The organism is Myxococcus xanthus (assembly GCF_013116825.1).
In the GTDB taxonomy this organism is placed as follows: Bacteria; Myxococcota; Myxococcia; order Myxococcales; family Myxococcaceae; genus Myxococcus; species Myxococcus xanthus_B.
This window is the reverse complement of the sequence record NZ_JABFNS010000021.1, coordinates 1-57,527: the sequence shown is the minus strand read 5'-3', so window position 1 is coordinate 57,527 and position 57,527 is coordinate 1. Positions and strand designations below refer to the sequence as shown.

General features: G+C 68.6%; 47 protein-coding genes (1 of these 47 running past the window's edge). 18 read left to right on the top strand and 29 right to left on the bottom strand.

What is annotated here, in order from left to right; translation table 11 throughout:
- A protein-coding gene (gene acnA, locus HNV26_RS08630; protein WP_301338453.1) for an aconitate hydratase AcnA crosses the window boundary here: on the top strand, positions 1–2,460 show its 3' portion. It extends 273 nt beyond the left edge of the window; only the last 2,460 of its 2,733 coding nucleotides appear in the window; the start codon falls outside the window, past its left edge; it ends in the stop codon at positions 2,458–2,460.
- A gap of 98 nt (positions 2,461–2,558) precedes the next feature.
- Here acnA and HNV26_RS08625 read toward each other — a convergent pair whose 3' ends face one another.
- The 10 genes from HNV26_RS08625 to HNV26_RS08580 form a co-directional block, all read right to left on the bottom strand.
- Positions 2,559–2,981, bottom strand: a complete 423-nt coding sequence (locus tag HNV26_RS08625; protein ID WP_140788353.1) for an HD domain-containing protein — start codon at positions 2,979–2,981, stop codon at positions 2,559–2,561.
- 58 nt (positions 2,982–3,039) lie between these two features.
- Positions 3,040–7,521: a pilus assembly protein gene (locus tag HNV26_RS08620; protein WP_171441200.1), complete on the bottom strand. Its 4,482-nt coding sequence runs from the start codon at positions 7,519–7,521 to the stop codon at positions 3,040–3,042.
- A gap of 32 nt (positions 7,522–7,553) precedes the next feature.
- Complete coding sequence (locus HNV26_RS08615; protein WP_011551483.1) at positions 7,554–8,051, bottom strand: hypothetical protein; 498 nt, start codon at positions 8,049–8,051, stop codon at positions 7,554–7,556.
- Positions 8,052–8,056: 5 nt separating this feature from the next.
- On the bottom strand, positions 8,057–9,244 hold the full coding sequence (locus HNV26_RS08610; protein ID WP_171441201.1) for a PilW family protein: 1,188 nt from the start codon (positions 9,242–9,244) through the stop codon (positions 8,057–8,059).
- A complete protein-coding gene (locus HNV26_RS08605) occupies positions 9,241–9,795 on the bottom strand; it encodes a type IV pilus modification PilV family protein (protein ID WP_171441202.1) in 555 nt (184 codons plus the stop codon). The genes HNV26_RS08610 and HNV26_RS08605 overlap by 4 nt, the downstream gene beginning before the upstream one ends.
- Positions 9,792–10,499 (bottom strand): prepilin-type N-terminal cleavage/methylation domain-containing protein, encoded by a 708-nt coding sequence (locus tag HNV26_RS08600; protein WP_171441203.1) that lies wholly within the window; start codon positions 10,497–10,499, stop codon positions 9,792–9,794. Before HNV26_RS08600 ends, HNV26_RS08605 begins: the two co-directional genes overlap by 4 nt.
- On the bottom strand, positions 10,496–10,903 hold the full coding sequence (locus HNV26_RS08595; protein ID WP_171441204.1) for a pilus assembly protein N-terminal domain-containing protein: 408 nt from the start codon (positions 10,901–10,903) through the stop codon (positions 10,496–10,498). The genes HNV26_RS08600 and HNV26_RS08595 overlap by 4 nt, the downstream gene beginning before the upstream one ends.
- 240 nt (positions 10,904–11,143) lie before the next feature.
- The gene (locus HNV26_RS08590; RefSeq protein ID WP_026113834.1) at positions 11,144–11,521 is read right to left on the bottom strand and encodes a peptide chain release factor family protein; all 378 of its coding nucleotides are present in this window, start codon (positions 11,519–11,521) and stop codon (positions 11,144–11,146) included.
- Positions 11,522–11,761: 240 nt separating this feature from the next.
- Entirely contained in the window at positions 11,762–12,478 is a 717-nt protein-coding gene (locus HNV26_RS08585) for a hypothetical protein (RefSeq protein WP_253816357.1), read from the bottom strand.
- Positions 12,479–12,553: 75 nt separating this feature from the next.
- Positions 12,554–13,453: a histone deacetylase family protein gene (locus HNV26_RS08580; protein WP_171441206.1), complete on the bottom strand. Its 900-nt coding sequence runs from the start codon at positions 13,451–13,453 to the stop codon at positions 12,554–12,556.
- Between the two features lie 134 nt (positions 13,454–13,587).
- Here HNV26_RS08580 and HNV26_RS08575 point away from each other — a divergent pair, with 134 nt between their 5' ends.
- Positions 13,588–14,844 carry a vWA domain-containing protein gene (locus HNV26_RS08575; protein ID WP_171441207.1) on the top strand — a complete coding sequence of 419 codons (1,257 nt, stop codon included), beginning with the start codon at positions 13,588–13,590 and terminating at the stop codon, positions 14,842–14,844.
- Between the two features lie 64 nt (positions 14,845–14,908).
- Here HNV26_RS08575 and HNV26_RS08570 read toward each other — a convergent pair whose 3' ends face one another.
- The 6 genes from HNV26_RS08570 to HNV26_RS08545 all read right to left on the bottom strand — a co-directional run bounded on the left by HNV26_RS08570 (position 14,909) and on the right by HNV26_RS08545 (position 20,023).
- The gene (locus tag HNV26_RS08570; RefSeq protein ID WP_171441208.1) at positions 14,909–15,694 is read right to left on the bottom strand and encodes an alpha/beta fold hydrolase; all 786 of its coding nucleotides are present in this window, start codon (positions 15,692–15,694) and stop codon (positions 14,909–14,911) included.
- A gap of 38 nt (positions 15,695–15,732) precedes the next feature.
- Positions 15,733–17,388 carry a hypothetical protein gene (locus tag HNV26_RS08565; protein ID WP_171441209.1) on the bottom strand — a complete coding sequence of 552 codons (1,656 nt, stop codon included), beginning with the start codon at positions 17,386–17,388 and terminating at the stop codon, positions 15,733–15,735.
- Positions 17,385–18,206: an ABC transporter ATP-binding protein gene (locus HNV26_RS08560; protein WP_020477755.1), complete on the bottom strand. Its 822-nt coding sequence runs from the start codon at positions 18,204–18,206 to the stop codon at positions 17,385–17,387. The genes HNV26_RS08565 and HNV26_RS08560 overlap by 4 nt, the downstream gene beginning before the upstream one ends.
- Before the next feature lie 90 nt (positions 18,207–18,296).
- Positions 18,297–18,674 carry a response regulator gene (locus tag HNV26_RS08555; protein WP_011551495.1) on the bottom strand — a complete coding sequence of 126 codons (378 nt, stop codon included), beginning with the start codon at positions 18,672–18,674 and terminating at the stop codon, positions 18,297–18,299.
- Between the two features lie 159 nt (positions 18,675–18,833).
- Entirely contained in the window at positions 18,834–19,781 is a 948-nt protein-coding gene (locus HNV26_RS08550; protein WP_171441210.1) for an amidohydrolase family protein, read from the bottom strand.
- Between the two features lie 14 nt (positions 19,782–19,795).
- Positions 19,796–20,023 (bottom strand): hypothetical protein, encoded by a 228-nt coding sequence (locus HNV26_RS08545; RefSeq protein WP_141591657.1) that lies wholly within the window; start codon positions 20,021–20,023, stop codon positions 19,796–19,798.
- A gap of 249 nt (positions 20,024–20,272) precedes the next feature.
- Here HNV26_RS08545 and HNV26_RS08540 point away from each other — a divergent pair, with 249 nt between their 5' ends.
- Positions 20,273–20,551 (top strand): hypothetical protein, encoded by a 279-nt coding sequence (locus tag HNV26_RS08540; protein WP_171441211.1) that lies wholly within the window; start codon positions 20,273–20,275, stop codon positions 20,549–20,551.
- 111 nt (positions 20,552–20,662) lie between these two features.
- On the opposite strand, the gene HNV26_RS08535 is transcribed toward HNV26_RS08540, so the two are convergent.
- The 3 genes from HNV26_RS08535 to ggt all read right to left on the bottom strand — a co-directional run bounded on the left by HNV26_RS08535 (position 20,663) and on the right by ggt (position 25,492).
- Positions 20,663–22,720 carry a M3 family metallopeptidase gene (locus HNV26_RS08535; protein ID WP_171441212.1) on the bottom strand — a complete coding sequence of 686 codons (2,058 nt, stop codon included), beginning with the start codon at positions 22,718–22,720 and terminating at the stop codon, positions 20,663–20,665.
- Positions 22,721–22,897: 177 nt separating this feature from the next.
- Positions 22,898–23,680: a TatD family hydrolase gene (locus HNV26_RS08530; protein ID WP_171441213.1), complete on the bottom strand. Its 783-nt coding sequence runs from the start codon at positions 23,678–23,680 to the stop codon at positions 22,898–22,900.
- 3 nt (positions 23,681–23,683) lie between these two features.
- Positions 23,684–25,492, bottom strand: coding sequence for a gamma-glutamyltransferase (gene ggt, locus HNV26_RS08525; protein WP_171441214.1), 1,809 nt, complete (start codon positions 25,490–25,492; stop codon positions 23,684–23,686).
- 214 nt (positions 25,493–25,706) lie between these two features.
- Between ggt and HNV26_RS08520 the strand changes: the two genes are divergently transcribed.
- The 8 genes from HNV26_RS08520 (at position 25,707) to HNV26_RS08485 (ending at position 37,070) form a co-directional block, all read left to right on the top strand.
- Complete coding sequence (locus HNV26_RS08520; protein WP_011551501.1) at positions 25,707–25,913, top strand: hypothetical protein; 207 nt, start codon at positions 25,707–25,709, stop codon at positions 25,911–25,913.
- Positions 25,913–27,325, top strand: coding sequence for a bifunctional UDP-N-acetylglucosamine diphosphorylase/glucosamine-1-phosphate N-acetyltransferase GlmU (glmU, locus tag HNV26_RS08515; RefSeq protein WP_373284013.1), 1,413 nt, complete (start codon positions 25,913–25,915; stop codon positions 27,323–27,325). The genes HNV26_RS08520 and glmU overlap by 1 nt, the downstream gene beginning before the upstream one ends.
- A 107-nt stretch (positions 27,326–27,432) precedes the next feature.
- Positions 27,433–29,268, top strand: coding sequence for a glutamine--fructose-6-phosphate transaminase (isomerizing) (gene glmS, locus HNV26_RS08510; protein ID WP_171441215.1), 1,836 nt, complete (start codon positions 27,433–27,435; stop codon positions 29,266–29,268).
- 251 nt (positions 29,269–29,519) lie between these two features.
- Positions 29,520–30,305 (top strand): hypothetical protein, encoded by a 786-nt coding sequence (locus HNV26_RS08505; protein ID WP_436410035.1) that lies wholly within the window; start codon positions 29,520–29,522, stop codon positions 30,303–30,305.
- 112 nt (positions 30,306–30,417) lie between these two features.
- Entirely contained in the window at positions 30,418–31,509 is a 1,092-nt protein-coding gene (recA, locus tag HNV26_RS08500; protein ID WP_171441217.1) for a recombinase RecA, read from the top strand.
- Between the two features lie 164 nt (positions 31,510–31,673).
- A complete protein-coding gene (locus HNV26_RS08495; RefSeq protein ID WP_171441218.1) occupies positions 31,674–33,899 on the top strand; it encodes an alkaline phosphatase D family protein in 2,226 nt (741 codons plus the stop codon).
- Positions 33,900–34,101: 202 nt separating this feature from the next.
- Positions 34,102–34,659: a GNAT family N-acetyltransferase gene (locus tag HNV26_RS08490; RefSeq protein ID WP_171441219.1), complete on the top strand. Its 558-nt coding sequence runs from the start codon at positions 34,102–34,104 to the stop codon at positions 34,657–34,659.
- A gap of 59 nt (positions 34,660–34,718) precedes the next feature.
- Positions 34,719–37,070, top strand: coding sequence for a Tex family protein (locus tag HNV26_RS08485; protein ID WP_171441220.1), 2,352 nt, complete (start codon positions 34,719–34,721; stop codon positions 37,068–37,070).
- Positions 37,071–37,300: 230 nt separating this feature from the next.
- On the opposite strand, the gene HNV26_RS08480 is transcribed toward HNV26_RS08485, so the two are convergent.
- From HNV26_RS08480 to HNV26_RS08450, 7 genes are all read right to left on the bottom strand, one after another.
- Positions 37,301–38,076, bottom strand: a protein-coding gene (locus tag HNV26_RS08480) for an IS5 family transposase (protein ID WP_366816814.1) whose coding sequence is annotated in 2 segments (ribosomal slippage) — positions 37,301–37,725 and positions 37,725–38,076 — 777 coding nt in all. Because the reading frame shifts where the segments join, the coding sequence is not laid out codon by codon here.
- A gap of 307 nt (positions 38,077–38,383) precedes the next feature.
- Positions 38,384–39,490 carry a DNA methyltransferase gene (locus HNV26_RS08475; protein WP_171441221.1) on the bottom strand — a complete coding sequence of 369 codons (1,107 nt, stop codon included), beginning with the start codon at positions 39,488–39,490 and terminating at the stop codon, positions 38,384–38,386.
- Positions 39,491–39,527: 37 nt separating this feature from the next.
- Positions 39,528–40,289 (bottom strand): SIR2 family NAD-dependent protein deacylase, encoded by a 762-nt coding sequence (locus HNV26_RS08470; protein WP_171441222.1) that lies wholly within the window; start codon positions 40,287–40,289, stop codon positions 39,528–39,530.
- A gap of 107 nt (positions 40,290–40,396) precedes the next feature.
- On the bottom strand, positions 40,397–41,545 hold the full coding sequence (locus HNV26_RS08465; protein WP_171441223.1) for a ParA family protein: 1,149 nt from the start codon (positions 41,543–41,545) through the stop codon (positions 40,397–40,399).
- 534 nt (positions 41,546–42,079) lie between these two features.
- The gene (locus HNV26_RS08460) at positions 42,080–42,259 is read right to left on the bottom strand and encodes a hypothetical protein (RefSeq protein WP_171441224.1); all 180 of its coding nucleotides are present in this window, start codon (positions 42,257–42,259) and stop codon (positions 42,080–42,082) included.
- A gap of 546 nt (positions 42,260–42,805) precedes the next feature.
- Positions 42,806–43,936, bottom strand: a complete 1,131-nt coding sequence (locus HNV26_RS08455; protein ID WP_171441225.1) for a hypothetical protein — start codon at positions 43,934–43,936, stop codon at positions 42,806–42,808.
- Positions 43,936–45,792, bottom strand: a complete 1,857-nt coding sequence (locus HNV26_RS08450) for an HSP90 family protein (RefSeq protein WP_171441226.1) — start codon at positions 45,790–45,792, stop codon at positions 43,936–43,938. The genes HNV26_RS08455 and HNV26_RS08450 overlap by 1 nt, the downstream gene beginning before the upstream one ends.
- Before the next feature lie 186 nt (positions 45,793–45,978).
- Here HNV26_RS08450 and HNV26_RS08445 point away from each other — a divergent pair, with 186 nt between their 5' ends.
- The 3 genes from HNV26_RS08445 (at position 45,979) to HNV26_RS08435 (ending at position 50,684) form a co-directional block, all read left to right on the top strand.
- A complete protein-coding gene (locus tag HNV26_RS08445; protein WP_171441227.1) occupies positions 45,979–46,818 on the top strand; it encodes a metal-dependent hydrolase in 840 nt (279 codons plus the stop codon).
- 97 nt (positions 46,819–46,915) lie between these two features.
- Positions 46,916–48,361, top strand: a complete 1,446-nt coding sequence (locus HNV26_RS08440) for an LETM1/MDM38 family protein (protein ID WP_253816356.1) — start codon at positions 46,916–46,918, stop codon at positions 48,359–48,361.
- A 145-nt stretch (positions 48,362–48,506) separates the two neighbouring features.
- Positions 48,507–50,684 carry an FUSC family protein gene (locus HNV26_RS08435; protein ID WP_171441228.1) on the top strand — a complete coding sequence of 726 codons (2,178 nt, stop codon included), beginning with the start codon at positions 48,507–48,509 and terminating at the stop codon, positions 50,682–50,684.
- Here HNV26_RS08435 and HNV26_RS08430 read toward each other — a convergent pair.
- Positions 50,638–52,233, bottom strand: coding sequence for a HEAT repeat domain-containing protein (locus tag HNV26_RS08430; RefSeq protein WP_171441229.1), 1,596 nt, complete (start codon positions 52,231–52,233; stop codon positions 50,638–50,640). The genes HNV26_RS08435 and HNV26_RS08430 overlap by 47 nt on opposite strands.
- A gap of 103 nt (positions 52,234–52,336) precedes the next feature.
- On the opposite strand from HNV26_RS08430, the gene HNV26_RS08425 reads away from it, so the two are divergent.
- From HNV26_RS08425 to rsmB, 4 genes are read left to right on the top strand one after another with little or no spacing between them, the layout of a single operon-like run.
- Positions 52,337–52,918: a sensor histidine kinase family protein gene (locus HNV26_RS08425; protein ID WP_253816355.1), complete on the top strand. Its 582-nt coding sequence runs from the start codon at positions 52,337–52,339 to the stop codon at positions 52,916–52,918.
- A gap of 29 nt (positions 52,919–52,947) precedes the next feature.
- Positions 52,948–53,886, top strand: coding sequence for a methionyl-tRNA formyltransferase (gene fmt / locus HNV26_RS08420; protein WP_171441230.1), 939 nt, complete (start codon positions 52,948–52,950; stop codon positions 53,884–53,886).
- A 22-nt stretch (positions 53,887–53,908) separates the two neighbouring features.
- Positions 53,909–54,835 (top strand): type II 3-dehydroquinate dehydratase, encoded by a 927-nt coding sequence (locus tag HNV26_RS08415; protein WP_171441231.1) that lies wholly within the window; start codon positions 53,909–53,911, stop codon positions 54,833–54,835.
- A complete protein-coding gene (rsmB, locus tag HNV26_RS08410) occupies positions 54,832–56,148 on the top strand; it encodes a 16S rRNA (cytosine(967)-C(5))-methyltransferase RsmB (RefSeq protein ID WP_171441232.1) in 1,317 nt (438 codons plus the stop codon). Before HNV26_RS08415 ends, rsmB begins: the two co-directional genes overlap by 4 nt.
- A gap of 3 nt (positions 56,149–56,151) precedes the next feature.
- Here the strand turns inward: rsmB and HNV26_RS08405 are convergent, their stop codons facing one another.
- Together HNV26_RS08405 and HNV26_RS08400 are read right to left on the bottom strand one after the other, a co-directional pair.
- Complete coding sequence (locus tag HNV26_RS08405) at positions 56,152–57,060, bottom strand: LysR family transcriptional regulator (protein ID WP_171441233.1); 909 nt, start codon at positions 57,058–57,060, stop codon at positions 56,152–56,154.
- A 136-nt stretch (positions 57,061–57,196) separates the two neighbouring features.
- A complete protein-coding gene (locus tag HNV26_RS08400; RefSeq protein WP_171441234.1) occupies positions 57,197–57,505 on the bottom strand; it encodes a hypothetical protein in 309 nt (102 codons plus the stop codon).
- Positions 57,506–57,527: the final 22 nt, after the last annotated feature.

Below are 57,527 nucleotides of genomic sequence, written 5' to 3'. Positions count from 1 at the left end.
GTGCCCGCGGTGGTGGACCTGGCGGCCATGCGTGAGGCGCTGGCCTCCATGGGCGGCAACCCGGACAAGATCAACCCGCGCAACCCGGCCGACCTGGTCATCGACCACTCGGTGCAGATTGACTCCTTCGCGACGTCCGCCGCGTTCAAGGAGAACGCCGAGCTGGAGTTCGAGCGCAACCGTGAGCGGTACGCGTTCCTCCGCTGGGGCCAGAGCGCGTTCAAGGGCTTTGGCGTGGTTCCGCCGGACATCGGCATCTGCCACCAGGTCAACCTGGAGTTCCTGGCGCACGTGACGTTCCGCCAGGGCAGCACTGTCTACCCGGACACGCTGGTGGGCACCGACAGCCACACCACGATGATCAACGGCCTGGGCGTGGTGGGCTGGGGCGTGGGCGGCATCGAGGCCGAGGCCGCGCTGCTGGGCCAGCCGATCACGATGCTGATTCCGCAGGTGGTGGGCTTCAAGCTCAACGGCAAGCTGCCCGCGGGCGCCACCGCCACGGACCTGGTGCTCACCGTCACGCAGATGCTTCGCAAGAAGGGCGTGGTGGGCAAGTTCGTGGAGTTCTACGGCAGCGGCCTGAAGAACCTGTCCCTGCCGGACCGCGCCACCATCGCGAACATGGCGCCCGAGTACGGCGCCACCATCGGCTTCTTCCCGGTGGACGAGGAGAGCCTCAACTACCTGCGCTTCACCGGCCGTCCGGACGACCTCGTGGCCCTCACCGAGGCCTACGCCAAGGAGCAGGGCCTGTGGCGGCGTGACGACGCCGAGGACCCCATCTTCAGCGACACGCTGGAGCTGGACCTGTCCACCGTGGTGCCCAGCCTCGCCGGCCCCAAGCGCCCGCAGGACCGCGTGCCCCTCAAGGACATGAAGTCCGGCTACGAGAAGTCGCTGGTGGAGATGCTGTCGGCCGGCAAGAGCAAGGGCGAGGACGAGGAGGGTGGCAAGGGCAAGGCCACCGCCGCCGCCGCGGTGCCCCCCGAGCGTCTGGCGCAGACCGTCACGGTGAAGAACGGCCGCCAGAGCTACCAGCTGGGCCACGGCGCGGTGGTGATTGCGTCGATTACGTCCTGCACCAACACCTCCAACCCGGCGGTGCTGGTGGGCGCGGGCATCCTGGCCAAGAAGGCCGTGGAGCGCGGCCTCAACCCGAAGCCGTGGGTGAAGACGTCCCTGGCCCCGGGCAGCCGCGTCGTCAGCGAGTACCTGCGCGACGCCGGCCTGCTGCCGTACCTGGAGGCCGTGGGCTTCCACATCGTGGGCTACGGCTGCACGACGTGCATCGGCAACTCCGGTCCGCTGACGGAGCCCGTGGCCAACGCCGTCACCGAGGGTGACCTCGTGGTGGCCGCGGTGCTGTCCGGCAACCGCAACTTCGAAGGCCGCATCAACCCGCACGTGCGCATGAACTACCTGGCCAGCCCGCCGCTGGTGGTGGCCTACGCGCTGGCTGGCGAAGTGGGCATGGACCTGGACAACGAGCCGCTGGGCACCGACCCCAACGGGCGTCCCGTGTTCCTCAAGGACATCTGGCCCACCAACGAGGAGATTCAGGAGGTCATCCGCACCTCCGTGAAGCCGGAGCAGTTCCGCAGCCAGTACGCCAACGCCATGGAGGGCGACGCGCTCTGGCAGCAGCTGCCGGTGGGCAAGGGCTCCACGTTCCAGTGGGACGACACGTCCACCTACGTGCGCAAGCCGCCCTTCTTCGACAACCTGCCGAAGGAGCCCAAGGCGACGCAGGACATCCATGGCGCGCACGTGATGGCGCTGCTGGGTGACTCCGTCACCACGGACCACATCTCCCCCGCGGGCAACATCGCCAAGACGAGCCCGGCGGCCAAGTACCTCATGGCCAACGGCGTGGAGCCCAAGGACTTCAACTCCTACGGCGCGCGCCGCGGCAACCACGAGGTGATGGTGCGCGGCACCTTCGCCAACATCCGCCTGAAGAACCTGCTGGTCCCGGGCGTGGAGGGCGGCGTCACCGTCCACATCCCCACGCGCGAGCGGATGAGCATCTACGACGCGTCCATGAAGTACCAGGCGGAGGGCACGCCGCTGGTGGTGCTGGCGGGCGCGGAGTACGGCACCGGCTCCAGCCGTGACTGGGCGGCCAAGGGCACCATGCTGCTGGGCGTGAAGGCCGTCATCGCCAAGAGCTTCGAGCGCATCCACCGCTCCAACCTGGTGGGCATGGGCGTGCTGCCGCTCCAGTTCGAGGCGGGCCAGGACGCGCAGTCGCTGGGCCTCACCGGCCACGAGAAGTTCGACATCACCGGCGTGGCGCAGGACCTGGCGCCGCAGAAGAAGCTCACCGTGAAGGCCACGGGTGAGGGTGGCACCAAGGAGTTCACGGTGGTGTGCCGCATCGACACGCCGAACGAGCTCGACTACTACCGCCACGGCGGCATCTTGCAGTACGTGCTCCGCCAGCTGGCCAAGGGCTAGCACGGAGACGAAGGAACCGGCGCCCTGCTTTCCTCGGCGGGCGCTGGTAGCACTGCGGCCCGGAGTCGCCCCCGTGGCGCTCCGGGCCGTCGTGTCTTCTAGGGCTCGCGCAGGCGGGCCCAGGCGGCGCGGTAGCGGGCCAGGCGCTCGGCGTCCTTGGGCGTCACCGCGGCCAGCCGCCGCACGTCCATGTTGTCCTCCAGGTCCGCCAGCTTCACGCGGCGGGCGAGCGCCAGCGGGCGCAGCCGTTCGATGAAGGCCTCGTACGTCTCGTCCTGGCGGCGGGTGAGCGCGTCCAGCGCGCCCAGGACGTTTTCCGGGTAGCCCAGCTCGCGCAGGCGCTCGAGCGTGTAGGGCGTGTCCTCCACCACGTCGTGGAGGATGGCCACGGTGCGCTCTTCGTCCGTGTCCAGCCGCATCATCACCCGCAGCGGGTGGAGGATGTACGTCTGGCCGGCCTTGTCTCGCTGGCCGTGATGCGCGGCCACCGCGAGCGCGATGGCGTCTTCGAGTGCGGGCATGCCCGTCTTCTAACGCCAGACGCCCTCCCCAGGCGAGCGGGGAGGGCGGGCCTTCACGTCACAGGCAGCTGGCCGCGTTCTCGTGGCGGCAGGTGTGCTGCTCCTGGGTGAGGGGCAGCTCGTACACGTTCTGGAGCACCTCGCTGTTCTCCGACACGTCCACCGAGGTGGCCTGGCGCTGTCCGGGCTCCTGCATGACGGCGCTGTATTTCACGCTGCCGGTGGGCGAAATCATCACCGCGGTGGCGGGCTCGGGCGGCGGTGACAGCACCGCGCGCTCCTGGTAGCGCGCGTTGTCGAAGGACGCGGCGCAGTTGGGCAGGCCGCTGAGGAAGTCCGCCTGGTAGAAGCGGGCCCGGGCGGCGGTGCTGCTGCACACCTCTCCGTCCTGCGACGGGTAGATGACGTTCCACAGCGTGCAGCTGGCCACCGTGGCCGCGCCGCCCGCCGTCTTGTGGGTGTGGTTGTCGGTGTACTCCAGCATCCATCCCTCGCCTTCGGGCGTGGCGCCCGTCGCGGAGCAGGCTCCGGACGCGTCGCAGGTGATGTTCGTCACGTCCACCAGGTCACCGCTGGTGTCGTTGTCGTTGGTGCGGTCGCTCAGGCGCTTCGCGTCGAACTGGCTCGCCGTCATGGGGCCCTCCGCGGAAACAGCGGTGGCATCCTCGGCGAACGTCTGCCCGGCCACGCCGTACACGCGCACGCCGTAGAAGCGATTCTTCCCAATGGCGTTGACGGTGCGGGTCAGCTCCAGGTCCGCGAAGTTGGGCGCCACGTTGCTCACGTCGAGGCAGCGGAAGTGGCCCTCGGCGTCCTTGCCGCACTCCACGCGCGCGGGGCTCATGGAGGTGTAGTCCTGGGGGGCCCCCGGGCAGGAGCGGGCCTCGTGCCGGGTGAACCGGGCCGACACCACCGTCTGGCCCGGTTCGCCACAGGCGGGCTGCGAGGCCGTCCCACGCGTCAGCGTGGACTGTGCCAGGCCCCGCTGCGTCCACTGGTGCCGCGACTGGGTGATGTTCTCGCCGATGCGGTCCACGCGGTAGTCCACCTCCACGTTGCCGCACCCGTAGCGCGCGCAGGCCTGCGGGTTGTCGAAGCGGCAGATGCCGGCCTGGTCATCCAGCAGCGCGTAGCGGTCACCCGTGCCGACGAGCGCGCGCATGGCGCCCGTGCCCGGCTGGATGCCAATGGAGGGCACGTAATAGAAGGGCCACGTGCGCGTGAGGCTGTCGCCCTGGCTGCCCGACGGACCCACGGCGTCCCGGTCCATCTGGAAGGCGCGCGCGGCGCTCCAGTTGCCGATGAGCCGGGTGCTCGGGTCCAGCGCGCCGGGCACGGACATGCGCGCCACCCACAGCTGGCCGCGCATGTCACCGAAGACGGCCGTGTCGAAGAAGCCGTCCTGCTGCACGTTGCCCGCCACGCCGTAGTCCACCAGCGCCACGGGTGCCGCCACGCTGTGCGTGAGGTGCCGCGCGGGCCCGTGCTGCTCGCCGGTGGCGTTCGGGTCGAATTCGAACTTCCACCACAGGTTGTCGGTGCGGCCATTCACCTCGGGGGACCACGCGTCCACCAGGTAGATGCCGCGGCCCTTCTCCTGGCCGGGGGACCAGCCGCCCGACAGGGCCACCATCCACCGCTCCTGGGTCTCCACGTTGTAGCGGGACACGGGACCCGCCGAGGTGCCCGCCTCCACCAGCACGGGGCCAATGGGCGGCGGCTTGGGGCTGAGGGAGAAGAGCGTCTTGCCGAAGAGGGCGGCCTCCGGGGAGTCCGGCTGCGGGTACATCCACTGCATCCGGGGCGCGCCGAAGCGGCCGGTGCTCGAGTCCGCGCGCAGCTCCAGCGCCAGGTAATGCACGCCGCCGCGTCCCTCCGAAATCACCGCCATCGTGTGGTACTCGGTGGACTGCTTGATGCCGTCCGGCTGCGAGCCGTCCGAGCCGTCCGCCCACACGTCGCGCACCATGATGTCGCCGTCCACGTAGTACTGGTGGCCGGCCGCCATCTCGTGCAGGCGCGACAGCAGGTCGGGCGGGATGAAGGCCCACTCCTCCTCGCCGTTGCTGGGCGAGTACTCAATCATGGGCAGGCCGCCCTCGCAGTTGTCGCTGCTCGCGGTGCTGTCGCGGAAGGCGTGCAGCATGCCGTCGTTGGCGCCCACCAGCACCAGCTTGTCGCGGCGGCGGTAGCGGTGCAGGTACGCGTCATACGCGTCCACCTCCACGGTGTTGCCGCAGCGGCTGATGCTCTCCGTGGCGAGCGGCGTGGGCGACACGCCCAGTTGCTGGCTGTAGAGCGTGCGCGTGCACTGGTTGCTCATGCCCAGGTTGCACAGGAACTTGTCCATGGGCGGGTCCACCAGCACCGGCGCGGAGTGGAAGATGTCGCCCAGCACGGAGCGGCGCACCTCGGTGCGGTTGCCGTTGCCGTCCTCGTCCGCCAGGTCCTGGCCGCGCACGTATTGGATGAGCGTGCGCACGCAGATGTCGTTCACCCAGGTCTGCGCCTGCTCCAGGCTGCCGAAGCCGGGCACCGCGACGCTCATGGCCGCGGCGGCCTGCTGGGGCGTCAGCCGGAGGCCCGTCATCAACGTGCCCGGGTCGATGTCCAGGGGGCTGAGCGACTGCACCTTCGGGCAGACGGGGGTGCCGAGGATGCCGAAGTAGCTCTTCAGCACCTCGCGGTTCTCCACGGTGAACTCGATGGGCGTCGCCGCGTTGTCCGCGGCGGTGAGGCGCCCGTCCTGGTTGCTGTCCGTCACCGTGTAGATCTTCCGGCTGTTCAGCGCCCGGGCCATCAGCGCGCGGCGCGCCTCCCAGAACTGGGTGGCCGGGGTGCTGCCTCCGTCCTTGATGAAGTTGCCGGATGTGTCCTCGACGACGATGTCCCCGTCCCGGTCCACGACGAAGATGTCGTCCATGTCGCCGTCGCCGTTCTTGTCGACACCTTCCACGAACTCGTTGAACTGGTTGAAGCGCCACAAGTCGCCGCGCCAGGCGCTGTCACCGGAGGCGGGCGACATGCGCGGCATCAGCGCGCTGAGCGTGGAGCTGCCCGTCTGGAACGAAGAGATGGCCGCGGCGGCGAACGCGATGTTCCGGTTCTGCACGTCGTCGACGATGGCCTGGAGCGCCGACTTCAGCTGGCTGGAGTTGGTGGCCGCGTAGAAGCGCCCGCCGCCCGCGTCCGCGGTGACGCGCAGCAGGTTGATGGCGCGCGTGTTCGTCAGCGCGAATCCCACGGTATAGGTGGCCACCGCCTGCGACCCGGCGAGCTCTGGCCGCAGGTCGTTTGTCCACATCCACTTGGCGATGCGGTGGATGTGGCTGTTGGAGTCGCCGCTTTTGGCGCCCTGGCCCGCCGCGGCGCAGTTGGAGCAGGGCACTTCCAGGTTGCGCACCTGGACAGGGACCTGGGCGGAGTCGCTGTCGGGCTCGTTGGGCTCTCCGTCCGTGAGCAGAATCATGGCGTTGAAGCCGCAGGTGAAGCAGATGGCGGCTTGTCCGGGCGCGGCCTCGTCGTTGAAGCCCGAGTCGCGCAGGTATTCACTGCCGAACCAGCCGGGGAACGGGTCGCTCCCGGCGGAGCGGAAGTAGGTGCTGGCGCCCCACATGGCCTGTGTCAGGGGCGTGCCCGTGTTGAAGCGCAGCCCGTTCCGCATCTTGCTGAGCAGGCTGTCGCGGTGCTCTTCACGCTTCGCGCCGCTGAGCGACTCCTCGCAGCGGGGACCGAAGCGCTCGAAGCGCACCACGTCCTGACCGCTCCACTTCACCGTGCCGGTGGCTTCGCTGCTCGCGGAGAACGTCACCACGCCGAAGCGCGTGCGCTCCGAGTCCTTGAGCACCTGGCTGATGACGTTGACGGCGGAGTGGCCGCGCGGCGAGTAGAAGTTGAGGAAGTTGCCCGACGCGACCCGCTTCTCGTCGGTGTACTGGAAGTACCCTTTCGTCGTCAGGCACTGCGCGCACGCGGCCCGCGCGGCGGGCCCGTTGCCGGTGTTGCTGGTGCCCACCAGATTGGCGCATGCCGCCGCCGCGTTGTCGCTGATGACGGTGTTGGGGGGGGGCTGGTCGAAGCGCACGGGATTTCTGTTCATCCCGAAGCTGGTATGCGAGCCGCTGCCTTCGCCGTCGAAGCGGTAGTAGTTGGCCGGCACGAACCAGGGCGAGTCCTGGTTGGTCAGCGACAGCCACATCCGCGGGTATGCGACGTTGGCGTCGTAGTTCAGCTCGTTGATATTGGCCTGACGGCAGCCGGGGAACTGTCCGCCGCTGTCCTTGTCGTAGCTGTGGTAGTCGCTGTTGCTCCAGGCGATGGGCCACCACGCCATGGAGCCCGACGTATCCAGGATGAGCAGGATGTTGGGCGGGCCGCTGGGGCTGGTGAAGAAGCGCTCGTCGCTGCCGCGCGCCGGGTTGAGCAGCGCGTCCAGGCGGGAGGTGGACTGCAGGCTGCAAGACGCCGGGTCCTGCGCGAGCGCGCCAGGGGCGGCCAGCAGCACGGACAGGGCCGTCAGTGTGGAGAAGAGTGCCTTCATGGGGGGCTCGGGGAAGGGCGGGGCGGAAGGGGTCAGATGCCGAAGCGGAAGACGAACTCGGTCTCGGCCTGGCGGCCTCCGGGCTCGTCACACATGACGACCACGCGGTAGTAGCTGCCGCCGGCCGTGCCTTCTCGGAGGGTGTTGGCCGCGTCGCTCACCTGGTCCTTGCCGCTGCTGAACGAGGACGAGGCGAGCACCGCCGCCGTGGGCGCCGACGCGGTGTCACCCAGGTGGGCGGTGCGCATGACGCTGCTGTCGGCGACGACCTGGTCGTCTTGCAACACCTGCTCCAGGCTGATGCTGGTGACGGGCACCGCGCCGGTGCCGAACACCTTCAGCCGCGACAGCAGGTAGCGCCGCGCCGTCTCCGCGCAGGCCTCCACGCGGTCGCTGCGCGTCTTGGCCACGGCGGCGGACTGGTTGCGGCCGGTGAAGGTGATGGCGCCCACCACGAGCAGCAGCAGCACCGTCAGGGCAATCAAGGTGATGGCCAGGGCGCTGCCCCGGCGTGAGGCGAAGTGGGTCATGATGGCTAGCCTCCCCAGACGTTCTTGATGTCACCGGCGACGCCGTCGGCGCGCAGCTCGGGGATGAAGAAGGCGCGGGACGTCATGTTGGGAATGCGGACGGACGTCTCCACGGTGGTGCGGAAGAACATGTCCTCGGGATTCACGGGGTCCGCGTTGAAGAGCCTGCGGCCCTGGTTCTTCGTGCCGGAGGGCAGCGGGCGCGCCGAGCGCACCGTGAGGCCCACGCCCACCGAGCGGATGTTGGCCGGGTTCATGTTGTAGCGGAGGGGCGCGTCGTACGGCGTGCTGTACGTGGGCGCGGGAACGTGGTCGTCGTACTTGGGCAGCACGACGGAGTCCTCGTCACCCAGCACCCAGGCCATGCCGCTGCCCACGGCGCCGTCGGGCGCGGGCAGGCCGGCGCAGCACGCGGAGTTCGCGGGCGGCCGGTTCATCTGGTAGCTGACCTGGAAGGACTCCACGTCCACGGCGATGGGGTCGAAGTCGGCGTTGGCCGCCCAGCCGTGCCTCATCACCAGGTACGGGCGCCCACCGAACGCCTCCACGCGCAGCCGCTTCTCATGCACCAGCATGACGAAGGGCCTGCGGCCGGTGTCCGCCATGCAGGACCTGGGCACATCGCCCGGGAGGCCCGCGGCGAGCGCGGTGTCCAGCGTGGCGCTGGTGCCATCCGCGGCAACGTCCGCCGAAAGCCGCCCGAGGAAGTAGTCCTGACCGCCTGGACAGGCGATGAGCATGGCCTGCCCCTGGCGCAGCGGCTGGCCGAAGGTCGTGGCGGGTTCCAGCGTCAACTGGAAGGGCGGCGCCCCGGTGCCGTCGAGCTCGCCGCGGCGCAGGAACATGGGGTCGCGGTAGCGGAAGGCCAGGTCGTCGGTGACGAAGTGGCCCCAGTCCTCCACTTCCTCCGTGTAGTTGTCCTTTCGGTCCCCCGGCAGGCCCACCGTGTCGAAGTTGAAGGCGATGGCGGGGTCCAGCCCGTAGCCCGCGTAGCGCAGCGTGCGGTTGAGGAAGTCGGTGCCGACGCGGCTGCCTTCGACGGCCGTCTTGGAGACGGTGTTGTTCTGGAAGATGTTGTTGACGGCGATGATGGTCCCCGCCACCGCCAGCAGCACCACCGAGGAGACGGTGATGCCGACCAGCAACTCGATGAGCGTGAAGCCGCGGCGCGCGTGTGTCCTGGGGGTGTTCACAGCTCCACCCCCGCGCCGTTCTCCGCCGGGTTGTAGAGCGCGACGAACTGCTTGACGTAGCGGCGCTGGCCGGCGCTGCGGAAGGACACCACCACCGCGACCGAGTCGATGGCCTGCGCCGGCGTCCAGACGAGGACGCGGCGGTAGTGCTCGCTCTCCTCCGGCGAGTAGCCGGGAACCACGCGGAGCAGCGGGTCTCCGGCCGCGGTCTCGAAGGCGTCCAGGTCCACGACGCAGGTGTCGGGCAGGGTGGCGAGGCCGCCGGCCAGCTCGAGCGTCTCCGCGGCGCCAGCACAGCGCGCGGCAGACAGCGGCCCGGTGTCCGCGAAGAGGCGGGCGCGCCCCTGGAGCTGGATGCCGGAGCGCACCTGCGAGGCGATGGCGCTGGCCTGTGACAGGCGGTTGGCGGCGGCGTTCTGCTGGCTGGCGAAGATGAGCCCGCCGAAGACGCCGCTGATGCCCATGGCGAGGATGGCGGCGGCCGCCATGCCTTCAATGAGCGTGGCGCCGCGCATGTGGGCGCGGCGGGATGCGGGATTCAGTCGCTTCATCGGTTGACCCTCATGTCGACGAAGCCAACGGGCGCGGACACGGCGAAGAGGTATTCGCGCTGCCCGTCGGTGGAGAGAAGCGCCAGCGACGCGGCCCGATTCACGGCGCCGTTGCCGGCGGGGAGGACGGGCTGGCCCGCGCCGTCCACGAAGCGCGCGGAGCCGTCACTGCGGAAGACGATGGCGCCCCGCCGCGGCGCGCCGCTGCAGAAGCTGCAGTCCGTGGCGGCCAGTCCCTCGAAGATGCCGGTCCACGCCAGCTTGCCGCTGGCGCCGAAGCGCACGGTGCGCTGCGAGTAGCGGTCCAGGTACATGGAGTCCATCAACCGGCCCTGGTCCGCGGAAGGCTGGATGTTCAGCGGGGGCGAGAAGGTGCCGAAGCTCAACTGCCCGCCGGGGCCCGCAACGTCTCCGAAGTCGCGCAGGCGGTCCTCCAGCAGGAACCAGGCGCCATGGCCCGCGCCAGCCTGACCCTCCGGATTGATGTCCGGGTAGATGATGAGCCACACGTCGGCCTGACGGTCCACGGCGCGGGCGCGGGCCTCGGCGAGCGCGCCGGACAGGTCGGAGGCCGCGTTCTGCGGACCTGCCCTCGCGCTGAGCCGCGCGTAGCCCGCGTAGGCCAGCGCGGCCAGCACCGCGATGATGGCGAGGACGATGCTGACCTCCAGCAGCGTCATTCCGCGTGCGTCGCGCCGGCTCATTTGGCGACCTCCACGCGCACGCTCAAAGGCTGCCTGCTGCCCTGGCGCCACACGAGCACCTCGGACACGCCCAGGCTCAGCCCCTGGACCATGATTTGATTCGGCTCACCGAGCGACGCCTCGACCACCGCGGAGGCCTGGACCCTCACGCGCTCGGCGTTCTTCACGATGAACTGCGTCTGATGAAGGGGCTCCACCCGCACCACCAGGCCGGAGGGCTGCGCGTTCCTCGCCTCGACGGCGTAGTCCGGCTCGGGCGCGGCGGCGGAAGGGGCGGTGGCGGCGTCCTGGGCCCACGCGGCGGAGGCGGCCAGCGTCAGCGTCAGGGGCGCCCACAGCTTCCAGCGAGGCGCGCGGGAACGGTTCTGCTGGGGAGGCGTCGGAAAAACTGTGAGCAAGGGCATGGGGGGATGTCCTGCGGGCACAATGACCCCTGGGGGCTGGGGCAATGGAGACACGCGGGTGTCTTTGCACACCTCGTGCCTCCCCGTCTGGTGAGCCAAGTCCCCGACACTCCATGGCAAATTCCCAGGAGGAGGTCCCTGCGAGCAGCAGATGACCTCGCAACGTCTGCGAGCCCGCAAACTTTAGGCGCACTCTGACTGTCCAGTGACAGGGGCACTGGAGTCCGAATGGACCCTGGGTTACCAGCCAGACTTGCTGTTTCTCAGCGCCTTCTTTTCGGAGGTGCGCTTCTTGCCTTCCAGGCGCCGCCGCTTGGAGCCGGCGGTGGGCTTGGTGGCCCGCCGCACCTTGGGCACGAAGGTGAGGACCTTGAGTCCCTCGCGCAGGCGCTCCAGCGCCACGCCTTTGTTCTGCACCTGGCTGCGGCGCTCGGTGGCGCTGACGGACAGCTCGGTGGGGGCGTGTGTGAGGCGCACGCCGCTGGCGGTGGTGTTGCGGTGCTGGCCCCCGGGGCCCGAGGCGATGAAATAGTCCACCTCACACGCCTTCAGGAGGGACTCGTCGTCCAGCTTGAGGGCGTCCAGCGCGGCCTGCCGGCGGGTGGGTGAAATGCTCATGGCTGTCTTCAAGGTATCCCTCCCTGGCCCCTTCGTGCACCGCTGTCGTGCGTGCAGGCCCCGGCGCTGGACGGGGCCCCGTCGTCCGCCTGACGGGGGATTTCAGGTTCACAGGAGTGGGCTCTCGATTTGATTCGGGCATGAGGCGGCTCCGGGACGAAGCTCCCCTGATGCCAGTGGGGGTGCCCCGGGGCCGAGGGCCGCGCTGGAGGGCCGCGGCGTGCGCCTCGCGTGGCGGTGCTAGCGCACGTTGATGGTGGTGCCCGTGCTGGCCTGCCGTCCGTCCTCGCTGGTGGCGGTGATGGAGGCGGCGACGGGCACGCGGGTCATGCCGCGGTCGGTGTTGATGGAGGGCTCCACGAAGGTCTGGTCCGCGGGGATGGTGACCGTGGGCATGCTGATGCGGCGGGTGGGCGACTCCAGGGCGACGGTGACGGGGCCGGTGAAGCCCTCCGCCCGCGTCACGGTGATGCGCACCTTCTCGTTCTGACCGGCGAACAGGTCCAACTGGCGCGGCTCGATGGTGACGGAGAAGTCCGGCTGGGCCACGGGCGGCGGAAGGATGACGAGGAAGATGTTGGCGCTGGCCGCGAACGTCTCCGTGGCGTTGGTGGCCATCAGCAGGGTGCGCATCATGCCGCGGGCCTGCGTGTCCTGCGCCACCGAGTAGGTGGCCGTCGCGGTGACGCTGGGCTCGCCTTCGGGCAGGACGATTTCCGGCGTGAGCGTCACGCCCTCGGGCGCATTCTGGAGGTTGATGCGGAACGCGCTCTGGTCGTCGCCCTCGCGCCGCACGGTGATGTCCACCGGAAGGCTCTCACCGGGAATGGCGGTGAGGGTGTCGGGGAGGTCGAAGGCGATGCGGAAGAAGGGCCCGTCGCTGCCGCAGGACAATGTGAGCGCGCTGCTGACGAGGAACAGGCCCCCGATGAGGGAGCGGCGGAGGGATGGGGTCATGTTCTTGAATCTCCTGGTGCGTGCCAGCATCCGTCCACCGTGGCACCCGGGCAAGCCGCTCCAGAGCAGGCGGGCTCAGCGGAACAGCGCACGGGCCACTTCATAGGTGCCCACGTGCGCATCAATCGTGGCGGACAGGGGCTTCGCGTAGCCGCCGCCCAGGGTGAGCACCGCGGGGAGGCCTCGCTGGCGTGCCGCCTCCAGCACCAGCCTGTCGCGCGCTCTCAGTCCGGCGTGAGTGAGGGACAGCCGTCCCAGCGCGTCTTCCGTGAGCGGGTCCACGCCCGCCTGGAAGAAGAGGATGCAGGCGCCCGCGCTGTCGAGCACCTCGGGCAGGTGCAGGGCGAGCGCGTCCAGGTATGCCGCGTCTCCCGTTCCGTCCGGCAGGCCCACGTCGAGGTGGGAGGGCTGCTTGCGGAAGGGGAAGTTGTTCTCTCCGTGCATGGAGAAGGTGAAGACGGAGTCGTCGCCGGTGAAGACGGCGGCGGTGCCGTTGCCCTGGTGGACGTCCAGGTCCACCACCACGGCCCGGCGGATGTCGCGCGAGGCCTGGAGCGCGCGGATGGCCACCGCGATGTCATTGAAGACGCAGAAGCCCTCGCCGTGGTCCGGAAAGCCGTGGTGCGTGCCGCCGGAGAGGTTGCCGCCGATGCCGTCCTGGAGCGCCGCGCGGGCGGCGTCGAGGGTGCCCGCCACCGCGGCGGAGAAGCGCCGCACCAGCGCGGGGGACCAGGGGAAGCCGAGGCGCCGTTGCTCGGCGTCGGTGAGGGTGCCCTGGGACAGCGCGTCGAGGTAGCGGGGCGTGTGGACGCGCGCGAGGTCCTGGCGTGGGCAGGGCGTGGATTCGGTGAGGGATTCCGGGGAGAGCACGCCCCGCTCCAGGAGCGCCTCGCGCAGCAGCCGGTACTTCTCCATGGGGAAGCGGTGGCCGGGAGGCAACGGGACTTCGTAGCTGTCCGAATGGAAGACGCGCACGGGGAGGGAGCCCTAACGCCAGGGCCGGGCGGGTGCAACCGGCGGCGCGCGTGAGAAATCGACCGGGGGCGTAGACCCGGGGGCGAAGTCATTCGTTTCGAACCTCGCCGTCGTCCTTCCCCTTGGAGAACGCCATGGACCGCAAGTCCCTGTCGCGCGCCGCGCTGTCGGCCGCGCTCGTCACCGCTCTGTCCGCTGCCCTGTCCCTGGCCGAGGAGAGCCCGACTCTCAAGCCCGTGGAGAAGCCCGCGCCCGCCAGGACGGCGACGCCGGCCGCTCAGGCGAAGCCCGCTCCGAACCAGCAGCCCGCGCAGCCGGCGGCGTCCCAGCAGCAGGTGCCCGCCGCCCGGCCGGAGATTGAAGTGGTGTTCGTGCTGGATACGACGGGCTCGATGAGCGGGCTGCTGGAGGGGGCGAAGCGGAAGATCTACTCCATCGCCTCGCGCATCGCGCAGGGCCGTCCGACGCCGCACCTGAAGGTGGGGCTGGTGGCGTACCGCGACGTGGGCGACGACTACGTCACGAAGCGCTTCGACCTGAGCGACGACCTGGACACGGTGTTCGCCAACCTGCGCAAGTTCGAGGCGGGGGGCGGCGGGGATACGCCCGAGCACGTGGGGCGCGGGCTGGGCGAGGCCGTGTCCAAGCTGTCCTGGAGCAAGAACCGGGAGGTGATGAAGGCCATCTTCCTGGTGGGGGACGCGCCCCCGGCGCAGCGCAACGACGACTGGGATTTCAAGCACTGGGCGAAGAAGGCCCGGGAGAAGCACATCGTCGTGAACACCGTGCGGTGCGGCGGGGACGCCGAGACGGAGGTGTCGTGGCGGTTCGTGGCGAAGCTGACGGACGGCACCTTCGACACCATTGACCAGGGCGGTGGCATGGTCGCCGTCGCCACGCCGTATGACGCGGAGCTGGCGAAGGTGAACGCGGAGCTGGCCACCAAGACGCTCTACACGGGCCGCAGGGAGGTCCAGGCGGAGAACATGGCGCGCGCCGCTTCCATGGGGGCGCTGGCGCCGGAGGCCGCGGCCGAGCGCATCAGCTACATGAAGAAGACGCGCGGCGGTGGGGCCGCGGGAGCCCCCGCGAGCAGCGCGCCCAAGGCGGTGGGCGGCGCGGTGGACCTGGTGGAGGCGCCGTCCGCGCTGGATGGCGTGAAAGCGGACGAGCTCCCCGCCGAACTCAAGGGCATGTCCAAGGAGGCGCAGGTCGCGAAGGTGAAGGCGCTCTCCGAGGAGAAGAAGGCGCTGGAGAAGAAGGCGGAGACGCTGGCCGCGGAGCGTGAGGCGTGGCTGACGAAGAACGCGCCCGAGAAGGAGGACGCCTTCGACGCCAACGTGATGAAGGGCGTGAAGGCGCAGGCCGCCCGCTACAACATCGCCTACTGAGCGTCAGCGAAGCGGGGGACAGGAAGCCGCGGGCGCGCTGGGAGGCGTCCGCGGCTTTCGCGTGTCAGGCGTGGGCGCGCAGGAACTCCAGCAGCGCCGGATTGACGGCTTCCGGGTGCGTCATGTTCGCCGCGTGCGCGGCGCCGGGAACCGGGACGAAGCGCACGCTGCCGGGCAGCGTCTGGTGCAGGTGCTCGCCGTGGGCTGGAGGCATGCCGAGGTCCTCCAGCCCGTGGAAGACGATGGCGGGGCAGCGAATCTCCGTCAGCCGCCCGGAGATGTCGTCCCGGTCGATGAGCGAGCGGATGGCGTTGGCGAAGTGTCCGCCGGGGATTTGCCGCCAGCGCGGCAGCCAGGCGTCGAAGTAGCGCGTGTCCCCGATGATGGCCTGCGCCAGCCCCTGCACCAGCGGGTCGATGGGGCCCTGCGTCTCCCAGATGTCGGCGGACTGCTGATAGGCGGCGCAGGTGGGCGCGTCGTCGTTGGTGCCCCGGGTGCTCATCAGCACCAGCGCCCGGACGCGCTCGGGGTGCTTCAGCGCCACGCGCAGCGCGCTGTAGCCTCCCTGGGACATGCCGCCCACGACGGCCCGCTCGACGCCCAGGTGGTCCAGCAGCGCCACGCAGTCCGCGGCCGAGTCCCACGGCGTGAAGGGCTTGCCGTCCCAGCGTGTCTGCCCGAAGCCGCGGGCATCCCAGCGGATGACGCGGAACTCGGGGGCCAGCGCCGCCACCTGCGCGTCGAACATCCGGTGGTCCATGAGGAAACCATGGCCCAGGATGAGGGGCCGGCCGTTCCCGCCGGAGTCCTCGAAGTAGATTCCCTGTCCATTCAGCTCGGCGATGGGCATGGCCCCTCCGTCTATCACCCCCGGGAAGGCCGCGCGCGCTACTCCCGCGTCACCGCCTGGAGCACCACTTCCCGCCGCCGCTCCAGCAGCCGCAGCGCCAGGGGAAGCACCCCGCGATACAGCGCCACGTTCAACGCGGCGGCCAGGAGAATCATCGCCGCGGTGTGCCACGTGGGCCCCTCCTTGCCCGCCAGCTTGAGCGCCCAGCCAAAGGGCATGCAGCCCGCGCTGGCCGCGAGGATGCCCAGCATGGAGGCCGTCAGCGGAACCTTGTCCCGCCGCTTGAGGCTCGCGTGGAACTTCACCGGGAAGTACAGCGACAGGAAGTTGCCCGCGGCCAGCAGCATGGGCACCACGGCTCCCACGGCCGCCATGGCGCACAGCATGTCCAGCCCGGTGCCGAAGCCGAAGTACACCCGGTAGAAGAGCGCCACCATCGCCGCCATCCCGAGCGCCGCCGCGCCCTGCACTTGATTCTTCGCGCGCAGCACGTCCGCCAGGTCCAGGGGCGCCGCCAGGAAGGCCGCGAAGCCCTGCCCGTCGTACGCGAAGGTGTTCTGGGAGAACGTGGACGCAATCACCACCGCGCCGTAGATGCACAGGCCCCCCATCAGCCACGCATCCGCCGAGCCGCCCAGGAGGAACACGAACAAGTCCCTTCCGGACAGCAGCTTCAGCAGGATGGCCAGGATGAAGGGCACTGACGCCAGCAGCCGCGCGCGTGGGTTGCGCCACAGGTCCAGGGCCTCGCGCGTCACCAGCGTGGTGTAGCGCGTCCGCGTGGTGGCGAACGGGTTGCTGTCCCCCGAGTCCTTGCGCGAGCCCCCCGCGCGGCCCGCCTGCCGGTGGAAGCGCATCAGCAGCGCGTAGGCCACCGCCATGCCCACGCCCGCGAAGAAGAGCAGCGCCGCCGCCTCGAGCATGGCCACCCGGGGCCGGTGCCAGGCGAGCTGCGCCAGCGCGTCTCCGAAGAGCCCCGGGGGCACGCGGCCCAGCGCCACCGCCGCGTTGATGATGAGGGACATGTCCAGCGCGTCCACGCCCGCCTCGCCCACCGCCGTCAGCCACGAGGTGTCGATGGGCGGAATGAACGACGCGCCCAGGAGGAAGAGCGCCAGTCCTCCGCCCATGATTTCCGCGCTGTGCTTCTCCCTCAGCACGTTGATGACGGCGTACAGCGCCACCCGGCTCCAGGCTGCGCACAGGAGCGCGAAGAGGACGTAGAGGACCACCGCGAGCCACGGCATGTACAGCTCGTAGACGGACGCGAAGCCCAGCGCGGCCCCGGTGAGCGGCGCGTAGAAGACGAGCGCGCGCGGCTCGAAGAGGCTGGCCACCGTCGACGCGATGAGCAGCCGGAAGGGGGAGATGGGGAAGGCGGCGTAGCGGCTCAGCTCGGAGTGGTCATCCACGCCCGCGGACAGCAGCGGCCACGTCACCCACACCGAGAAGGTGACGAAGCACAGCAGGTTGAGGATGAAGTAGGGCCACACGTCGCTCTCCGCGATGGGCCGCAGCCGCATCAGCGCGAAGAACGTCAGGCCAAGGAAGAGGCCCGGCGCGCTCGACGCGGCGAAGGCGGCCACGGCGAGCAGCCGGCTGCGTCCGGGGCCCTGATTCAACCCGATGTCGAAGCGCAGCCCCCACAGCAGCCACAGGTGCCGGAAGAAGCCGGGCACGGCGGGGCGGCTCATGCGGTCTCCTGGCGCAGCGGCGTCACGGACGCGGGCGCCTCGCCGTAGAAGGACAGGCGCGCGTTGCGCGAGGCCGGCACGGAGATGAGCTTCTCGAACACCGCCTCCAGCGACGGGCACTCGTAACGCGACAGCAGCGAGCCCACCGGACCCTGGTCCAGCATCCGGCCGCCGCGGATGATGCCCGCGTGCGTGGCCAGCCGCTCGGCGATCTCCAGCACGTGCGTGGTGAGCAGCAGCGTCACGCCTCGGCGGCTCAGCTCACGCAGGAGCTCGCGGATGACGCCGGCGGCCAGCACGTCGATGCCCTCGAAGGGCTCGTCCAGCAGCACCAGCTCCGGCGCGTGGATCAGCGCCGCGGCGATGGCGAGCCTCCGGCGCATGCCCTTGGAGTACTCCGCCACCAACGCGCCCGCCTTGTAGGTGAGCTCCGTCAGCTCCAGCAGCTCGGTGGCGCGCGCGGCGGCCTCGTCGCCGTCCAGCCCGTACATGCGCGCGCAGAAGGTGAGGTACTGCCGGCCGGTGAGCCGCTCGAAGAGGCTCAGCTCCTCCGGCACCACGCCGACGCGGCGCTTCACTTCCATGGGCCTGGCCACCGCGTCCACCCCGAGCATGCGGATGGAGCCCGCGTCCGGACCGTACACCCCTGTCAGCAAGGCGATGCTGGTGGACTTCCCGGCCCCGTTGGGGCCCAGGTACGCGTAGAAGGCGCCGCGGGGAATCTGCAGGTCCAGGCCGTTGAGCGCGCTGAAGCCGCCAAAGCGCTTCTGCAGTCCGCGTGCGTCGACCGCCAGGTCATCAGTGGGAGAGGGCATCATGGAATGTCCTCCATCTCACCCGAGCCCGGCACCGGGGGACAATCCCCACCCGTCAACAGGGGGATGCCCGCCGGCTCCTACGGTGCCGTCTCAGTGGACGAGCGACATCTCCGGCGGACCGGCAATCTGCTGCACCGTCATCCGCACCTTGTCCAGGTCCACGGGCTTGGAGATGTAGCCCGCGGCCCCCACGAGCTCGGCCTCCCATTCGAAGCCGTAGCCGGAGATGATGATGATGGGCAGCCCCCGCGCACGGGGCATCTTCTTGAGCGCGTCGAGCAATCCCCAGCCGCTCATGACTGGCATCCGCAAGTCGAGCAGCACGGCGGAGGGCATGTCTCCCTCCAGCAGGTCCAGCGCCTCGCGACCGTTGGCCGCTTGAACCGTGGGATAGCCCATTTCCTCGAGTGCATCGCAGATGAGCGTGCGGTGGCTCGCGTCGTCGTCGACGACCAGGATGTGGGACATGGCAGGGCCTCGGAAGCTGCGGCTGGGTGTGGCGCCGCGAAATTCTATGGGCAGGATGATGGGAACTCCTCTTCCATTCCGGAAGGGGCCCCGATGCTTTTCAACAGCGAACGGCCCGTGAGGACGAGGCTTGCATCCGGGGCCGGGGGGCCACGGGGCTCACGCTCCGTACAGCTGGAGTGCATTCTGCCCCAGGAGGCCCGCGAGTACCGCGTCATCCCACTTCATCCCCAGCATCGTCCGCAGCTCGCGGTCCCAGGCGTAGGGGATGTTGGGGAAGTCCGTGCCGTAGAGGATGCGCTCGGGCCGGACCTCCAGCGCGCGGCGGGGGATGGGGACGGGGAAGTACCCGGCCAGGGCCATGGTGGTGTCCAGCCAGAGGTTGTCGTGCCGCTCGAGCAGCCGCGCGTAGGCGTCGAACTCGTCCGCGCCCAGGTGGGGCACGCACAGCTTCAGCGTGGGGTGGTCCTTCAGCACGCGCTCCACCCGCTCCGCGGCGCAGAGCGCGTAGGTGTCGCAATGGTAGTGGGGACTGGAGGGCTCCCGCCCCGCGTGCATGACGAGCGGGCGGCCCGCCCTCGCGCACGCGGCATACACCTCGTGGAGGTGCGGCGCGTCCGGTGAGAAACATTGAACGTGGCAGTGAATCTTCACCCCACGCAGGCCCGCGTCGAACGCCTCTTCCAGCACGGCCGTGGCATCGGGTTCGCCCGGGAGCACGGTGGCGAGCCCCAGCACACGCGGCTCTTCCCGGGCCACCTCCGCCACGTAGGCGTTGAGCGCGCGGGCCATGCCTGGCCGGTGGGCGTAATGCAGCGCCACCACCCGGTGGACACCTCGCGACAGGAGGAAGGACACGACCTGCCGCGTGTGCAGCTTGTAGCGGATGGGCCAGCCGTACTGGTCGAACCAGCGCCACACCGCGTCAAACACCCGGTCCGGGAAGAGGTGGACGTGTGCGTCCACCACGGGAGGCAGCCCTTCGGGCAGGCGGGGACCCTCCGTGTCCTGGAGGGCGGGCATGGGCATGCGGATGCCGGCGTCCCGCCACGTGGGCGCGGAGGCCAGGCAGGGGACGGGCACGTCAGCGTCGGAGTCGGGGGCCATGGCGAGCCACCCGTCTACGCCTTCTTGGCGGTGTCGTCCTCGTCGCCATCGGTCCGTCGCAGGTAGGTGTTGTGCGTGTACCCCTGGCGGGACAGCCGCTGCGCCTCGATGGCGTCCGCGACCTTGGCGCAGACCTGGCCCAGCATGCGCAGCGACTCGGCGAGGAGCCGCTCTGCGTGGTCCTGCGCGTCGGCAGCCTGGATGGTGGTGCGCTCTTTGCGGAACAGTCCGGGCAGCTTCATCTCCCCCAAAGCATAGGTGACGCACTGCTCCCGTGCCACCGCCCCGCGAGGCCGGCCTTAACCACGTTGACGGCCCACTCAATTTACATTTTTGAGCAGTTGCCCTGGCTCCTCGCCTGGATGCCTGCCAATTGTGCTTGTAACCCCTTGGTCTTTCAGGCTTTTGACGAATTTTCAAGTGGGGGGATGACACGGAGTTAATCCGGCCCTAGATTGGACTCCGTTGGATTTACGGCAGAGGAGCTGCGCATGGCTTACGACGGCGAGCTGGTGAAGATGGAGAACGGTCGCTGGGCGCGGTTCCAGCGGTGCCAGGTGTACCGCCCGGGCGTCGAGGACGCGGGCGAGACGATGCTGCTGATCGCCGTGGAGCTCGAAGAGCGCTATCAGCGCCAGCTCGACGAGGCGGCTGACTCCCTTGCTCAGTACCGCTACCAGGGCGTCCCGGTGCAGGTCCGTTTCGATGCGGGTTCCCAGGGCATCACCCTGCAGCCCGAGCAGACGGTGTCCGCACCCGCCGTGCACTGAGCGCCGACGCCGCGTGAGCGGAGTGTCAACGGGTTGACGGATTCACAACCCAAGGGGCCTCGCGATTCACATCGCGGGGCCCTTGGTATTTACAGGCCCTGACGAGCAGCGTCAGGCGTCGTCCAGCCAACGGGTATACGCCTCGAAGCCGTAGTCCCTGCCCAGGAATGACCGGACGAGGTCCGCCGCGTCACGGGAGCCGCCCGGACCCAGCACGGTGTCCCGGTAGCGCTGGGCGGTGGAGGTGTCCATCAGCCCATGCTCCAGGAAGGGTGTGAGCAGGTCCCGGGCGATGACGAGCGACCAGAGGTAGGCGTAGTACGCGGAGGAGTAGTAGCCGTCGAGCTGGACGAAGGAGAGATGGGCGTAGGTGTCGTCCACTGCGGGGAAGGGCATGTAGCGCTCCTGGAGCGCGTTCACCCGCGCGGTGGTGTCCACGCCGGCGGGGTCGCTCGCGTGGAGCTGGAGGCTGACGGCCGCGTAGAAGAGCTGTTGGCGCAGCCACAGTCCCTTGCCGAAGGCGTCCGCGCGCCGCATCCGGAGGATGGTCTCCGTGGGCAGCGGCTCGCCGGTGACGATGTGCCGGGCGAACGTCTGGAGTGACTCCGGGCGCCAGGCCCACTCCTCCAGCACCTGGGCGGGCGCCTCCACGAAGTCGCGCTCCGTGCGCGAGCCGGACAGGCCGGCCCAGCGCGTCCGGCCGCCGAGGACGTGGTGCAGCAGGTGGCCGAACTCGTGGAAGAACGTCTGCACCTGGGAGTGCTGGAGCAGCGCGGGGTGGGCGCCGGGACGCGGGAAGTTGCCCGTCAGCACGCCCTCGGGAAGCGTCCTTCCCGCGCGGCCGGTGGCCAGGTCCCACTGCGCCGGATGGGCGTACTTGTTCGGGCGCGGGTGCATGTCCAGGTAGAAGCGCCCCAGGCGCGTGGGGCCCTCGTAGATGTCCCAGGCCTCGATGTCCGGGTGCCACACCTGCGCATCCCGGACGCGGCGGTAGGTGAGCCCGAAGAGCCGCGAGGTGATGTCCAGCACGCCCTGCTTCACCCGCGTGTATTCGAAGTAGGGCCGCAGCTCGCGCGAGTCGAAGTGGTAGCGCTCCGCGCGCACCTGTTCCTTGAGGTACGTCTGCTCCCACGGCTCCACGCGGGACGCGCCGGGCACGTCGCGCCGCTTGCGCTCCAGCAGCGCGGCATAGTCGTCCTGCACGCGCGTGGTGGTGGCGGTGGCGAGCTGTTCGATGAAGTCCTCGGCCACGTGCTGGTGCCGGACCATCTTGTCCTCGGACGCGTAGGCGGCCCAGCTCGGATAGCCCAGGAGCGTGGCCAGGTCGTGACGCGTCTGGAGCAGGCGTGTCAGCGTCTCCAGGTTGCGGGGATGGCCGCGCTGCTGTCCCGCGCGCCAGAGCGCCTCGCGGGCGCTGCTGTCGCGCGCGTACGTCAGGATGGGCAGGGCGTCGGAGGCGTCGGTGGTGACGCGCACCCGGCCGTCGGGCCCGGGTGGGTGGTCCCGGATGTAATCGTCGGGGAGGCCCTCCAGCGCTTCGGGGGCCACGTCCACGTGCCGGACATCCTCGCGGATGTGCTGGCTGAACGCCTGCCCCAGCCGGGTGAGGGCGTCGTTCAGCTCGCGCAGCCGCGCGCGGGTGGCCTCGTCCCGGTTCACCCCCGCGCGCCGGAAGTTCCGCAGCACCAGGTCCACCCAGCGCTGGGTGGCGGCGTCCTGCCCGCTCAGGTCCAGCGCGGCCAGGGCCGCGTAGACGTGGGGGTTGAGCGACACGTCCGTGCGCATGCCATCCGCGGCCTGGGCGCAGCGCGCCGCCGCCGCGCGGAACGCGGCGTCCGGGTGGGTGTTGGCGCCGATGCCCGCGCGGCCGTTGGCGTCATCCAGCAGTGCGATGGCGTCGTCATAGGCGGTGAGGGCCGCCTCCACGTTCCGGGGCTCGGGCAGTGACAGCAGGGCGTTGATGTGCGCCGAGGCCCGTCGCACGTCGCACAGGCAGGTCGCCAGGAAGCGCCCGGGTGCGGCGGTCAGTTGGCGTCCTGCGTCAGGCTCCAGGGGGGCCGGCGCGGAGGGCACCGGAGGTTCGGTGGATGACGCAGGGCGCTGGGCGGAGGACGAGCCAGCGCAGCCTGCGAGCGCGAGGCTGACGACGAAGACGACCAAGCGGTGCAAATGCCACTCCCAGCGCGGGTGAGGGGGCAACGTGCGGGGGACCGGCCTATTTCCGCTGCGTGCTCCTGATGGGAATGACGAAGAGCGCGCCGTTTCATCGCAAGATTCCGCCACGGAGGATGGCGGACCCGGGGCAACGGGGGCCGGCCACGGCGGCGGTACGGCGCCGCGCGAGCGTCAGCCGCCCACCTGGAAGAAGCGAGCGGCGTTCTCGTGGGTGATGCGGCGGACGATGCGCGCGGACAGGTTGGCCTTGGTCAGCAGGTTGGCGGCGCGCGCCAGGCCGAGGATGTCCCCGGCGCCGTCGCCCGCGTCGGAGTTGAGCATCAGCCGCTCACTGCCCAGCCGCCGCACCAGCGCCACCGCGCGCTCGGCCTCGAGCGCCTCGGGGTGCAGCGTCAGCCCGGCCCAGTGGCCTACCTCCAGGATGGTGCGCACCGTCCGGGCGTTGGCGTGGTCCACCAGCGCGCGCGAGGGCACCAGGCCCGACTGCCGCAGGAGCGTGAGGATGCGCCGCGTGTGGCGCTCCTTGTCCGTGGTGGGGGTGTGCACCACCACGCGCAGCTTGAGGCTGCGGGCCAGCGCGAGCTGCTCCAGGAAGGCCTCTTCTTCCACCTCGCCGCCCATGTGCAGGCCCGTCTCGCCCAGGGCCACCACGCGCCCGCCCTGGAAGTAGTCAGGCAGCGCGGACAGCACCTCGCTCAAGCCGCGCCGGGGGATGCAGCGCGGGTGGACGCCCAGGGCCGCGTAGGCGCGGATGCCCAGGCGCTCCAACCGGGGGAGCTGGCGTTCCACCAGGTCGTCGAAGTGCCGCAGCAGCGCCTTGGACGTGGGCTCCGGGAAGTGGTGCGCCACCACCAGCGCCTGCTCCACGCCGAAGAAGCGCATGGACTCCAAATCCTGGTCGCTCAGGCTCTCCGGGTGGAGGTGGGCGTCGAAGATGGGCGGTGGGGTGGGCACTGCTCAATCCTGTCCCAGGGCGGCGCCCTCGTTGCGCGGGTCGCTCGCGGAGAAGCGCAGCCCCGTCTTGGGGTCGCTGTAGACGGCCTCCGCGTCGCCCCACTGTTCGACGCGGCGCACCTTGTGGCCCTTGGCCTCCAGCACGGACAGCGTCGCCGGCTCCAGGCCCCACTTGTCCACCCACAGCTCGTCGGGCAGGTACTGGTGATGCACGCGGCCTTCATTCACCGCGCGCGCCACGTCCATGCCGTGGTCCACCACGTTGCTGATGACCTGGATGACGGTGGTGGGGATGGTGGAGCCGCCAGGGCTGCCCACCGCGAGCATGACGCGCCGGGGGTCTTCCTTGGAGAACACCAGGGTGGGGGCCATGGAGGACAGCGGCACCTTGCCCGGTGCGATGGCGTTGGGCTCGCCCGTCACCAGGCCGTACGCGTTGGGCACGCCCGGCTGCGCGGCGAAGTCATCCATCTCATCGTTGAGCAGCACGCCGGTGCCCTTGGCCACCACGCACGAGCCGAAGCCGTAGTTCACCGTGGTCGTCATCGCCACCGCGTTGCCGTCCTTGTCGATGACGGAGATGTGCGTGGTGTTCTTCTTCTCCGGTTCGGGCGTCAGGGTGGTGGGCTCGTCCGTCAGCGTGGAGCCCCGCACGCCTTCCTTCGGCGCCAGCAGCGACGCGCTGGGCGTGGCCTTCTTCGGGTCGATGGAGCCCGCCAGGTCCGCGACGTGGCCGGGCGACACCAGCCGCGCCAGGGGCACGTCCACGAAGGCCGGATCCCCCAGGTACTTCGCGCGGTCCACGTAGGCCCGCCGCACGGCTTCCGCGTAGAGGTGCAGCGCCTCCGCGTCGCGGAACGTCACGCCCTGGGGACGCAGCTGCTCCATCGCGGTCAGCACCTGGATGACGGCCACGCCCCCCGCGCTCGGCGGCGGCATGGTGAGGATGCGGTGGCCGCGGTACGTGCCCTCCAGGGGCGTGGCGCTCCGCGTCTTGTAGGCCGCGAGGTCCTCCTGGGTGAGGATGCCACCGCCCGCCTGGACCGACGTGGCGATGGCCTTCGCCACCGGCCCCGCATAGAAGGCCTTGGCGCCCCCCTTCGCGATGGAGGACAGCGTGCGCGCCAGGTCGGGCTGGCGGATGACGTGCCCCACGGGCGGGGCTTCCCACTGCCCCTGGGCGTTCTTCACCAGGAACACGCGCGAGGCCTCCGCGTCCCGGCTCAGGCAGGCCAGCCGGCCCTCCGCCATGGTGCGGTAGCGCGGCGTCACCCACATGCCCTTGCGCGCCGCCGCGATGGCCGGCGCCAGCACCACCGCCGGCTTCAGCTTCCCGTGCGCCTTGAGCAGCTCCAGGTAGCCCGCGACGGCGCCCGGCACCGCCACGCTCAGCGCGCCGTCCGTGGACAGACCCGGCACCACCTTGCCGTCCTTCACGTACATGTCGCGCGTGGCCGCTTTGGGGGCCACCTCGCGGAAATCCAGCACCTTCGTGTCGCCGCTCCTGGCGTCGTGCACCAGCGCGAAGCCGCCGCCGCCAACGCCGGAGTGGTAGGGCCCCACCACCGCCGCCACGAAGGCCGCCGCCACCGCCGCGTCCGTGGCGTTGCCGCCCTTCTCCAGCATCTCCAACGCCGCCGCGCTCGCCTGCGGGTAGGCCGTGGCCACCGCGCCGCCCCGGTAGGGCCGCGCCGCCTGCGCCACACACGCCACCATCATCACCGCGGCCAGCAGCCCTCGCTTCAGCACCGCACCGCGGAAGCTCGTGTCCTTCACGGGTTCAGCCCTCCTCGCGCTGTCTGAACAGTCCATCGCTGGCTTTCGTCCTGGGTGATGTGTTACCCGGGCGACAAAAGCCTACCCTCCAGTCCGGCGACGCCAGGGGACCAGACGGACTACATGTGTCCCGGTATGCACGAACCGTATGGTCAGGACCAGGATTTCAGCCTGACAGCATTTTTCCTCTTGGATTGTTCTCCGGCGGCGTGCATCCTGGTCCCATCATGAATCGCGTCCGGGGGAGCGTATGAGCACGCAAGCCATACCCGAGAAAAAGGCCCTACCTGGCGCCGCGCCCACCGCGGCCGAGGTGACGGTCTTCTTGAAGCCCAGCTTCGGCATCACGATTCAGCGCAACACCCTGTGCGTCTCGGTCAGTGCGAAGGCACGGCCGGTGGACACCGTCACGCCTTCTGATCCGCGCGCGGTTGACGACTCGATTGGCTGTCCCTAATTCTCCGCCGCATGAGCGTTCTGGCGGCGGTGGTGCTGTGCGCGGGCAAGGGCACGCGGATGAAGTCGGAGAAGGCGAAGGTCCTTCACCCCATCCTCGGTCGGCCTCTTTGCGCGTATCCCCTCAAGCGGGCCCTTGAACTGGGCGCCACGTCGGTGGTCCCCGTGGTGGGCCACCAGGCGGAAGCGGTGGAGAAGGCCGTCCGAGGCCTCTTCCCGGATGCCCCCCTGCGCTTCGCGCTCCAGCGTGAGCAACGCGGAACGGCGGACGCGGTGCGCTCCGCGGAGGAGGCCCTGAAGGGGTACTCCGGACGGGTCCTCATTCTTTACGGCGATGTGCCGTTGCTGCGCCGCGAGACGCTGGAGGCGCTGCTGGCCGCCCATGACCAGGCGGGCGGAAAGCTGGCCATGGTGACCACCACCCTGGAGGACCCCACGGGCTACGGCCGGGTCATCCGCGACGGTGGCAAGGTGACGCGCATCGTGGAGCACAAGGACTGCACCCCGGAGCAGCGCGCGGTGCGCGAGTGCAACGCCGGCATCTACTCCGTGGACGCGGACTTCCTCTGGAAGGCGCTGGCGGAAATCAAGCCGCAGAACGCCCAGGGCGAGTACTACCTCACCGACCTGGTGGAGATGGCCGCGAAGCGGGGCCCGGTGGGCTCGGTGGAGGCGGACGCCACGGAGACGGCCGGCGTGAATGACCGGGTGGAGCTGGCCGCCCGCGCGCGCGTGCTGCAACAGCGCATCAACGAGGCGCACATGCGCGCCGGCGTCTCGCTACAGGACCCCGCCACCGCCTACATCGAGGAAGGCGTCACCGTGGGGCCCGACACCGAAATCGGTCCCTCCGTCACGCTGGCCGCCGGCACCGTGGTGGGCAAGGGCTGCACCATTGGCCAGGGCAGCGTGCTGCATGCCTCCACCGTGGCGGACGGCACCCTCATCAAGCCCTACTCCGTGCTGGAAGAGGCCCGGGTGGGGGAGCGCAACGTCATTGGCCCCTTCTCGCGGCTGCGCCCCGGGACGGAGCTGGCCGAGGACGTGCATCTGGGCAACTTCGTGGAGACGAAGAAGGCCCGCATCGGAAAAGGTTCGAAGGCCAACCATCTCACGTACCTGGGAGACGCTGTCATTGGTTCAGGGTGCAACGTGGGGGCGGGCACCATCACCTGTAACTATGACGGGGTGAACAAGCACCTGACTGAGCTGGGGGATGGTGTGTTCATCGGCTCTGACACCCAGCTCGTCGCGCCCGTGAAGGTCGGCGACGGCTCGTATGTCGGCGCGGGCACCACGGTGACGAAAAATGTGCCTCCAGGGAGCCTCGCTGTGTCCCGGACGCCACAGGTGACCAAGGAGGGTTGGGTGGCCACCAAGAAGGCGCGGCAGGCGAAGGCGCGGGCCGGGTAGTCGGCGCGGCTCTTGCTTGGGTACCAGGCAGAGCGCTGCCCGGCAGGGATGTAGGGGAATCCCGCGGATTGCTCCGGCGGGCGTGGGCGTGAGAGAGAGGTGCAACTATGTGCGGGATTGTTGGATACGTCGGTGACAAGGAATCAGCCCCCATCCTGGTGTCGGGTCTGAAGCGGCTCGAATACCGCGGCTATGACTCGGCGGGCGTGGCGGTGCTGAATCAGCGCAAGCTCAACGTCGTGCGGGCCACGGGCAAGCTCCGCAACCTGGAGAACCGGGTGGTGGCGGACCAGCCACCAGGCAACATCGGCATCGGGCACACCCGCTGGGCGACCCACGGGCGTCCCTCCGACGAGAACGCGCACCCGCACACGTACAAGGACGTGGCGGTGGTGCACAACGGCATCATCGAGAACCACCTGTCGCTCAAGGAGCAGCTGCGCTCGCGTGGGCACGTCTTCTCCTCGGAGACGGACTCGGAGGTGTTCGCGCACCTCATCTCCGAAGAGCTGGAGCGCGGCCTGGAGCTGCCGGACGCGGTGCGCGCGGCCATTGCCCAGGTGAAGGGCACCTACGCGCTGGCCGTGCTGACGGCCAGCGACCCCAGCCGTATCGTCTGCACCAAGGACGCCTCGCCCATGGTGTTGGGCCTGGGCCAGGGGCAGAACTTCCTGGCCAGCGACGTGCCGGCGCTGCTCGAGCACACGCGCGACTTCGTCTACATGGAAGAGGGTGACCTGGCCGTCATCACCGCGGCGGCCGTGGACATCTTCAACCGCCAGGGCCAGAAGGTGAACCGGCCCACCCGCCGCATCGACTGGACGCCGATGATGGCGGAGAAGGGCGGCCACAAGCACTTCATGCACAAGGAAATCTGGGAGCAGCCCCGCGCCGTCGCGGACACGCTGCGCGGCCGGATGCTCCTGTCGGAAGGCGACGTCCACTTCGAGGGCTGGAACCTGTCGGCGGAGAAGGTCCGCTCGCTGACCAAGGTCACCATCCTCGCGTGCGGCACGTCGTGGCACTCCGGTGTCGCGGGCAAGCACATGATTGAGTCGCTGGCGCGCCTGCCGGTCGAGGTGGAGCTGGCGAGCGAGTTCCGCTACCGCGACCCCATCGTCGACGGCACGCACCTGGCCATCGCCATCAGCCAGTCGGGCGAGACGGCGGACACGCTGGCGGCCTTCAAGGAGGCCAAGGCCCGCGGCGCCACGGCCATGGCCATCTGCAACGTCATTGGCAGCGCGATGACGCGCGAGGCCGACTTCTCCGTGCTCACCAACGCGGGCCCGGAGATTGGCGTGGCGTCCACCAAGGCGTTCACCACGCAGCTGGTGGCCTTGTACCTGCTGGCCGTCAAGCTGGGCCGCATGCGTGGCACCCTGTCCGTGCCGGCGGCGCAGGAGCACCTGACGCAGCTGACGAAGGTGCCGAAGATGATTGAGGACGTCCTCAAGTGCGAGCCGGCCGTGACGCGCGTGTCGCGTGAGTACATGAACGCGCAGGACTTCCTCTTCCTCGGCCGCGGCCCCATGCACCCGGTGGCGCTGGAGGGCGCGCTCAAGCTGAAGGAAATCTCGTACATCCACGCGGAGGGCTACGCGGGCGGTGAGATGAAGCACGGCCCCATCGCGCTCATCGACGAGAAGATGCCGGTGGTGGTCATCGCGCCGAAGCAGCCGCACGTCGCGTACGAAAAAATCATCGGCAACATCGAGGAGGTCCGCGCGCGCGGTGGCAAGGTGATTGCCATCATCGACGAGGACGACGAGCACGTGGCCTCGCTGGCCGACCAGGTCATCCGGATTCCGGCGGCCAGCGCGCTGCTGGCGCCGGTGGTGGCCACCATCCCCCTGCAGCTGCTCGCCTACCACGTGGCGGACCTGCGCGGGAACGACGTGGACCAGCCGCGCAACCTGGCCAAGAGCGTGACGGTGGAGTAGCCGCCGCGCGCCTTCGGACCTGAAGCGCCAGAAGCCCGGGCTCCCGCGAAGGGGGCTCGGGCTTCGTCGTTCGTGCGTGGTGGCGGTCGAGCAGTCCGGCCAAGGCCCGCCGGTCTCCCGCCGCCACCCTCCGCATTGCCTGTGCGTCCGAATCCGCGTCGTCCACTCCGACATCAACCCCGTTGCCCGGTGAATGTTGCGGGGGCCCGTGGCTTTGAAGCGCCCCGGGGGCCGTGGCTACAGTTTCCTCCGTGCCCGACGCGCCTCGCATACATCCGCTCACGCAGCGGTCCATGGAGGTGGAGGACGAGGCGCCGTCGGGGGACGTCGCGCCGTGGGAGGCGCCGCCCGCGCCCGTACCGGAGGACGCCACTCCGGTTCCTCTGCTCCGGGGGACGCCCACGCCGCCGTTGGACCTCCCCCTGCCGGTGCTGGTGTTGACCGAGCAGGCCCGGCGGGTGCCGGAGGCGGAGCGTCCCCTGGTGGCGGCGCGGCTGAACCTCCAGCTGTCCCGGATGGCCAGGACGGGCGGAGACCGGCTGGTGGCGGACACCTTCCTGCGGCTGCTGGAGAGCGGGCGGCTCTCCGGGCTGGTGGATGCGAAGGGACGCACCTGCCGCGCGGCCGCGGTGGAGGCCCTGCTGTCCCTGGGCTTCCCCTACGCCCTGGAAGTCCAGCCCGAGGACCTGGCGCACCTGCGCGCCAACACCCTGCAGCGGAAGACGCACCGCCTGAAGCCAGGTGCGTGCGTGGCGGTGTTGGTGGGAGGCATCGGGGCGCAAGTCGTCCATGAAGCGCTGTTCCGCCAAGGGGACGCCAGCCTGCTCACCTCCCAGGTGGGGCTGTCCCTGCTGGCGATGGCCGCCTTGTGGCTTGCTCCGCCCCGGACGCCCGTGTACCGCGTGGGGTTGCTGATGCTGACCCTGGTGTCCCTGGCCGGGGCGGTGTCTACGGTCCTGGGCGTGGCCGACATGGGGCTGTGGGTGGGATTGGCGGGGCTGGTGGCCGCCTTCCTGGCTGCCCTCCGCGAGGGCTGACCGGCAGGATGCAGCACGGATGTCAGAGGGGTGGACTAGGGTCTACCCATCGCGTACTAAAAGCGCGTTCAGGTGAGCCGGGGTGGCTCGCCAATACAAGGAGCTACGAGCAATGGCCGTGAATCAGGAGAAGGAAAAGGCGATCGAACTGGCGATGTCCGCGGTGGAGCGCCAGTTCGGCAAGGGGTCCATCATGCGGCTCGGCAACGACGAGCCGCTGATGCGAGACGTTCAGGCCATCCCGACGGGCTCCATCTCGCTGGACATCGCCCTGGGCGTGGGTGGCGTGCCCAAGGGCCGCATCATCGAAATCTTCGGGCCGGAGTCGTCCGGTAAGACGACGCTGTGTCTCCACATCGTCGCCGAAGCGCAGAAGCGCGGCGGCATCTGCGGCTACGTGGACGCGGAGCACGCGCTGGACGTGGGCTACGCGCGCAAGCTGGGCGTGCGCACGGATGACCTGCTGCTGAGCCAGCCGGACACCGGTGAGCAGGCGCTGGAAATCGCGGAGATGCTGGTGCGCTCGGGCGCCATCGACGTGCTGGTGGTGGACTCGGTGGCCGCGCTCGTGCCGAAGGCGGAGCTCGAGGGTGAGATGGGCGACGCGCACATGGGTGTGCAGGCCCGCCTCATGAGCCAGGCGCTCCGCAAGCTGACGGGCACCATCTCCAAGAGCCAGACGTGCGTCATCTTCATCAACCAGATCCGCATGAAGATTGGCGTGATGTTCGGCAACCCGGAGACGACGACGGGTGGTAACGCGCTGAAGTTCTACGCGTCGCAGCGCCTGGACATCCGCCGCATCGGCGCCATCAAGAATGGCGACAACGTGGTGGGCAGCCGCACCCGCGTGAAGGTGGTGAAGAACAAGGTCGCGCCGCCGTTCAAGGAAGTCGAGTTCGACATCATGTACGGCACGGGCATCTCCCGTGAGGGCGACCTCATCGACCTCGCCTCCAACGAGAACATCGTGGAGAAGAGCGGCAGCTGGTTCTCCTTCAATGGTGAGCGCATCGGCCAGGGCCGGGAGAACGTGAAGGACTACCTGCGCGAGCACCCGGAGATTGCCAAGGACATCGAAGGCCGCGTGCTGGAGAAGTACGGCATCGGCAAGTCGGGTGCGCCCGTCGCCGCGGCGCCGGACGAGTCCGCGCCGGCCGAAGGTGGCAGCGAGAAGCGCGGCCGCGTGAAGGCCGCGAAGTAGTCCGGCCTCCGGGGCGTTTTCCCCGGATGGTGGCGATTCGCCATGAAAGCCAGAGGGCCGTCCGCCGCGAGGTGGGCGGCCCTTTTGCTTGGTGTCTGGCGTCCTTCGCGTGGGTTCGCACCGGGCGTGGGTGACACGATGCGTTGTCGTTTCATTCCGTGGGGATGTTTCCTGCTGAGTGGAAGAGCGCTCTAGACTCGCGGCCCTGTCTCCCAACCCGCGCAACCCGGAGTCCCGCCTTGTTCGATCGATTCAAACGCCGCAGTTTCCTCCAGGCCGTCGTCGCCGTTGCCGCGACCACTGCGTTCGGATGTTCCGACGACGAGACGTCGTCGGATGCTGGCGAGAAGTACTTCCCGCAGTCCGTGTGCTCGGGTGACCCGCGTCCGGACAGCGTGGTGTTGTGGGTGCGGGCGGTGGACCCGGACAACGCGGGGGCGAACACGCAGGTGCGGCTGGAGGTGTCCACCAGCGAGTCGTTCAGCAGCGTGGTGCTGGACCAGCAGTTCACCGCGCAGGCGCAGTTCGACCATGCGCTGAAGGTGAAGGTCACCAACCTGTCGGCGCGCACGACGTACTACTACCGCTTCACCATCGACGCGAACGGTCAGAAGTACTCCACGGTGACGGGCCGCACCCGCACCGCGCCGGCCGCGGGCGACGACGTGCCGGTGAAGTTCGTCTTCGCCAGCTGCCAGGACTACATCGGCCGTTACTACAACGCGTGGCAGCACCTGCTGCAGCTCAACGAGGACCTCGACTTCGTCGTGTTCCTGGGTGACTACGTCTACGAGACGACGGGCGACGCGTCGTTCCAGTCCGTGGACGGGCGCGGCATCGTCTTCAGCGAGCCGGAGAAGGCGCTCCGCCAGGGCACGGGGCTGACGGCGTTCTACGCGGCCAACTCGCTGTCCAACTACCGCGACCTCTACAAGACCCTGCGCACGGACAAAATCATCCAGCAGGTGCACGAGCGCTACCCGTTCATCATCACGTGGGATGACCACGAGTTCTCCGACGACTGCTGGGGCGACGTCGCCACGTACACGGACGAGCGCACCAACGAGAAGCAGACCGAGCGCCGCCGCAACGCGGAGCAGGCCTTCTTCGAGTACATCCCCATGGACCACGGCGCGAGCGACGCGGGCGCCATCGACATCAACGCCGTGGTGGCCCAGCCGACGCGCATCTACCGCGACTTCGAGTTCGGCCGGAACCTGAAGCTGCTGGTGACGGACACGCGCACGTACCGCCCGGACCACCTCATCCCCGAGGACGCGTACCCGGGCAAGGTGGCGGTGCCGGCCGAGCAGCTGGACATGGTGCTGCCGACGCTGCCGGAGGCCGTCCAGGCGCAGCTGCAGTCCGACATGTTCGCGTACGTGAACATCGACGCCGAGGAGCTGGCGCCCTACAAGCAGATCCTCACGGGCGTGTACGTGCGGCAGGCCGTCGCCGCCGGGCTCACGCCGGAAGAGGCGTCCGTGAAGGCGGGCACCTGGGTCTCCGGTGGACTGGCGCTGCTCTACGTCAACCAGGTGCTGAACGCCGTCAACCAGGCGCGCGTGGCGGCGGGCGAGTCGGCTGTTCCGCTCATCCCCGCGGCGGGCGCGCCGCGCGGTCTGGCCTATGCGCACATGGGCAAGACGGGCCTCTTCGGCATCCAGGGCTCGCGCTACGTCGTGGTGAAGCCCATCTTCGACCTGTACGCGGCCATCAAGTACATGGGCTCCGCGGGAGCCTCGGAGGGCATCTTCGGCAACGAGCAGCAGGCGTGGCTCCAGGAGTCGGTGCAGGCGGAGAACGCGTGGAAGATCATCGTCTCCTCGATTTCGCTCACCTCCATGGTGTTCAAGCTGAGCGACAAGGCGGACGTCCCGGACCCCACGCTGCGCCAGGACTTCTACTTCAACGTGGACCAGTGGGACGGCTTCCCCACGAAGAAGCAGGAGTTCTTGAAGTTCCTGCGGGACAGCCAGGTGAAGAACGCGCTGTTCATCTCCGGCGACATCCACGCGTCCTTCGCGTCCGTGGAGTCCGGCATCCCCGCGCTGACGACGCCGGCCATCTCCTCCGGCTCCATCAAGGAGCTGGCGGGCCTGGCCGTCATCGGCGCGGGCTTCTCCACCGGCAGCACGGTGTACCAGTACATCGTGACGGAGCTGGACAAGTCGCTGAAGGAAGCGAACCCCGGCATGGCGTTCGTGGACGGTGATGCCCACGGCTTCGTGGTGCTGGAGGTCGGTGGCACCGAGGCGAAGGCGGCTTTCCACCTCATCCCGGGCACGGAGGTCGCCAGGGACTACTCGCTGCTCCAGCCCTCCGAGCTGACGGCGAAGTTCACCCGCCGCGACTTCGTCATCAAGGACGGAGCCATCACCTCCGCCTGAGCAGAGAAGGCCTCACCTGTTCGGTGAGGAGCGAGGGCCGCGCCGGGAGCCACGTGCTCCAGGCCGCGGCCCTCAGCCGTTTCAGGGTGGGCCGCGCCCGGTGGAATGTCGGCAAGGTGCATGGCGCAGGCGGTGCTGCTCCTGGTTCGCGCGGACCTCCTTGATTGCTGCGCCGCGGCGTGGGGCGCGCTAGAAGCGAGGCATGTTGCCCGGTGCTCCCGTTTCCGACGTCCGACTCGTTCCCGCCCGGCCGGAGCACGTGGACTTCTGGCTGGCCATGCGGGCGGCCCCCGGCGCGCGGCGCTTCGTGGACACGGAGGACGACACGCGGGAGCTGCTCCTGCGGCGCATCCTGGAAGCGGGCGCGTTGGGTGAGCCCCGCGCGCGGAGCTTCCGGTGGTTCGTGGAGGCGGACGGGCAGCTCGTGGGGACGGTGTCCGCGCGGGATTTGTCGCGCGTGCATGGCCGCATCGAGCTGGGCTACATGATGGCGGACGCGCACCACGGCCGGGGCCTGGGCTCCCGCGCGGTGGGGTTGATGCTGGAGCAGTTGTTCACGCTGCCCTACCTCCAGCGGGTGTGGCTGACGACGCTGGCGGAGAACACGGGCTCTCAGGGCGTGGCGCGCAAGCTGGGCTTCACGATGGAAGGCACCCTGCGCGGGCACTGTCTGTTCCAGGGGCAACGCCGGGACCAGCAACTCTGGGGCCTGCTGCGCCCGGAGTGGGACGCCCGGCGCGCGGCGTTCGTCGCGGGCTGAGCGCTTCGGACGACCGGTCTCTGGGAGCAGTGTGGGGCCCGGGTTATAGAAGCGGCGTCATGCATCCCTACGCCGCTGAGCTTTCCCAGGAGCTGGGCCTCAGGCCCGAGCAGGTGGACCGGACCCTCGCGCTGCAAGAGGACGGAGCCACGGTCCCCTTCATCGCGCGCTACCGCAAGGAGGTCACGGGCGGCCTGGACGAGGTCCAGATTCAAACCCTCTTCGACCGGGCCACCGAGCGCGCCGAGCTGGACTCCCGGCGCGACACCATCCTCCGCTCCATTGAGGAGCAGGGGAAGTTGACGCCGGAGCTGGCGAAGGCGCTCAAGGCCGCCAGGACGCGCACGGAGCTGGAGGACCTCTACCTTCCTTACAAGCCCAAGCGCCGCACGCGCGCCGCCATTGCCCGGGAGCGCGGGCTGGAGCCGCTGGCGGACCTGGTGTGGAAGCAGGACGGCCGCCGCGGCGAGGACGTGGCCGCGCGTGTGCGCCCCTTCGTCAATCCGGAGAAGGACGTGCCGGACCAGGCCGCGGCGCTCGCGGGCGCGCGCGACATCTGCGCCGAGCGCGTGGCCGAGGACGCCGGCCTGCGCCGCGAGGCCCGCGAGGTGAGCGCGCGCCGGGGCACGCTGTGCTCGAACGTGGTGCCCGCGAAGAAGGGCGAGACGACCAAGTTCGAGAACTACTACGGCCACGAGGAGCCCCTGTCCCAGGCCCCCTCGCACCGCGTGCTGGCGCTGCTGCGCGGCGAGGAAGAGGGCGTGCTGAAGGTGAAGCTCTCCCTGCCCGACGACGAGGTGAAGGGCCTGCTGGCCGGGCGCGTGGTGACGAAGCCGCAGTCCCTCTTCGCACAGGAGCTGCGCGCCGCCGTGGAGGACAGCTGGGACCGGCTGATGGGGCCGTCGCTGGAGGCGGAGCTGCGCGCGGAGCTGAAGGAGCGCGCGGACCGGCAGGCCATTGGCGTCTTCGGGGAGAACCTGCGCCACCTGCTGCTCACGCCGCCCGCGGGCGCCCGCGCGGTGCTGGCCCTGGACCCCGGCCTGCGTACGGGCACCAAGCTGGCGATGATGGACGTCACCGGCAAGGTGGTGGAGACGCTGACGCTCTATTCGGAGCGCGGCGCGGACGAGCGCGCCCGCGCGGCGAAGCTGCTGGCCGCGGTGGTGCAGAAGCACCAGCCGGAGCTCGTCGCCGTGGGCAACGGCACGGGCAGCCGCGAGGCGGAAGTCTTCGTGCGTGACACGCTGAAGGGGATGGGCTCGCAAATCCCCGTGGTGTCGGTGAGCGAGCAGGGCGCGTCCATCTACTCCGCCTCCGAGGTGGCCCGCGACGAGTTCCCGGACCTGGACGTCAGCCTGCGCGGCGCGGTGTCCATTGGCCGGCGCCTTCAGGACCCGCTGGCGGAGCTGGTGAAGATCGACCCCAAGAGCATCGGAGTGGGGCAGTACCAGCACGACGTGGACCAGGGGCTGCTCAAGAAGAAGCTGGGCGAGGTGGTGGATTCGTGTGTCAACGCGGTGGGCGTGGACGTCAACACCGCGTCTCCGCAGTTGTTGGAGCACGTGTCCGGCGTGGGGCCGTCCCTGGCGAAGAAGCTGGTGGCGCACCGCGCGTCGAAGGGCCGCTTCACCACGCGGCGCGAGCTGCTGAAGGTGAGCGGCCTGGGGCCCAAGACGTTCGAACAGGCGGCGGGCTTCCTGCGCGTGCGCGGGACGGAGCCGCTGGATGCCAGCGCCGTCCATCCGGAGCGCTATGGCGTCGTGGAGCGCATGGCCAAGGATTTGGGCGTGGCCGTGAGCGCGCTGGTGGGCAACGCCGAGCTGGTCCGCAAGATTGACCCGAAGCGCTACCTGGGCCCGGACCTGGGCGAGATGACGCTCAAGGACATCCTGACGGAGCTGGAGAAGCCCAGCCGCGACCCGCGCGGCGACTTCACCGCGCCCCAGCACCGCGAGGACCTGCGCTCGCTGGAGGACGTGAAGGAGGGCATGGTGCTCCAGGGCGTGGTGACGAACGTCACCGCGTTCGGCGCCTTCGTGGACGTGGGCGTGCACCAGGACGGCCTCGTCCACGTGTCGCAAATCTCCACGCGCTTCGTGAAGGACCCCTCCGAAGTGGTGAAGGTGGGCGACCGGCTGACGGTGCGCGTGCTCACCGTGGACCTGGCGCGCAAGCGGCTGGCGCTCTCCGTACGCGCGGTGCAGGAGGGGGGAGCGCCGCAGCCGTCGGGCCGCCCCCAGGTCGGCGGGGCCACGGGGCCGGGCCGCATGACGGAGCGCGGTGGCGGAAGCGGCGGGCCTCGTCAGGGCGCCCGGCCTGCCTCCGGCCCGGGGCCGAAGCCGCCTTCAGGGCCCGGTGAGAAGAAGGGCCCGGAGCCCTTCAACAACCCGTTCAGCAAGCTCAAGCGCTGACGGGCGTCGCCTCACTTCGCGTCGATGGGGAAGGGACGGACTTCCCCCGCGAGCACCTGGTTGCGCGCCAGCAGCTTCGCGAACCGGTCCGTCCCGTTGCGCGTTTGACGAAGTTGATGTCGACCACGCTTGGCGTGGAGTCGATGTGGTAAGCGCCTCATTTCTTAGAACAAGTCGGAATAGGTGGTGGTCTCGGCTATTCGACTGAGCGCCTTTGTCTAGAGGTGATCTCAGAATTGCCTCAAGAGGATGAGGATGCAGCCGAGGTGGCGGAAGCCGAGGAAGTTCTCCACCTTCACCTCGTAGCGGGTGACGAGACGACGGAAGTTCTGAAGCCAAGCGATAAGCCGCTCCACCTTCCAGCGGCGGCGATATCGACGCAACTCACGTTCATCCTGAGTCTTCGTCTTGCGCCCTCGACGGTGCGGGGCAATCAGCTTCACTCCCCGCTGGTGCCACAGTCGCTCGTCGAGTTTGTCAGCGTCATAGGCCTTGTCGCCGATGAGCCGCTCGGGAAGCTCGTCGATGAGGCTCTCGTCGAGCGTAGCTTCGAGGAGCTTGGTTTCGTGGGGAGAAGCGCTTGCCGCGCAAATGGCGAGAGGAAGACCAGCGCCGTCTGCAGTTGCCATGACCTTCGTCCCTTTGCCCCGCTTCGTTTTCCCGACGCAGGGCCCCCTTTTTTCGCCGAGGCGAAGTACGCGTCGACGAAGCCTTCCTCCAGGTCGGATCCTCCGCGCTCTTTGAGGTCCAGGGCCAAGGCTCGCAGGACGGCGCGGAAGGTACCGTCCCTTACCCAGCCCTGAAACCAGCGGTGGACCGTTTTGTAGGGCGGATACTTCTCCCGCGGCAGCTCGCTCCATTGGGCCCCGGTGCGCAGAATCCACAGGATGCCGTCCCACAGCGCCCGTGAGGGCGTGGGCGTTCGCCCAGGCCGGTCCTCTCGCTTCAGCTTCCTCGCGGGGAGTAGCGGCTCAATCAGGCTCCACTGTTCATCAGTCAGGTCCACCGGTCAGCTTCGAACATGGCCATCCCCTCCATGTCGATCAGCGGCCTGTTCACCGCCCCCTTGCCTGCTCGCCCAATTCTGAGACCACTTGTAGTCTCAGCGCTCCGATTCGGAAGCAAGAACACTGTCGAGCAACCTTTGCTTGCCGCAAGTGTGCTCGGAACTGATTCTCTAGATGGTTGTGACTTCAGAGATTGATGTTTATGTCATCCAGGCGCAATGCAGGGAAGAACTACGCGGCTTGGTGAAGTGTCGCCGGGAATTTCGACGGGTTACGGTCGCCCAGCGACACCACGCTTGTCTGGATTTATTTGGATGGCATTCTTTGGAAGACAAGTACATGTTCTGTTTTCGTCCCGCGATAGTCTCTGCGAGAGCGCCTTATGTCGGGAATAGTGTCGCGGACTGCTTCGATGAGTGAAAATGCTTTTTGATTGTTTACCATCTCGAGAAAGAGAGACGAGGGGTGGCTTGTGATGCGTTTTCGCGTGATCGTTTCGCCAATGATTAGAATCAGGTGCCCTCGTGTCTTGAGGGATTCTGCCGCGCGGTCCAGTAGGCACTTCATCATGCGCTGAAATGAGGCACGCCTATCAGTTGGCTCTGGGAAGTAACTGTCGACGCTGTTGTCGAGAAACCAAAGGCGCAGCCGATTGTCCCTCTTGTAGTCGAGCGCATTCATGTAGGGCGGGCTGGTTATGATTACGTCTGTATTGGTGGGGATAGATAAGTTTTCAATCCGGCTTCGCCGGACGAGTGTGGTGGTGGGCTCACCAGGAGACATCATTCTTGCAAATGCGCGTTGGATTTTTGCTTTTAGTCTTGGATGTAGTTGCCGTGGCTTGTACATCTCCGGGAATTCATCTGGTGGAAAGTTTTTGTTTCGAAGATAGGGGACAAGGTGACTGCTTGGATAGGATAGAAAACCGGGGCGCTGGTGGTGCAATATCCCAAGAAAGCAAGCCAGTAGAAATGTCTCTTTTTTTGCAATGCACTCGTTTGCAAAACGAATTGCGTCGCGCAGGGTTTGTGGATGGAAAAACTGCCTGACCCAAGCAGGAACCTGCCGCAAGTCTGGAGGAGGCCGCGATAATGCGAGCGTTAATGTTCGATCGAGCGCCTTCAGAGCTAGAGCTTCGGTTGAAGGCGGAGCTAGTTTTGCCTTTGTGAGCACATAGGCATAGAGGCTCTCGTCTGTGGCAAGGGCTGCTCGGCCCTGCAGCATAGCCTCCAGAGGAACTGTTCCGGAGCCGCAGAATGGGTCGACTACTAGCTCACCAGGATTAGAGTATTTGAGAATGAGGTCTCTAGCGATGCGTGGCTTGAGCTTTCCGATGTATGGCGAGAGTTGATGGAGTGAAGAGTCTTGGTTTGTAGAGCGCTTAGCCCAGGCGGAAGGAGCTTTCTTGAACATCGCGCGAACAGGAGTTTCTGAGGGTGCCGGATTCATATTACCAGTTAAGCGTGTTTCTAAGTGTCGCGCGCTCAGTTTCCACGAGATTCTTGAGTTCTGAAATGCCCGTTGCTAGTTCGGCATGGTTGAGTGCAGGATCGTAACATATGGTTCGTAGGTTCATGCTTTCTTCAAGCACCTCCAAAACTGGTGGGACGGGTGAACCAGATGGCATTACCATGAAGTGGGGGCGCGTCCCTCCATAGCGGTATGCGTAATCCTCTAAGATAAGTCGGAGGTCCGGATCTCTCATTGATGCCCCCAAGAACACAAACGTGTGTGTCATGAAGAGGGCTTCCAGGGCGCGATAGAAGTGTCGATGAGTAATTCTTGCGCTGGCGTAATCAGTTCGGGTGAAGATGGTTTTGTCTGGGGTGTCGATGGTCCCATGGATTTTTAGGACACATCGTTGCTGGCGACGAAGCGTGTCTGCTAAGTCAGAGTCATAGTAATTTTTGACGAGAATGTCTCCATGCAACATTGTATTGGCCTCCATTTCGTATATCTTGTCGAAATTTGTCGTGATTACTATTCTTGAGTCAATTCCGACAATGTCCTTGTGTATCGGAGCGGGTTTGAATCGCTTCTCTGCAAAGTGACGAAGTAGTTCGCCTTTGAAGACGTCTGGGCGAAGTGCTTTACGGGCGATCTCGCATGCAGTCAGTAGGTCCCCTTCGCCAATGCACTGTTCTACTGCTGTCCGCTTATCTCCCGTGGGTAGGCTTCCTGCCAAGCTCTGTAGGAATTCATCCCAGTTCATCGGGCGTTCCCCTCGGTCGTTGCTTGCGTTCTTGGAGACGCCCGCCCCTAAGAACAGCACGGAACGTCGTCGAGCTATGTCACTAACCAAGTCTTCGGGCCAAGAAATCATTGATTCTTCACCTGGTTTGATTGGACTTTTCTAAGGTTGCGGAGCATTGAGTCGGATAGTTCGGAGATGAAGGTTTGGTAGTCTGTCTGTTGGCCGAATTGTCCACCTGACAGGCCATCCTTTCCAGTCAGACCATCTATCGGTGCATGTGCGGTTTGGGCAAGTGGCACCAAGCTGAACATGTGTGGAACATCGCCAAGTCGAAGGTCTTTGTTGGAGAGCCCCAATGCAGTGAGAGGGCCGAGTCGTTCGGTTATTCTGCCTGGAATTGACTTGAGTATCTCTTCGTATGCTCCTGTTGCCCGTCGCTCTTTTCGAATGGTCTTTGTTATGTATTGCTGAACGGTGTATCCAATGAATCTACACATGCTTGCTTCGCTCTTTTTTATTTCATAGTGCATCATTGCCTCTCTGTGTCGCTTGTTGCATTGACTTAGTCCTTGTGTGTAGACGTCCTGCCAGTCACGCAGCCATGCTGCGATGTTGTTGATGCCAATGAGGCTGAAAATGTCGCAACCCATAGGGGCGAGGAAAAAATCAACTCCGACTAAGACCGCGCGATTGAGGGCTCCAAGGCTTGGGCCGACGTCGTATACGATAAGGTCGTATTTGCCCTGAAGATGTCGAAGAAGTTGTGTGTTCCAGTTTGTGACGCGGGCTCCTCCAAGGTCGCCGCTAATGAGAGAGCTCCAGTTCTGACTGAGCTTGTCCTCAAGAAGGGCGATTTCTGGGTGTCCGGGCAGTAAGTCGATGCCAAATCGATTTGTTTTTGCGTCGACCATCGAGAATCTTGTCTTGAGCGTGGCTTCGCCTGCGACGATTGGGGACAGAACATCTTTGAGTGTGTCGACTTCGTATTTGAATTCGTTCGCCTCTATTTTTCCGCTTTCGTATAGTGTTTCTGTTTGGCTGTCGGAAAGAATGAGTTGGGTTGCGTTGCACTGAGGATCTGCGTCAACAAGGAGGACTCGAAGGTTGTTCTTTCGTGCGAGCTGCGATGCTATGTTGCAGGCGAGAGTGGTTTTCCCAACTCCGCCCTTGTTATTGAAGAAGCAGAGGCTCCAGCTGGATGAGGTGTCGGGTTTTATTTGCATGGGAAGATGCGTCTGTGGGGGTGATGGGGAATATTTTTTTGTCTGGGGCATGTACTCTAATGCTTGGTTCGTGCCTGAGGCAATGCTGTGTCTGTCAGTGGCTGGAATCAGGGCGGTCCGCTCTTGGTTGCGGAGGAGTATGTGTGCGGAGGGAAGGGGTGTTTTCGTGGAGGCGTGATTGACCCCCCACCCCGGGGACGTTGCGGCAGGTGATTGTCCCAGCCTTCCGTTGGAGCATGTTGTGCCAGCAAATTATTGCTGGTTGAATAGGACGCGTCGGTCGGAGTTGTCGCCTGATCTGAGAGACGGAGCGCGTGGCGTCCAGGTATCGTGACGGCGGCAACTTCTCGGTCGTTCGGAGCGGTTCGGCCATTGGAAGACGGTCTACAATCGGTTCCACCGCTGGGTGAAGATCGGGCGCTGGGAAGCCATCTTCAAGGCGCTGCGGCTCGAGTTGGATGAGCTTGGCTCCCTCGCTGACGCATTGGTCGTCCGGGCGCATCAGGACGACGCGGGAGGAGAAGGGGGATCCGAAGCAATGCTTTGGGGCGTTCTCAAGGAGGCTTTCAACGAAAGTTCACGCCGTCACAACGACGGAGGTAAGCCGCTCCACGTTGCGCTGACGCCCGGCAGCAGCACGAGTCCACGATGGCCGAAGAACTTCTGGTACACGCCGAAGGCGACGCCTTCATCGCGGATACGGGCAATGACGCCGACCGCATTCGCGCCAACGTCCGGAAACTCGGGAGGAAACCTGTCATCCATTCAAACCCGAGCCGCAAGAGAGCGCTGCCTTTAGACCGTCGCCTGTACCGGCTGCGCTACCGGGTGAAGTGCTTTCCACGACCTCGAGCGCTTTCGGGCTGCTGCCACTCGCTCTGACAAGACGGCGACCAGCTACCTCGCCGTCCTGCACGTCGCATCCATGCTTCTTTGGCTGCGCTAATTAGGAGCAGCCCCTAATGCTGCTGTCATTGGTGGGCGAATGCGGCGTGGGCATCGTCCCGGGCGCGTTTGCACAAAAGTGCGGCTAGCGGCATCGTCTTTCTGGGCTTCAGCCGCCTGTAGTCGTCGCCCCGCGCTCAGATGGGTAGTTCCGTCGCACGCAAAGCGGTGCGCGGATGCTTCCATTAGGATGGGCTGTCGGCCTAAAGCTCTGATGTCAACCCCATCAAAACTGTGGTGGGTTGGTCTGGAACGCCAGTTGCGTATGCCTATTCTATGATGTCTATGCAGTGGTGGGGCGCATCGGCTTCCATGCGAGCATTGTCGCTGTATTTTTATTGATGCCTGAGTTTTTGCTTGACGTGGCTATTGGTCGCGTTTCTCAATGGGGAAGGGACGGACTTCCCCCGCGAGCACCTGGTTGCGCGCCAGCAGCTTCGCGAACCGGTCCGTCCCGTTGCGCGTGTCGAAGCGGTTCGCGATGTCCCGGGCCTGCCCCAGCGTCCAGGCGTGCAGGGCCCGGACGTCGTAGCCGCCATCCGCCTGGTGGTTGGGGAACGTCTTGGGCAGCCGCAGGCTCACCACGTCCCTGTCTCCAGCGGCCAGCACCCGCTCCAGCAGGAAGGCGGCGGCGGCGTAGAAGGTGAAGCGGTCCCGGTAGCTGGGGTGGTCCAGCGCCCAGCCCAGGTGCTTCTCCAGCAGCGTCAGCCCGCGTGACAGGTTGTCCGTCAGGGCGAGGAACTCCATGTGCTCGCCCACGGTGGAGAGGAACTCGCGGTTCTTCGTCACCATGGCGTAGCCGCGGCGGTGGATTTCGCGCGCGTGCTCCAGCTCCCCCAGCTTGAACAGCGGGTAGAGCACCGTGCCCAGCGTCAGGTGCGGAATCTCCGCGCAGGACTTGCGGCCGTCCAGGATGGGCTTCGCCTTGCGCAGCACCTGCTGCCATTCGCCCTTGTCGGCGTGGTGGTCCAGTTCGTCGTCCAGCTCACACACGCGGCAGTCGGTGAGGTGGTCGCGGCGCGTCTCCAGCCACGCGTTCCACAGTCGCTCCACCTCCTCGGCGGCGTCACCCATCTCCCGCGCGGCCTGGTAGCGCATCTTCAGCACCGCGCGCACTCCGGAGTCCGTGGCCTTGAAGCACTGCTCCACGTCGTCCAGCGCGTCCTGAATCTGCTTACGGGTGATGTGAGGGAACTCCTTGATGCGCCCCACCACCCACTTCTGCTTCCAGAACATCTCCTCCGGGTCGAAGCGCTTCGGGTCCTTCTTCTGCTGTCCGCGGCACCACGCGAAGGCCACCAGCGCCTTGTCCGGGAAGCCGCCGAAGGTCGCCGCGTCGATGAGGGCATCCCGCATGCGGTAGCCCATGCCCACGTCCTTGTGCGTGTCCGCCAGGCGCACGGCCTCTTCCAGGAGCCGCACCTTGCTCTCGCCGTCCGCCAGGCCGTCCGCCTGGGCGAAGAGCGACTCCACCTGCTCGCGCCAGTCACCGCTCATCAGTGCAGCCCCCGGGGACCCGCGCCGCCGCTGCCTTCGCCGCCGCGCCCGCCATCCCCGCCCAGTTGCGCGGAGATGAGGCCCAACAGGCCCTGGTTCAGCAGCACCATCTCCTGTGCGTTCAACGGATGGTGTCCCAGGAGCAGCGCTTGCACGTAGAGCATCTCCACCGACAGCTTCAGCATGTCCCGGTCCGCCACGGCCGCCAGCCGCCGCACCACCGGGTTGTGGAGGTTGAAGCACAGCTGCGCCGGCTCGCTGCCCGAGGCCGCCATGACGCTGTCGAGCACACCGGCGTACAGGTCATCCGACTCCTCGCGGGCCCGCTCGGCGTCGCGCCGGAACGCGCCCTCCGCGTCCGAGCTGTAGAGCGTGGGCACCTCCGCCGGGTAGAACTTCTTCACCACCGCGCCGCAGCGGAACGGCGCCAGCACGCTCTCCGCCATGCGCAGCAGCGGGAAGGTGGCCTCGCGCTCGTCCAGGGTGAGCTCGTCGAAGCTCTGCGGCAGGTCCGCGGAGGAGAAGGGCTCCACCTGCACGTCCGGCACCGCGTGCGGCAGCTTCTCCAGCAGGGACGTGTCGTGCGTGTATGCCGCGTTGATGATGCACAGGCCCTGGGCTCCGGCCACCTGGGCAATCTGCCGGAAGCCGTCCAGCGTGGACGTGTAGCGCACCACGGGGTGCGCGCGCCGGTAGTCCGCCAGCGTCATCATCCCCATCGACGTCTCGAAGGGCAGCCAGTGGATGATGAGGCGGTAGAAGTCGTCGTCATCCAGCGCCAGCGCCTTCACGCTCAGCCCGTGCAGGGCAATCAGCCGCTGGAGCGCGCGCGGGTCCTCACGCGCCAGCTCCATCAGGTAGCCGCGCAGGGACTGCCCCAGGGACTCGCGCGCCGCGGCCAGCGCGTCGTCCTCGTAGAAGGACTCCCGGCTGGCGGTGGGCCGCAGCGCGTTGGCGTTCACCACGCACTTCACGAAGAAGGCCCAGTCCGGCAGCAGGTTCTCCGCGCTCTCCGACAGCAGCATGTGCTTGAGGTACACGCGGTGCTTCTGCCGTGAGTTGAAGTGCGGCGACGCGGGCAGCACGTAGGCCACCCCGTCCACGTCTCCCGCGGTGGAGCGCAGGGGGATGCAGTCGACGAAGTCCGTGTCGAACAGCTCGCGCCCGTAGGCGAGCAGCGCCTTGCGCCGCTCGGAGGCGCTGTCGTACTCGCGGCGCCAGGGGGCGCCGGAGGTGTCCAGCCGCTCGGTGCCCTGGCCGGTGGTGAGGTGGATGGGGAAGGGCAGCAGGCCGCCGTAGTGGCTGGCGAGGTTTCGCAGCCGCGTGGCGGTGAACCAGTGCGCCATGTCCGGGCGGGCCACCAGGAACACCTGGGTGCCGGGCTGGGCGAGCGGGTGCTCGGAGGCCCGCACGGCGTACGTGCCGTCATGCCGGCCCCGCCACTCCAACGTGCGCCCATCGCCGCGCGCCGAGCGCGTCACCACCAGCAGCTCGTCACACACCATGAAGCAGGACAGCAGGCCGATGCCGAACTGGCCGATGAAGTCGTTGCGGCGGGCCTCCAGGGCCTCGCGCTTGGAGGACTCACCGATGGTGGCCAGGAAACGGTGGATTTCGTCCTCGGTCAGCCCCACGCCGTCGTCGGTGAAGAGCAGGGTGGGCGGGCTGCCGTCCTGCTTCTCCATCAGCTCCAGCCGGACGGTGCCCGCGTGGCCGGGCTCCAGGAGCTGGCGGGCGCGGATGGCATCGGTCGCGTTCTGGAGCAGCTCGCGTACGTAGACGCCCGGGGAGCTGTACAGGTGGTGAGACAGGAGGTCGATGACCCCGCGGAGGCTGACTTGAAATCGGTGGTCCACGTGCCGCCGACGTTAGCGCACGCCCCCCGTCGTATCGACAGCCGAATCGAGCTTGAGACGCGGCGCGCGCTTGGGCATCCATGGCAGGCCCTTGAATGGCCGCCCGGTCAGTGTCAGGTGGCAATCCGGCCGTGGGGGGCGTGTCACCCCGGTGGCGGCAGGTCTTCACCTCGAAAGCAGGAGTGAATGGATATGCGGACGAAGCTCATGGCAGTGGTTGCGGGCGCGGCAATGGCCTTCGGCGGAACGGCAGCGGCGCAGGGCACCTCGGCGCCCGGCAAGGCCGCGGCCACCAAGGCCCCGGCGGCGGCCTCCCGCGGCAAGACGGAGGTGACGTGGTGGGGGCACGCGGCCTTCGTGATTCGCAGCCCGGGCGGCGCGGTGATTGCCATCGACCCCTGGCTCTCCAACCCCAAGGCCCCGAAGGGCGCCGCGCAGCCGGAGGCGCTGGACGCCATCCTCCTCACCCACGGCCACTTCGACCACGTGGGCGAGGCCAAGGCGCTGGCCGAGAAGACGGGCGCCAGGGTCTATGGCTCCTTCGAGCTCATCAACCTGCTGGGGCTTCCGGAGGCCCAGGCCGTGGGCGCCAACGCGGGCGGCACCTTCCAGGTGAAGGATGTCACGTTCCACCTGGTGGAGGCGGTCCACTCCAGCAGCTACGCCGCGGACCCGAAGTCGCCGGCGCAGTACGCGGGCGCGCCCCTGGGCTACGTGCTGGAAATCGACAAGGGCCCCACGCTGTACCACGCGGGTGACACCGGACCCTTCGAGGGTATGTCGCTCATCGCCACCCAGTTCAAGCCCACCGTGGCCCTGCTCCCCATTGGCGGCCACTTCACCATGGGCCCCGCGGAGGCGGCCCAGGCGGTGCGGCTCCTGAAGGTCAAGAGCGTGATTCCCATGCACTACGGCACCTTCCCGCTGCTCCAGGGCACACCGGACGCGCTGACCGGCGAGCTGAAGAAGCTGCGCAACACGGCCAAGGTGGTGGTCCCGGAGCCCGGCGCGACGACCGCGCTGTAGGCACCGGGCGCGGAGGGCTGGGTCCGGTAGAAGCGGCGATTCTGCGCCCGCTGACTTCCGGGCCTTGACCCTGTCCCGTGGCCGAGTGGAAACCAGAATGCCCCTGGGTTACATCCCGCTCCTCGCGCCGCGCACGGGCCTTGCCTGGCGCTCCAGGGGTGTTCCGGTGTTGGACTTCACCAAGGCGGGGTGGCTCTTGCCGCTCCTGACGGAGACGGTCGCCTTCGAGGCGGGCGCGCCGGCTCCGTCCGCGCCGCCGCTGGGCTCCGGGCGGGCCCGGGCCCGCGCGTACCTGCGGCGGACGCTGCGCGCCAGTGGCCTGCTGTACGGCACGCCCGCGGACGCACCCTCCGCGGCGGACGTGGCGCAGCCCACCGAGCTCCAGGCGCGCGTGCTGGAGGACCAGCTCTTCCACGCCGTGGTGCGGACGCTGGCGCTGATGGCGCTGGAGCTGGGCCGGCTCGTGGGGGCTCCAGCGGCCGTTCGCACCGAGCATCTCCTGGTGCTCTTCGCGGTGCTCACGGGCGAGTTGGAGCTGGCGGAGGCGGTGGACGCGGCGATTGCCTCGGGGCGTCCGGTCTCCCGGCGGCTGACGGCGAAGGTGGAAGCGTCGCTGGTGAAGCGCTCGCCCGTGCTGGCGGGGGACCCGGTGTACGGGCTGGTGCTGCACAACGGCGCGCAATACGCGGATGCGCAGCTGTTCTGCCGGCAGGCCATTGACTACTTCTCGCGCGGCACGCTGCACCGCGAGCGGGCGCAGCGGCGGCTGGACTTCGCGGCGCGGCAGAAGGCGCTGCTGGTGGACGTGTTGACGGGGCTTGCGTGCGTGGACCGGGTGCCGGGCCTGCCCGCGCGCCGCGCCATCCTGCGGCAGGTGGAGTCCCTGCGACTGCCGGCGGCGATGACGTCCGAGCTCAAGGCCGCGGTGAAGCAGTCCTTCGCGCGCCGCCGCCCAGTGCGGGACGTGGTGCGCCAGGTGCGCAGCGTGGACGTGCGCCACTTCCTGCTGGAGCAGACGTTGCTGGCGGCGCTGGTGGATGGCCGCAAGACGCGGCGCGAGCGCGTCTTCATCCGCGAGCTGGCGCAGGCGCTCCAGGTCCCGGACGCGGAGCTGCACCGGCTGGAGCTGGAGATGGCGGAGTTCTACGCCCGCCACCGCGCCATCGTGGACGTCTTCACGGTGTCGGACGCCGCGGGCGCCATGGGCGAGGACCTGGTGGCCGGCATCCAGGAGGCGCTGGAGAAGAACTTCTACCGGCTGATGCAGGAGGTCCGCGAGACGGGCGACCTGGCGGTGCTGCTGACGAAGGCGGCCCGGCGTCAGGCGCTCACGGGCGACGAGCGCCGGCGCATGCGCGCGCAGCTCGTCGACGTGGCCAAGGCGATTCCCGCGCTGGCCATCTTCGCGGCGCCCGGCGGCATCCTGCTGCTCGCGGCGTTGGGGAAGGTGCTGCCTTTCAGCCTGCTGCCCAGCGCCTTCCAGGAGGCCGCGCCCGTCGAGGACGACCTCGAGGGCGTGGGCCCGGAGCGAGAGGCTGGCTGACGGCCGCTCGCCCTCCATCCATCCGGTGGAACGGGGCCGGCCGCGTTCACGCCTGGACACCACCTTCGTGGGGTGGCTCCACGGAAGCGTCGATGCGCGCGCGGACCTGTGACATAGGACGGAGTGGTTTGGGATTGCTCGCGCGATGAGTCCGCTCCGTCATCACCTCCAGGCCTTCCTCCGCGTGGAGCCGGGCCGTCCCGCGTATGGCGCGGGGTTGCGCGCCGCGCTCGCGGTGGGGGGCCCCATGGCCGTCGCGGCCCTGCTGCACCTCCCCGCGGCTACGTGGGTCGGTATGGCCGCGCTCTTCGTTGCCCTGGTGGACCGGGGCGGGCCCTACAGGGACCGCGCGCTCGCCCTGGGCGCCATGACGCTCCTGGGCTCCGGGGTGGGCCTGGCCGCGGCGCTGCATCTGCCCGCGTGGGCCGCCGTCATCGCCACGCTGTTCTGGGTGACGGCGTGTGGCTTCGCCCGCTCGTATGGGGACACGCCCGGGCTGATGGGCGTGGTGCTCGCCAACTACTTCGTGGTGTCGCTCGCGCTCCCCGCCAAGGACGTGGCTGACGCACTGCTGCGCTCCGGCTTGTTCCTGGTGGGCGGCGCGTGGGCCATGTTCCTCGCGCTGATGCTGTGGCCGCTGGTGCCCTACCGGCCCGCGCGCCTGACCATCGCGCGGTGCTACGACGCGCTGGCGGACCACGCGGAAGAGGTGGGGCGCTGGCCGCTCGAAGGGGCGGCGTCCGCCGCCGCGGGTGTCCTGCCGGAGGCGCCCTGGCAGGCCCGCATGCGTCAGCTCATCGAACAGGCGCACACCGTGCTGGCCTCCACGCGCATGGGCCGGGCGGGGGAGAGCGGCCGGGGCGAACAGCTGCTGGTGTTGGCCGAAGGCGCGGATTCGATGATGGTGACGCTCATCGCGCTGACGGAGATGCTGGAGGTGGCGCCCGCCGTGCCCCGTTATCACGCGCTCCGAGCGGAGGTGCAGCGCGCGCTGGCGGAACTGGCAGCGGACCTGCGCCGCGTCCGGTTTGCCCTGGAGAAGGGGACGGAGGTGAGCGCCCAGCCGGTGTGGAACGCCGAGCGGGTGAAGCGGGCCCTGGCGGCGCTGGACACGACGGGCGACGTGCCGGAGCCGGTGCGCGCCGGCTATCAATACGTGCACACGCTGCTGGACCGCCTGCGAGACTATTCCCACGCGACGGTGGAGGTGGCGGCGCGGCTGGAGGGCCGCGCGCCCGTGCCGGACGCCCTGGCGCTGCCCGCGCGGCGGGTGGAGGCGGCGCCGCGGCAGGCCCTCCTGGAGCCGCTGCGGGAGAATCTCAACGTCCGCTCCGTCATCTTCCGTCACGCGCTGCGGCTGGGCGTCGCGGCCGCGCTGGCCACCGCGCTCGTTGGGGCGCTGGGACTGAATCACGGCTACTGGGTCATCATCACCGTCACCGTCGTCCTGCAGCCCTACGCGGGCCTCACGTTCCAGCGGAGCCTGCAGCGCATCGCGGGCACGCTGCTGGGCGCGGCGCTGGCCGCGGGGCTGGTGGCGGTGGTGCGGGAGCCGGCCATCATCCTGCTGGCCATCGGGGTGCTGTTCGCGGTGGCGATGAGCATCCAGCCGCTCAGCCTGTCCGCGTTCCAGGTGCTGCTGACTCCGGCCCTGGTGCTGCTGGCGGAGCTCCAGTCCGGGAACTGGGAGCTGGCCGGGGTGCGCATCGTCAACACGCTGCTGGGAGGGCTGATTGTGCTGACGGTGACGCGGCTCTTGTGGCCCAGCCCGGAGCACCTGCGCCTGCCGGAGCAGGTGGCCTTCGCGTTGCGCGCGGACCGCGAATACCTGATGGCGGTGGCCGCCGCGCACTCGGACGCGGAGCCCGCGGTGCGCGAGGCCCGGCGGAAGATAGGTCTGGCGCTGCTGGCGGCGGAGGCGTCCTTCCAGCGGCTGCTGAGCGAGTGGAGCGGACCCGCCAAGGACCTGGAGCCGGTGATGGCGCTGCTCGTCTACGCGCGGCGCTTCACGTCGGCGGTGACGACGCTGGCCGCCAGCCGCGCGGACCCGGAGTCCCCCCGGGAGCTCTCCGAGGTGGTGCGCTTCGCCGGGGGCGTGTTGGACGAGCTGGCGGCGGCCATGGAGCAGCAACGCCGGCCCGCGCCCCTGCCCGCCTCGGTTCCAACGGGTGGGGCGGATGCGCTGTCGCGCGCGCACGTGGAGCGGCTCGTGCGACAGCTCACCGTGCTGCACCACGCGGCGGAGCGCGTCCCGCCGCTGCGGGGCAGGGAGGGCCTCAGGGCCGGTCGAGCGTCGTCACCAGGCGCCGCAGGTCCTCGTTGACGCTGACGAACCGGGTGTTGCCCTGCTCGTCCGCGAGCTGCTTTCGCATCGTGGGCAGGGACGCTTCGCGCAGCTTCTTCGCGGCGTCTTGCGAGCCTTCCACCAGCCAGCCCACCGCGAGGACGAGCGCGAGACGGGCCTCGGTGTCGCGCTCTCCCAGCCGCGAGGCCAGCGCGCCCGCGTGCTCGGCCGAGCCCGAACGGCCGACCTCCAGCGCCGCGCGCTCCAGCATCCGCGGCTCCGCCTTCTCCATGCGCTGCACCCAGCAGCCCGCGTTGCCCGCGCACGCCTGCGCGGCCTCCAGCAGCTTGGACTGGCCCGTAATCTGGTCCGCGCGCTGCTTGCCCAGCGCGGCCGCGTCATCGCAGCCTTCGTCCTCCGCCTGCTTGCAGTCCGCCGCCGTCCGCGCCGGCTCGGCCGCGGCGAGCCTCTGCAGCAAGGGCAGCTCGCGCGCGTCGCCCAGCATGGCGATGCCCTTCACCGCCAACTCGCGCGCGTACCAGTCTCCGGTGCCCGCGGCCTTCTCCAGCGCGGGCAGCGCGTCGCGTCCGCCCAGGCGCACCAGGGCGCTCACGTAGGAATCCCTCACGGTGGCGTCCGTCTCCGACACGAGCCCGGCCAGCGGCTTCACCGCCTCCTGTGTGCGCATGCGCGCCAGCGCGTCCGCGGCCTGCATCCGCACCAGCGCCTGAATCTGCGGGTCCGTGTTGGTGAAGGCCAGCTGCTTCAACAGCGTGGCCACCGCCCGCTTCTCCCGCAGGTCGCCCAGCACCGTCGCCGCCTTCATCGCGTAGCTGGCGGGGTTGACGCCGTTCGACCGCGCCCACTTCAGCAGGTCCGCGTCCTGGCCCTCCAACGCCTGCAGCAGCGCGTCCGCCGCGGGCGCGCCCAGTTGGTACAGCGCGAAGGAACTCTCCACGTAGAAGGACTTGCCCTTGCGCTCCTTGGTCAGCATCCGCACCAGCGCGGGCGCCGCGCGGCCATCACCGATGTCCCCCAGGGCCTCGATGGCCTTCTTGTTGAGGAAGGGCTCCACGGTGTCGTCCGTGGCCAGGGTGATGAGCGGCTCCACCGCTTCCTTCGCCTTCATGTCGCCCAGCACCTGCACCGCCTCGATGCGCGTGTAGTTGTCCTTCGCGCGCAGCAGCGGCACCAGCGCGGGGATGGCGCGGCGGTCACCAATGGCCCCCAGCGTCGCGACGATGGCCTTGTTCGCCAACTGCGCGGGCATGTCGCCCGCCGCCGGGTCCAGGGCCTTCGTCAGCGGTTCCACCGAAGAGGCATGCTTCAAGTCTCCCAACGCGCGGGCCAGCGCGGCGCGCACCTCCGGCTTGCGCTCGGTGTCGAGCTGCCCGTGGAGCATGGGCAGGAAGCGCTCGTCCATCTTCCCGGACGCACGCATGGCCTCCACCATGCGGATGCGGTCCTCCGCTCTGCGGCTCTGCTGAATGCCTGACTCCCAGTACTCCGGGGTCGCTGGGTCCCCCTTGCACCCAGCCAACATCAGGAACGAGAGCGCAATACACAACGCGGTCAGAGAGCGGGCCATGCGGTCTCCATTGCGTCTGCGAGGTTGTCCTGTCTTCCGTGTAAACCTCGCGCGAGGAAGGAAGCAAACCGCCCCAGGCACCTGGGGTACGCTGGTCAACGACATGTCCGATGGCAATCAAAAGACGGTGCGCCCGAGCCACGTCCGCCGGACGTACATCCTGGACCGGCCTTTCCAGCTCAAATACATCCTGCTGCTGGCGGGGATTGGTGCCGGCGGCATCCTCGTGTTCGGGCTGTTGGCGCACCGCGTCCACGTGTCGTCCACGGCCCTGGGGCTGGACGGCGGGCAGACGCTGCTGTGGCTGACGGCGGTGGGCGCGCTGGGCACGGCGGTGGCGATGGGCCTCTTCGGCCTCGTCTTCACCCACCGGGTGGCGGGCCCCGTCCATGTCATGAGCCTGTATGTGGCGGCGCTGGCGGCCGGCCGCTATCCCCGGATGCGACCGCTGCGGCGCGGGGACGAGCTCAAGCAGTTCTTCGACCGCTTCACCGAAGCAGTGACGCGCATCCGGGAGCGTGAGGCGGATGAGGCCTACGCGCTGGAGACCGTGCTGGAGGCCCTGCGACCTGTGGCCACCACGCCCGAGGCCCTGGAGGCGCTGGGCACCCTGAGCGCCCTGCACACGCGTAAACGTCAGGCGGTGGACACTCCCACCGGGAGCACCTTCAAGTCCGTGGCCTGAGTCGCCCGGCGCAGGAGAAGCGCAACACCATGAGCAGACCCCGCATCGTTTTCATGGGCACCCCCGAGTTCGCGGTGTCCTCACTGGCCGCCTGCTTCGAGCTGGGAGACGTGGTGGCCGTCGTCACCCAACCCGACAAGCCGAAGGGCCGCGGCAACACGGTGACGGCGCCGCCGGTGAAGGAGCTGGCCCTGTCGCGCGGCGTGCCCGTGCTCCAGCCCACCAAGCTGCGCACGCCGCCCTTCGCGGAGGAGCTGCGCCAGTACGCGCCCGACGTCTGCGTGGTGACGGCCTATGGCCGCATCCTCCCCAAGGATTTGCTGGAGCTGCCCACCCACGGCTGCGTCAACGTGCACGGCTCGCTGCTGCCGCGCTTCCGGGGCGCCGCGCCCATCCAGTGGGCCATCGCGCATGGCGACACGGAGACGGGGGTGTCGCTGATGGTGATGGATGAAGGATTGGACACCGGTCCGGTGTTGGCGATGAAGCGCATGGCCATTGCCCCGGACGAGACGAGCGCCTCGCTGTACCCGAAGCTGGCCGCGCTGGGCGGCGAGGTGCTGCGCGAGTTCCTGCCGGCCTACCTGAGCGGGGAGCTGAAGCCGGTGCCGCAGCCTTCCGAGGGCATGGTGCTGGCCCCCATCATCGAGAAGGACCAGGGCCGGTTGGATTTCACGAAGCCCGCGGTGGAGCTGGAGCGGCGCCTGCGGGCCTTCACGCCGTGGCCCGGGGCCTTCACCACGCTGGGCGGAAAGCTGCTGAAGGTCCACCGCGCGCAGGCCAGGGGTGGTAGTGGGGCTCCCGGCACGGTGCTGGCGGCCGGCCCGGACGGCATCGAGGTGGCATGCGGCGAAGGCTCGCTGGTGCTGCTGGACCTCCAGCCTGAGGGCAAGCGGGTGATGCGCGCCGCGGACTTCCTGCAGGGGCACAAGCTGGCGCCGGGCAGCCAGCCCTTCGTCGCGGGCTGATGGGAGAACGGGTGATGGCCATATGAGATTGCTGGTACTGCACGGACCCAACCTGAACCTGCTGGGCGTGCGGGATGGCTCGTCCGGCGGGCGGCTGGAGGACCTGGACGCGGCGCTGCACGCGCGGGCGGAGGAGCTGGGGCAGGCGCTGACGGTGGTGCAGTCCAACCACGAAGGTGACCTGCTGGACACGCTCGGCGCGGAGCTGGAGGAGCTGGACGGCATCATCATCAACCCGGCCGGGCTGTTCGGCTCCTATTGCCTCAAGGAGGGGCTGGAGGCCGCCGGGCTGCCCGCCATCGAGGTGCTGCTCAGGCCCCCGGCCCGAGAGTCCGTGGTGGGGGAGGCCTGCGTGCTCCAGATTCACGGCGGGCCCGGCTTCGAGCCCTACCTGCAGGCCCTGGAGACCTTCGGCAGCGGCGTCTTCACGACGGAGAAGCCGGAGTCGAAGAAGGCCCTGGGGAAGAAGAAGGGGAGCAGCCCCAAGGGGGCGGCGAAGGTCACCCCCATCACCGTGCTCGAGCGCGCCGTGCGCAAGGAGGGCTCGTCGGAGACGGCCAGGTCCCTGAGCCGCGCGGTGAAGACGGCGGGGCCCACGAAGACGCTGGGCCGCAAGCTGGCGCCCGTGGAGGACCTGCGCGCGGCCCGTCAGGCGAAGACGCTGGGGCGCGGCGGCGGCAAGGGGCTCACCCCCGCGGCGGACCTGCTCACGCGCGCGCTGGTGCGCCAGAAGATTTCAGACCGGCTTTCGGGACGGCTCTCCGCCGCCGAGCTGGCGGCCTGGGCGCGTTCCCAGTATCAGGCGGTGCAGCGTGGCGCTCCGGCGGAGAATGGCCACCGCGAGCTGCTGGAGGAGAGCCTCCAGCGCCTCACTCTCTCCAACCTGCCCGCGACGCGGCTCTCGGATGAGCAACTCGTGGACCTCTTGACCCGGCTCGACGAAGGATGAACGCCCGCGCACTCGCCATCCAGGTCCTCGCGCGTGTCCGCGCGACGGATGCCTACCTCAACGTCGTATTGGACACGCAGCTGTCCGAGTCGCCGCCGAAGGACCCGCGCGACGCGGCGCTCGTCACCGAGCTGGCCTACGGCGCCACCCGGCGGCAGCTCGCGCTGGACTACGCGATTACCCGCTTCGCCGACCGCAAGCTGGACGCGCTGGAGGACAAGGTGCTGGCGGCCCTCCGCATCGGCGCCTACCAGATATTCCACACCCGCGTGCCGGCCCGCGCCGCGGTGGCGGAGACGGTGCAGGCCCTGAAGGAAGTGGGGCTGACGCGCGCCGCGGGCTTCACCAACGCCATCCTCCGCAAGCTGGCGGCCCTGCCCGCGCCGCCGCTGCCGCCCGCGTCCGACGTGGCGCTGCACCTGTCGGTGCGGGAGAGCCATCCCCAGTGGCTGGTGGAGCGTTGGCTGCGCCAGTTCGGCCGCGAGCGCGCCGAAGCGATGCTGGTGGCCGACAACCAGGCGCCCGCGGTGGTGGTGCGCGCCAACACCGCGAAGGTGACGCGCGACGCGCTGCTCGCCCAGCTCCAGGAGATGGGCGTGGACGCGAAGGCGACCACCGTGTCGCCGGTGGGCATCACGCTGCCGTCCGTGGGCCGCGTGGAGGACGTGTACGGCTACGCGGAGGGCCTGTGGCAGGTGCAGGACGAGGCCGCGCAGCTGGTGGGCGTCTACGGGGCGATTCCGGAGACGGCGCGCGTGCTGGACGCGTGCGCCGCGCCGGGCGGCAAGTCCTGTCACCAGGCGCAGTCCCATGACGTGGTGGCGGTGGACCTCCACGCGCACAAGCTGCGGAAGATTGAAGCGGAGGCCCGGCGCCTGGGCCTGCAGCCGCGATTGAAGGCCTACGCGCACGACGCCGCGGAGCCCTTCCCGGAAGCGTGGGGCGAGTTCCACGCGTTCCTGGTGGATGCGCCGTGTTCGGGGCTGGGCACGCTGCGCCGCCACCCGGAGCTGCGCTACCGCCGCAAGGAGGAGGACATCTCCCGGCTGGCCACGCTCCAGCGGCGCATCCTGGAGAACTGCCAGGAGGCGGTGCCGCCCGGGGGGCTGCTCGTGTACGCGGTGTGCACCATGGAGCCGCAGGAGGGGCAGGACCAGGTGGAGATGTTCCTGCGCAGCCACCCGGAGTGGACGGCCGAGCCACCCGTGCTGCCCGGCCTCAAGCTACCGATGTCCCAGGCGTACCTGCGCACGCTGCCGGGACCGGAGGGCTTCGACGGGTTCTTCGCCGCGCGCCTCCGGAAGCTCTACTGACGCTCAGGCGTTCTCGGTGGGCGGCGGCACGTTGGAGGCGGCCTTGAACGCCTCCAGCACCGCGGCGGACGCGCGGTCCAGGTACTTGCCCTTGCGGATGAGCAGGCCAATGGGGCGCGACACCGGCCCCTCCGCGAAGGGCTTGGCGACGAGGGTGCCGCCCTTCACCTCGCCCTGAGCCGTGGACATGGGGAGGATGGCCACGCCCAGGCCCATCTCCACCGCCCGCTTGATGGTCTCCACGTTGTCCATCTCCATCACCGGGTTGATGTCGATGCTCTTCTCGCGGAAGAGCCGGTCCAGCGCCTTGCGCGTGGGCGCCTCGCGGTCGAACGCGATGAAGGGCACGCCAGACAGCGCGGTGAGGCTCACCTTCTGCTTCGTGGCGAAGGGGTGGTCGGGGGCACAGACGACCGACAGCTTGTCGTCGCGGAAGGGGAGGATGTCCACGCCCGCGCGGGGCTGCGGATAGGCGACGATGCCAATCTCCGCCGCGCCCAGAATCACGTCGTCATACACTTGGTCGTTGCGCCGGTAGTTCAGGCGCATGTTCACCTTGGGGTGCGACTTGAGCAGCTGCTTCTGCACCGAGTTCAGCTCGTGCAGCCCCACCGAGTAGATGGTGGAGACCGTGGTGGTGCCCGCCACCTCGGCGGCCTGCTCGCGAATCTCCTGCTCCACCTCGGCGAAGCGGGCGAGGATTTCCTTGCACCCGCGGAACAGCCGCTCCCCGGCCGGCGTCGGCGTCACCTGGCGCGCGCTGCGCGACAGCAGCTTCTGCTCGTACCGGTTCTCCAGCGCGCGAATCTGCTGGCTCACCGCGGATTGCGTGACGTGGTTGAGCTGCGCGGCGCGGGAGAATGAGCCCGTCTCGACCACGTCGCAGAACATCTTCAAGGATTCGAGCTGCATAAGGTCATCTCCTAACCTCAAATCCAATGATTAGGCCAGAGATAATTAGAATGCCTTTACTTGGCCGCCAAACTACCTAACCCGGCAGGGTGGCCTCCGGCCACTCATCGGACGACAGGAGGATGGCGGATGGGGCTCAGGGCTGCTCGGGCCCCTCGGGTGGGGGCGGCGGACGCGGGCGGAGCAGGACGAAGAGGGAGGCGGCGAGCGCGGTGAGGGCGCCCCCGGCGAGCAGTTGGGTGCGACCGACCTCCCGCGTGGCATCTGTCAACAGCTGGCATTCGGGGCCGGTGAGGCCATCGCAGCTCGGGGCTGCGAAGCTGTTGCTCAGGCCCACGGCGAGCAGGCCCAGGCCGCCCAGGAGGAAGCCGCCCAGCAGGCCCGTCGCCGCGGAGCGGACCAGGGACGGCCGCTGGGGGGAGGAGGGCTCCGGAGAGGAGGGCATGCGGGCTGCTATAGCCGCGAGG

Coding starts and splice junctions, on each gene's coding strand:
- HNV26_RS08625 (WP_140788353.1), bottom strand. CDS start 2,981: ATGCCCGCACTCGAAGACGCCATCGCGCTCGCGGTGGCCGCGCATCAC.
- HNV26_RS08620 (WP_171441200.1), bottom strand. CDS start 7,521: ATGAAGGCACTCTTCTCCACACTGACGGCCCTGTCCGTGCTGCTGGCC.
- HNV26_RS08615 (WP_011551483.1), bottom strand. CDS start 8,051: ATGACCCACTTCGCCTCACGCCGGGGCAGCGCCCTGGCCATCACCTTG.
- HNV26_RS08605 (WP_171441202.1), bottom strand. CDS start 9,795: ATGAAGCGACTGAATCCCGCATCCCGCCGCGCCCACATGCGCGGCGCC.
- HNV26_RS08600 (WP_171441203.1), bottom strand. CDS start 10,499: ATGAGCCGGCGCGACGCACGCGGAATGACGCTGCTGGAGGTCAGCATC.
- HNV26_RS08595 (WP_171441204.1), bottom strand. CDS start 10,903: ATGCCCTTGCTCACAGTTTTTCCGACGCCTCCCCAGCAGAACCGTTCC.
- HNV26_RS08590 (WP_026113834.1), bottom strand. CDS start 11,521: ATGAGCATTTCACCCACCCGCCGGCAGGCCGCGCTGGACGCCCTCAAG.
- HNV26_RS08585 (WP_253816357.1), bottom strand. CDS start 12,478: ATGACCCCATCCCTCCGCCGCTCCCTCATCGGGGGCCTGTTCCTCGTC.
- HNV26_RS08575 (WP_171441207.1), top strand. CDS start 13,588: ATGGACCGCAAGTCCCTGTCGCGCGCCGCGCTGTCGGCCGCGCTCGTC.
- HNV26_RS08570 (WP_171441208.1), bottom strand. CDS start 15,694: ATGCCCATCGCCGAGCTGAATGGACAGGGAATCTACTTCGAGGACTCC.
- HNV26_RS08565 (WP_171441209.1), bottom strand. CDS start 17,388: ATGAGCCGCCCCGCCGTGCCCGGCTTCTTCCGGCACCTGTGGCTGCTG.
- HNV26_RS08560 (WP_020477755.1), bottom strand. CDS start 18,206: ATGATGCCCTCTCCCACTGATGACCTGGCGGTCGACGCACGCGGACTG.
- HNV26_RS08555 (WP_011551495.1), bottom strand. CDS start 18,674: ATGTCCCACATCCTGGTCGTCGACGACGACGCGAGCCACCGCACGCTC.
- HNV26_RS08550 (WP_171441210.1), bottom strand. CDS start 19,781: ATGGCCCCCGACTCCGACGCTGACGTGCCCGTCCCCTGCCTGGCCTCC.
- HNV26_RS08545 (WP_141591657.1), bottom strand. CDS start 20,023: ATGAAGCTGCCCGGACTGTTCCGCAAAGAGCGCACCACCATCCAGGCT.
- HNV26_RS08540 (WP_171441211.1), top strand. CDS start 20,273: ATGGCTTACGACGGCGAGCTGGTGAAGATGGAGAACGGTCGCTGGGCG.
- ggt (WP_171441214.1), bottom strand. CDS start 25,492: ATGGACTGTTCAGACAGCGCGAGGAGGGCTGAACCCGTGAAGGACACG.
- HNV26_RS08520 (WP_011551501.1), top strand. CDS start 25,707: ATGAGCACGCAAGCCATACCCGAGAAAAAGGCCCTACCTGGCGCCGCG.
- glmS (WP_171441215.1), top strand. CDS start 27,433: ATGTGCGGGATTGTTGGATACGTCGGTGACAAGGAATCAGCCCCCATC.
- recA (WP_171441217.1), top strand. CDS start 30,418: ATGGCCGTGAATCAGGAGAAGGAAAAGGCGATCGAACTGGCGATGTCC.
- HNV26_RS08495 (WP_171441218.1), top strand. CDS start 31,674: ATGTTTCCTGCTGAGTGGAAGAGCGCTCTAGACTCGCGGCCCTGTCTC.
- HNV26_RS08490 (WP_171441219.1), top strand. CDS start 34,102: ATGTTGCCCGGTGCTCCCGTTTCCGACGTCCGACTCGTTCCCGCCCGG.
- HNV26_RS08485 (WP_171441220.1), top strand. CDS start 34,719: ATGCATCCCTACGCCGCTGAGCTTTCCCAGGAGCTGGGCCTCAGGCCC.
- HNV26_RS08475 (WP_171441221.1), bottom strand. CDS start 39,490: ATGTTCAAGAAAGCTCCTTCCGCCTGGGCTAAGCGCTCTACAAACCAA.
- HNV26_RS08470 (WP_171441222.1), bottom strand. CDS start 40,289: ATGAACTGGGATGAATTCCTACAGAGCTTGGCAGGAAGCCTACCCACG.
- HNV26_RS08465 (WP_171441223.1), bottom strand. CDS start 41,545: ATGCCCCAGACAAAAAAATATTCCCCATCACCCCCACAGACGCATCTT.
- HNV26_RS08460 (WP_171441224.1), bottom strand. CDS start 42,259: ATGGATGACAGGTTTCCTCCCGAGTTTCCGGACGTTGGCGCGAATGCG.
- HNV26_RS08455 (WP_171441225.1), bottom strand. CDS start 43,936: ATGAGCGGTGACTGGCGCGAGCAGGTGGAGTCGCTCTTCGCCCAGGCG.
- HNV26_RS08445 (WP_171441227.1), top strand. CDS start 45,979: ATGGATATGCGGACGAAGCTCATGGCAGTGGTTGCGGGCGCGGCAATG.
- HNV26_RS08440 (WP_253816356.1), top strand. CDS start 46,916: ATGCCCCTGGGTTACATCCCGCTCCTCGCGCCGCGCACGGGCCTTGCC.
- HNV26_RS08435 (WP_171441228.1), top strand. CDS start 48,507: ATGAGTCCGCTCCGTCATCACCTCCAGGCCTTCCTCCGCGTGGAGCCG.
- HNV26_RS08430 (WP_171441229.1), bottom strand. CDS start 52,233: ATGGCCCGCTCTCTGACCGCGTTGTGTATTGCGCTCTCGTTCCTGATG.
- HNV26_RS08425 (WP_253816355.1), top strand. CDS start 52,337: ATGTCCGATGGCAATCAAAAGACGGTGCGCCCGAGCCACGTCCGCCGG.
- fmt (WP_171441230.1), top strand. CDS start 52,948: ATGAGCAGACCCCGCATCGTTTTCATGGGCACCCCCGAGTTCGCGGTG.
- HNV26_RS08415 (WP_171441231.1), top strand. CDS start 53,909: ATGAGATTGCTGGTACTGCACGGACCCAACCTGAACCTGCTGGGCGTG.
- rsmB (WP_171441232.1), top strand. CDS start 54,832: ATGAACGCCCGCGCACTCGCCATCCAGGTCCTCGCGCGTGTCCGCGCG.
- HNV26_RS08405 (WP_171441233.1), bottom strand. CDS start 57,060: ATGCAGCTCGAATCCTTGAAGATGTTCTGCGACGTGGTCGAGACGGGC.
- HNV26_RS08400 (WP_171441234.1), bottom strand. CDS start 57,505: ATGCCCTCCTCTCCGGAGCCCTCCTCCCCCCAGCGGCCGTCCCTGGTC.